Origin of the sequence: Fictibacillus sp. FJAT-27399, from assembly GCF_001510655.1 — a bacterium.
Classification (GTDB): domain Bacteria; phylum Bacillota; class Bacilli; order Bacillales; family Fictibacillaceae; genus Fictibacillus_C; species Fictibacillus_C marinisediminis.
In genome coordinates this window covers 55410-106508 of the sequence record NZ_LMVC01000002.1, presented here as the reverse complement: position 1 = coordinate 106508, position 51099 = coordinate 55410, and the positions used below count along the sequence as shown (strand labels likewise).

The window sequence follows — 51099 nt, the reverse complement described above, 5'->3', positions numbered from 1 at the left end:
CTTGCACCAAAAAGTAGGCGTTCACGCCGGTAAGGCTCACCGCACGCCCCGCGGAAAGCGAGCAGCCTGGAACGGAAATCAACAGCTTACAGACTTCTTGGACAGCCCCATTTTATTCTGCTATTTCTTCACTCCAATAATGAATGGATAGGTGATCACTTTCCCATTGATCTTAAACTCCGCCCACAATTTATAAAGTCCAGGTTCCTCAAATTCCGTCTCAAATTTTGTATCTTCAGGAGTGGAAGGATGAACGTGGACATATTTTTCTCCTGTATGATCTAAGACCACAACATGGCCACGTGCTCCAAGATAAGGTTCAGGTTTTGCATCACCCATGCTAAATTGCAGCGTAACAGGCTGGCCAGCTTTAAATTCTTTTGGCGTCAATGATACCTTGTGTCCAACAATTGTTTTTGAAAAGGTGGTATCTGCCTTCAATTCTGGCTGGTGAGTATGATTTCCATGGCTTCCCGCTTCAATTTTCAACGGGGCAACGGCATAAGCTTTATTTTTGGGCTTGATGTCTACAAATGCTTTGTAGGTTCCAGGCTGCAGTCTGTGCTTTACTTCAAACGAGCCTTTACTGGTCTTTTGAGGATGAAGGTGATTGTATTGTTTTAAATCTTCGCTGACCAGAATGAAGTGCATCAGCTTTTCATGATTGACCTCCAGCTCATCGAAAGGCCTGCCTTTTTGATCTTTTAACTGAATCGAAATGACACCATCCTTGTAGCTGACGGATGGCTTAACCTCACTTTTGGCCAAATCACCTGAACTATGTCCATCATGTTCTCCATGTTTATTCCCATGTTCCATGCCAGGCATTTCTGAATGACCACCTTGATGGCCGGCCTGCTCCCTCTTCCCGTCCTTGCCTTCTAAAACGTCATAAACAGCATAGCCGGCCATGATCAGAATGAGGATACCAACAGCAGACAGCACCCAGTTGCGGATGATTTTGCTTTTCATCAAAACTCACCTCTACAGTTTAATTTTTTGAAGCCTAAGCGCGTTCAATACAACGGATACCGAGCTGAATGCCATAGCAGCCCCTGCGAGCCACGGAGCCAAAAACCCGCTGGCAGCGATTGGGATGCCAAGTGCATTATAAGCAAACGCCCAAAAAAGATTTTGTTTAATGTTCCGTATCGTGCGCTTGCTCATAAAAATAGCGTCAGCAATACTGTTCAGATCACCGCGGATCAAGGTAATATCAGCTGCTTCCATCGCTATATCCGCGCCTGTTCCGATTGCCATCCCGATGTCAGCTGCAGCAAGTGCTGGTGCGTCATTTATACCGTCACCTACCATTGCTGTTTTTCTGCCTTTCTGCTGAAGTTTTTTCACTTCTTCAGCCTTTCCTTCTGGCAGCACTTCTGCAATAACCTGCTCGATGCCAGCCTGATCGGCAATCGCTTTTGCGGTCCTTGTGTTGTCTCCGGTAATCATCCATACATCAATGTTCATCGCATTTAAACGGCTGATGGCTTCCTTGGATGTTTCTTTTATCGTATCGGCCACAGCAACCATCCCGCTGTACTCTCCATCTATAGCTGCGAGCATCACCGTCTTGCCCTGCTCTTCCAGCTCTTCCATTTTTTCAAGAATAGCCTGCAGTGGTATATCATGATCATTCAACAGCTTTCTTGTACCTATAAGTACTCTTTTTCCATCGACCACAGCCTTGATACCGTGTCCGGGTATGGCTTCAAATCTGCTGGAGGAAAGAGGCATGAGGTCCCGTTCCGTCATTCCCTCAACAATTGCCTGGGCGAGAGGATGTTCTGAATTTTTCTCAGCGCTACCAGCAAGAACTAACAGCTCCTGCTCAGAAAGCCCTGAAGCAGGCAATATATCTGTTAAAACCGGTCTTCCGTTCGTGACTGTTCCTGTTTTATCTAAAATAATGGTATCGATCAGGTGTGTATTTTCTAGATGCTCCCCGCCTTTGAAAAGAATGCCGAACTCAGCTGAACGTCCCGATCCGGCCATGATCGATGTCGGGGTTGCCAGACCGAGCGCACATGGGCAGGCGATGACAAGAACGGCAATCAGTTTTTCAAGAGCTCCTGAAAAATCTCCGGGTACAAGCCAGAAAAACCAAATGAGAAAGGTTACAACAGCCAAACCGACGACAATCGGAACAAAAATCCCAGAAATTCTGTCTGCTAAGCGCTGAATCGGTGCTTTTGAGCCCTGTGCTTCTTCCACCACTTTAATGATTTGGGATAACACTGTATCTCTTCCAACCTTCGTTGCCTTGATTTTCAAAAAACCATTACGATTGATCGTTGCTCCAATGACCGTGTCTCCTGATGCTTTATCAACAGGGACACTTTCCCCTGTCAGCATGGATTCATCGACAGCAGAATAGCCTCCAACAACCTCTCCGTCAACCGGGATTTTTTCACCTGGTTTGACTGAAACAACATCTCCTGCTACAACTTCTTCCAATGGCAGTTCCAGCTCTTCTCCGTTACGGATTACAAGCGCTGTTTTTGCCTGAAGTCCCATCAGTTTTTTTATGGCCTCAGAAGATCTTCCTTTTGCCCTCGCTTCAAACAATTTACCGAGTAAAATCAAGGTGATGAGAACAGCCGAAGTCTCAAAGTAGAGTTCAGGCATGTTATTGGCATTGGCTGCTGCCTGTATGGTCAAATAAAGGCTGTAAAAATAAGCGGCGGATGTACCCAATGCAACGAGTACATCCATATTTGCACTTTTATTTTTCAATGCTTTATATGCACCTGTATAAAATTGTTTCCCTACAATCAATTGAACGGGCGTTGCCAAAGCGAGCTGAACCCATGGATTCATGAACATATCAGGCAGATAGATAAAGGAAGTGAACGAAAAATGGCTGGCCATGGCCCATAAAAGTGGCAAAGAAAGAATAAGTGAAAACAGGAACTTGCCGGTTTGGTTCTGAATTTCCTTTTCTCTGAGATCAGCAGCCTTATTTCCGTCTGTCTCTTTCAAACTTGCCCCATATCCAAGGTCTTCTACTTTTTTAATCATTTCAGAAACAGATATCTCAGAAGGCTGGTAACTGACCGTGGCTGTTTCCAGCGCTAAGTTCACATTCGCATCCAGTATGCCATTCTGTTTCTTTAACCCTTTTTCAATTCGAGCAGCACAAGCAGAACAGGTCATTCCGCTTATATTGAATTCCACTTTATCTCCCGCAATATCATAGCCGAGATCTTTGATTTTCTGTTGAAAATCTTTCGGCCCTGCTAATTCAGGATCATAAACCACTGTTGATTTTTCCAGAGCAAAATTCACGTTTGCATCAGAAACACCATCCATTTTTTTAAGGCCTTTTTCAATTCTCAATGCACAGGCAGCGCAAGTCATGCCAGAAATCGGGATACTCATTTCTTTTGATTTATCACTCATAAGAATACCCTCCTATACCCTTATAGGGTATATTCATTTCCAAAAGAGAACGTGCTGTTTAAGCACGGTCCATTTTGGTCCTTTCAATTAGGCAATATCGTATCCTTGTTCATCAATGGTTTCTTTAATTTCTTCAAGATTAACTTTTGTGGAATCAAACTCTACTTCAACGGTACCTTCCTCCAGCTGTACTTTAACATGATGAACACCGTTTAATTTCCCTACGCTTCCTTCTACAGCATTGACGCAATGTCCGCAAGACATTCCTTTTACATTCAACATGATTTTCTCCATCACTATACCTCCCTGATGTATGATTTATTTCATTAATTTTTTCACAGTTACCAAGAGCTCATCGATCACTTCCAGCTCGCCCTCCTGGATTCTTTCCACAACACAGCTTCTCATATGTCCTTCAAGAAGCAGTTTCCCGACACTATTTAGCGCTGACTGAATGGCTGATAATTGGGTAAGAACATCATCACAGTACGTATCACGTTCAATCATACCCTTTACCCCCCGAATCTGTCCTTCAATACGATTTAAACGGGTCACCAGGTTGCTTTTCATTTTATCAGAATGGTGGCTTTTTCTTTCTGTTGAACAGTGTGATTCATGTTCTTGAATTTCCAAATCAACCAGCCTCCTTTTCCCCTTAATATTACCATACCCCCCTACCCTATGTAAAGAGGTAAAGAACAGAGTAAAATAATTTCTCATTTACTCTTCCCCTTTTTTTGTATGTATACTCTTATTTCAGCAAAAAGTCCAAAATAAGAGTGCTCTTACCTTAACTGCACGATTTACCAAAGGTTTTCCAGGTTGCGATTTTTCTTGCATAGCGAAGCAATTCTTTTTTCAATCTTCTGATCTCTAGCTCTGAGGTATTCATTTCCTGCTGAAGAGTTGACCATTCCTCTTCACTGACCACTAAAAGCCCTTTGCTGTGCAGCATTTGTACCGCTGCATCACCAATGAGATTTGCCGCTTGATTTGCAGAACTGCGTTCCATCCTGTCCACCCCTTTTCAAGATGTTCCTGTATACAACATATTCTGCGCTTTATTGTCATTATCCTTTCTTTAAAACCAAACAATATTTTCCAAAACAAAAAAAGGAGATCACAACTTTTGATCTCCCTTTTTCCTGTTAATCAATCATTCAAGGCATTTCTTGCAAACATGGAAATCACAGCATCATCCATCGGCGGATTATGAAGACCTGCGCGCACATCGCGATAGTACCTTTGCATGGGATTATCCTGAAACAGACTGTGTGCTCCAACGATTCTCATCGCCAGATCCACCACCTCGTTTGCACTGTTTGTCGCTGAATATTTTACCGCAGCCAGTGCATTTCCGATAGACTGGCGTTTTTCAGGATACCTTTCCCATTGTTCAATGACTCCGTACATGAGCTGTCTTGCTTTTAACAGCTCCAAATCCATCAATCCTATTTTTCTTTGCACTTCAGGAACTTCACTTATTGGTCCTTTCAAGCTGTTAGGCTTATAATTTTTTGCAAAGGAAACCGCATAATCGCGGGCAGCTCTGGCGATTCCGATATAACATGCCGGGATGTGAAGAAGCCAGGCTTTTGGAAGCTGCTGATTATTCTCCTGATCGGCCGTTTCTACAAGATCATTCCGTTCAACGGCCACATCTTTTAAAACCAGGTCATCGCTCCGAGTTCCCCGCATGCCCAGCGTGTTCCATTTATCTTCAATGGAAACACCCGGAAGTTTATGTGACACGAGAAATGAAGATACTTGGTCTGAATCTTTGACCGAAGCTGACACAATGGAATAGTCAAGAGCAGGAGCCATGGAAGTAAAGGACTTTCTTCCGTTTAAGATCCATTGATCCCCTTTTTGTTCGGCAATCGTCTGAGGTTTCCCGCCTCGAGTCGGGCTTCCTGTTGCCGGTTCAGTGGAAGCACGGTTGATCAAACTTCGAGAATGCACAATGCGTTTGCAGAGTTTCTCAAAGACTGTAGGATCCCATGGTTTTCTCTCAGACAAGTCCATAACCACACCAAGATGCCATCCTATTGATAATGCCGTAGAACCGTCTCCGCGGGCGATTTGTTCCTGAAACAGGATATAGTCATAAAGGCTGATCCCCTGTCCTCCGTATTCTTTAGGGACGGTCAAGGATAAGTAACCGGATTCCCCCAATTCCTTGAAATTCTCAAATGGAAAAGTGCCTTGCTGATCATGTTCGGGAGCGCGCTCTGCAAATCTCTCACTAAGCTCATGTAATTTCTTCATCCAGCGAGCCTGAAATTCAGTATGGATAAATTCCATTTTGTCTCACCAACTGCCTTTTAATAGTATAGTTTTTGTGTAGAAAAACTCTGTTTTATTATATTTACCCTACTTCGTTTATGTACACTTCGCAACTTTCATGCTTTGTTCTTAGGCGCTTTGCTCATTTTTATTTCGGACAGAGACCATTCCGTGCCTGATGACGTCTAATGAAATAGGATGGATCTTTTTATTTATCATCCAATTCTTATATTTCATCCATAGAAAGGACATCAACTGTGTGAAACTCAGATACCGAATTCTTGTATTTCTAACCATTGGGCTGTTTGCTTTTTCTTATTATTTCTATCAGCACTCCTCATTTAGCTCGCCGAAATCCGTTCATCCTTCAGCCAAGTATCCTCCTGTTGAGCAAAAAGAAAATCATGAAAAAATTCAAAAACCACCGGTGAACCCAACACCATCTCCAGATAAGGAAACGAACCAAGAGGTAAAAAGCCCTTCTGCCTATCCGCTATTGATCATTAACCTTCATAGCAATGAGCTCGCCTATTATAAAAACGGGACGCTTGTAAAAACATTTTCAATTGCTTCAGGTAAATCTTCGACCCCCACTCCCCAGGGAATCTATAAAATTGCCAATAAGATTAAAAACAGACCCTATTATAAAGAACATATTGCTGGAGGCGATCCTAAGAATCCGCTCGGCGACCGATGGATGGGCTTATCCGTAAACCCTCAAATCTCCTATGCCATTCACGGAAACAACAATGAAAGCTCCATCGGCCAGCATGTTTCTTCCGGCTGCATCAGAATGCATAACGAAGAGGTAAGGTGGCTTTTTGATCAGATCACTCTTCAAACCACCGTCATTATTACAAATACAGTCAAATCGTTCCCTGTAATTGCTGGACAATATGGTTACGTAACCGCACAATAAAAAAAGAAACTCTCCCTGTATTGGGAGAGTTTCTTCCTTTTACATAAGATACCGAAGATAAACATAAACACTTGATATAAGAATGGATAAAATCATCAAGGGAAATCCAATGATCAAATATTTAACAAACGAAATATGATAGCCTTCTTTACTCGCAAGTCCGGCAACCACAAGGTTGGCACTCGCACCGATCAAGGTTCCGTTGCCGCCAAGGCAGGCTCCGAGTGACAAACTCCACCATAAGGGCTCAAGGTTTGTGATTCCCATATGCCCCATTTCTTTAATCATCGGAATCATCGTCGCAACAAACGGAATGTTATCCACGAAAGCAGAAGCAATCGCGCTCATCCATAAGATTAAGAAAGTCGTCGCCTTTAAATCTCCGCCTGTCCACTCCATCGCATGTTTAGCCACACTTGCAATAATCCCGGTCTCAACCAGCCCTGCTACAATAACAAACAATCCCACAAAGAAAAACAGCGTGGTCCATTCTACTTTTTCGAGAGCATATTCCAGGTGTTTTTCACCTGCCAGTAACAAGAGTAGAAAGGCACCAAACAAGGCAATGGTTGCGGTTTCCACATGAATGAACTGATGCAGGAAGAATCCGCCAATGGTAATCGCAAGTGCGAGCAAGCACTTACGGAGCAGCTTATGGTCTACAATTTCTTTCTTTTCATCAAGCCTCATCAGATTTTCTACTAACTCAGGTTTAGTTTTGAGTCCTTTTTTATAAAAGATAGCCATGATGACTATTGTGATCACTAAAATGATCCCGCAGATTAAAGCAAGATTATCAATAAAGGACAAGAAGGTGAGCTCCTTTACCGCACTGCCGATCATAATGTTGGGCGGGTCACCAATCATCGTTGCTGTTCCGCCGATATTGGACGCGAAGATCTCAGTCATTAAAAAAGGAATCGGATTGAGGTTTAACCTTCTTGTTACGCTGAAGGTAACAGGTACAACGAGCAGAACCGTCGTCACATTATCAAGAAAGGCCGAACCGATAGCTGTAATCAAACCTAACGCAATGAGGGTCTTGACCGGATCTCCTTTTACTTTTTTTGCCGCCCATATCGCAATAAATTTGAATAATCCGGTTTCCGCCGTAATGGTTACAATAACCATCATACCGACGAGAAGACCGATCGTATTAAAATCAATATGATGAATGGCCGTTTCCTGGTCAATGACGCCAAGAGCTACCATAAGGGCTCCCCCAAGAATGGAAATAATAGTACGGTGAACTTTTTCAGAAATAATTAAGCCATATGTAATTAAAAATATGCTGAGCGCTATAATTGCTTGTTGTCCCATATTCTTCTCCTCCATTTATCATTACGGAAAACCAGTGCTAGCGGCACACTTGTCTCAAACCTTAACTAAAATAATACTTCATTACCGTTGAATGGGTAAATGGTTTTTGCAATATTGCTAACATACAATTCCTTTGTATGGTCTTTTTTTCCTCCTCCCTTTTTGTTTTAAATCCTTAAAAGAATGGAATATGTGTATTAAATTTGTTGGGGAAGAAAATGAAAAACTTCGTGATAAAAAGGCAAGCCGGAGAGAAGAACTTCTCCAAAAACCGCAGCATCATGAAATTAATTTGTAGGATATTTGTATAACTTCTGTCATGTCTTTTTATGAATTTCAGGGTTCGTTTTATAAAAAATCGGGTACTACTCTTATATCTCAACTTTTAGGAGGAATACAAAATGGCTAACACGCACGTGAACAATGTGGACGAGAAAGTAGCAAATATGGACTCCGAAAAGAAAGATCAAATTTTACAGGATTTTGAGGAATTTAAAGGATACTTATCAGACAAAGTCAGTAAAGGCCAAAAGTTAGGATTAGGTGAAGAGCAGCTGGCGAAAGCCGCTGAAAAAGTAGCTGGATATCTTGCTGAACATGAAGACCCTAGAAACTCTGAAGAAAAACTCCTTCAGGAACTTTGGAAAGTAGGAGACAAAGATCAGCAGCATGCACTCGCTCATATGCTGGTACGCCTGGTAGATTAACAGTAAGAGTTGTAAGAGTACCGGATTCTTATCCGGTGCTCTTTTTTAGATTCCTCCAGTATAAATACTTTTGATCCTATGTTTAAGAAAAATTTCATAGGGAACAGAAAACCAAGGCCAAATTAAAATTAATTCTACTGAAGGAGTGATTCCAAATGGCCAAGAACAATAACCACAACATCTCTAGAGAAGAAGCTGGAAAGAAAGGCGGAGACGCTACTTCCCGCACTCACAGCAAGGAGTTTTATCAAGAGATCGGGAAAAAAGGCGGCAATGCTACCTCAAAAAATCATGATCGGGAATTTTATGAAGATATCGGAAGCAAGGGCGGAAAAGCCCGCCATAATGATTAAAAAATCAGCCCTTAAAGGGCTGATTTTTTTTGATTCACCTTAACTCTAAACGTTTATAAACTACTTCACCGATTAACGCATACCCCTTTTTATTAGGATGCAGTTCGTCAGCAAAATAAGCTTTTTTGTTTTTCCCTGTGAAGACTCCCTCTACATTAATAAACCGGGTATTCTCCTGTTCAGCCGTTATATCCTGTGCCTTTTTGTTCCATTGCTGAACCAGGCCGCTTTCAGGGAGGCGGTCTTTTCGGTTTGTGAATGGGTTATAAATGCCTACCAGATATATTTTTGCCTTTGGATTTTCTTTTCTCATTTCTTTTACCGCTGTTTTTAAATTGTTTTGATAGTTCTGCTGTGCTTTTATAATGATTTCTTTTTTTCGATCCGGCTGGGTTTTAGAAAGGTGCAGGCTGTTTAAGTAATCATTCATACCAATATTTAAGAAGATCATTCGTGCAGAGCCGATGGATGACTTTAACTGTTCATTCTTTAAACGCTTTAACAATAAGGCGCTTGTATCATCTGGAACTCCGTAATCCTTGACTGTAATCTCAGTTTTCATGTGATTTTCAAGTCGTTCTTCCACTGTTCCTACATAACCGCTGTTGCTTGAATTTCCTACACCATAGGATAATGAATCCCCCAATGCAACCAAATTAAATTCTTTGCCATCGTTTTTCAATTCTGATTTTCCGTAATGGGTCATAGAGGACAGAACAGAAGGAAGATTAAGCTTTGTGATGGAAAAAAGGATGCCTGTGATTAGAACGATCAGACAGGATGCGATAATTAATGTGTTTTTTTTCATGGTGAAAGCCTCCGGATTTAATTTCAATTAGGTCTAATGATCTAGCTTAAAATATTTCCCTTATTTCCTCGGATGTAAACTATAAATCGGTATGGAAGCCTTTAAACCATTGTAATGTTTTCGCAATATTAATACGTTATGATAAAATTATGTCAGATTAATGCGGGGGGCTTTCTATGTCAAAGTACTTAGTTGATCATAAATCCTTGGTTATACATCGGACAGCATACATCTGCCACGCATGCCAGCATAACTTTATTCTTATCAATTATCGTGACTTCACAAACAGCGAAGATAAAGTACATTCTCTTGTTGAAGAACAACGCTATACGTATTGTCCAAACTGCGCTCAAGAATTAATCCTACCACCTTATTAACAATGAAAAAAACAATCGCAGCCAATGGCTGCGATTGTTTTTTTTATATGATCCTTTGGCCTCTTTCAGCAAGGGCATAATGAATGCCATGCTTTAGATTGGCAAAGGACTTTATATCGGAAGTATGATAATTTGAATTTGTCATCTTTATACTAAGTGCCGATGAAATTCCTACCATGATCGTTTTTGTGCCAAGCAATGTCGTAGCCGCAATGAGCTGCTGAAACAGAGAAATTGTATACTCGCTAATGTCCTCATCCAATCCCGTAAGATCAAGGATTAAAAAATCAGCTTCATATTTCGGAAGTTCATTGATGGTTTTTTCAAGCAATTCTTTAGAACGGTCTTCGTTATACTTGCCCAATAGCGGGATGACTACAATATGATCCAAGACAGGTATGATAGGTGAAGAAATAACTTTTAGCAGATCGGACAATTCTTTCGTCCGTTCTTCCACTATTTTTTCAAGCTTAAATATTTCAGCCTGTTCTCTCCTTCTTGAAAGTTCATGAATATTTTCAGAAACGGTGATTAGTGAGGGATAGAATTCAAACTGACAATGTTCATCACCTTCCAGCTGGCTGGAAGTCACTCGATACCAGAGGTTCTCTCCAAACAATCCGGTTAGTACACCCGCCCAGTGTCCAGGAATGAATGTTCCATGGTTCTTCTTTTTCTGCAGCTTATTGATTCGGTATTCCCAGCTGTTTTTCATCCGCAAAACAGCTTTCTTCTCTTTTTCATCCAACTCTTCAATCTCCAAGGTTCCCCATCCGGCAGAAGCATAAATCCCTGGCAGTACATTCAGGACATCTGACGGATTGGCTCCTTCATTATAAAAGAATTCTCCAACGATGATTCCCATCCGATATCCAGTTGTCTCAAGTACGATATTAGCTGACTCATCCCCGGATACTTCTTCAATGGTGTCAAGAAATGTTTTAAAAGCGGAATTAATCCAAAAGAGAATAGCATCCTCCCCTTCGAATAAAAAGCTTCCATCAGCAGGTTTCCAGCTGAATTCAGCACTTCCCACCTTAATCTGTGTATTATTTAAATGATTCATAATGACCAGTCCTTTCAAGGCTTGGCAATCAACCTTTCTTTAATTTTACTGTATTCACAAGAAAAAGCCCAAAAAAAAGGCTGAATTCCCGTTAGATTCAGCCTTTCTAATAAAATCACTAGATCATGATCCCTGCAACTGCTGCTGATAACAAGCTGACGAGTGTGGCTCCATACAGCAGTTTCAGTCCGAATTTTGCTACTTCGTTCCCTTTTTGTTCATGAAGGCCTTTTACCGCACCTGTTATGATTCCGATTGAAGAAAAGTTGGCAAAAGAAACGAGAAATACCGATACAATACCAACGGTACGCTCGGAAAGTCCTTTAATTTTGGCGAGGTCAAGCATTGCTACAAACTCATTGGATACAAGCTTTGTTGCCATAATCGTTCCGGCTTTTACAGTCTCTGAAAAAGGAACACCGACAATAAAGGCGAACGGAGCAAATACATATCCGAGCAGCTTTTGAAACGTTATGCCGAACGCCATATTGAAAACATCATTAACGGCACTGATCAGCGCCACAAATCCAATTAGCATCGCACCTACAATGATTGCTACTTTAAACCCGTCCAGAACATACTCCCCCAGCATTTCAAAAAAGGTTTGCTTTTCTTCCTGAATCTCGATAATATCCTCTTCTGCTGTTACTTCATAAGGGTTAATGATATTTACTATGATGAATCCTCCAAGAAGATTAAGCATTAAGGCCGTCACAACATACTTCGGATCAATCAGTGTCATATATGCACCAAGTATGGATGCAGATACCGTGGACATCGCAGACGTACACAGCGTGTACAGACGATGCCTTGGCATATGGCCCAGCAGCTTTTTAACCGAAATAAAAACTTCTGATTGTCCGAAGACTGCTGAAGCCACGGCGTTATAGGATTCCAAACGCCCTAAACCATTGATCTTGCTTAGGAAAAATCCGATCCATTTTATGATGAAAGGCAGAATTCTTAAGTGCTGTGCAATTCCGATCAGAACGGATATAAATACAATCGGCAGGAGAACATTAAAGAAGAATGGCATAGCCCCTTTGTTTGCAATTCCGCCAAAAACAAAGTTTACACCGTCTGCTGCATACCCGAGCAGCTTCTCAAAAAGATTAGAGATACCATGGATAATTACTAAACCAATCCCTGTATTGAGCAGGATATAAGTCAGCAGGACCTGAAGTACAAGCATGATAATTATAGGTTTAAACTTGATATGCTTTCTATTATTGCTGACGGCATAAGCAAGCAAAAATATAACAGCAAGCCCTAAAATAAAAATAAGATATTTCAATCTACCATCAACCCCCTTTAAATTTTATATTGTTCAATTTTTCATATTTAAATATTTTTCATACAGCAAATAAACATATACATATACTACCCTCCATACTGGATGCTTTATCCTGAAATTTTCACCCTATCAAAAAAACCACCCAAGATAAAAGGTGGCTGAAATAACAATAGGTTATGAAAGTTGACGGCTTTTAATAATCACCGGGAGCGCCTGGCGCAGATGGGCATACGTTGATATGTTGGAAAAATCCAATCCAAGGTTAACCGCAGTCTGTGCAATTTCCGGACGAATTCCAGTTACTGTTGTTTCAACACCGAGTAAAGCAAGCGCCCGAACAACTTGAAACAGCTCATTCGCTACCATCGTATCCATGATTGGAACACCTGAGAGATCAATGATCAAATGTTCAAGTTTTAATTCTGTGCATTTATCAAGACTGCTTTCTTTAATCATTTGCGCGCGGTAAGTATCAATTTCGCCTACCAGCGGCAAAACACCGATCCCTGAAAACACGGGAATAATCGGCGCACTCAGTTCCAGGATCATCTGCTGCTGTGACAAGAGTCTCGCGTCACTGATCTGCTGGAAATAAACCGTAAAAAGCTCAATGACATGATCAACACCCGCATTCACTTTTTTGCTCCATCGTCCCAGCGTTTGAAGGGAGATTTCTGCTTCATTCTCTTGTACAAAATCCATGATTAGATTCCAGAAAACAATCCTGAAATATTTAAAGTTTTCCAAAGTTTCATGCAATGGGGTATCAGCATTTGCCCTTCTTACAGCCACCTGCTCTGACCACGCGGAAAAGTTCACGTCGTCGCTGATAAACGTTTTGGCCATATTTTCAATAAATGTTTGATTATGCTGTATTCGTTCTGCGCTGACTCCTTCTAAAGAGCCGCTGAGACTTAATTTTTCCTCCTGAAGCTTCAGCCATTCCTCACTTAAAGCTGCGGTGTTTCGCATCAAATACTCGTATAAGTCACGTTCCATTGCCAATGGTGTTCCCTCCTTATGTATCCAAGCATCCTCTTCTATAGTAACACTTTTAATGGATGAAAATAAAAAACCAGGCAATGGTCGCATTGCCTGGCGTAAACTAATGATTTCTTCTTGCAAAGTCAACAAATCGGAATTTATCGGGACGATGCCTGGATTCAGTGTATTGAAGAAGGCTTGCATCATCAAGATAGACATGATTTTTAACAACTACAACGTTATGAAAGCCATTGAGTGATAACAAGTTTTGATCTTCCTCTGTCGGTTCTTCAACAATAATTTCTTTTTTGGCAAAGCTGATCGTTAACCCAAGATCTTTTTCTATATATTCGTAGATCGAATCTTCACAGATTTTTTTTGTTAAACCAGGAACCAACCTTTCGTTAAAAAAGTCTTTATCGAGGATAATTTTTTCCTCATTTATCTCCCGTATCCTTATTACTTTCCTAACGGTATCGTTCTTCGTCAAATTCAGCTCATTTTGCAAAAAAACGTCTGGAGCGATTGTTTCCAATTCATGAACCAATGTTTTCCAAGGTTTCCCTAATTTCGAGGCCAATTCCTTAAAGCTGACCAGTCCGGAAACAGGAAAATCAAATTTAGCCAGATCAAGGACGATTGAGCCTTTCCCGCGGATCTTCTGGATAAACCCGTTCTGAGCAAGCAAGTTTAAGGCCTTTCTGATCGTTTCCCTGGATGTCTTGTATCGCTCAGCAAGCTCATGCTCAGAGGGCAGTTGTTTTCTTGCAGCAAATTCCCCTTTTTCAATCTGCTGGGATATCTCTTGATAGATCGCCAAATATTTGTTTGTTTTCATTTTTACCACCACATTTATTGTACCATTACTTTATAATGCGATAAACGATGGATTCATAAGGTCTCAGCTTCATTCCTTGGAATTCATGGGATGAATCCTCGTAGTTAGACAGGATCACCTCTGCCTTTCTCCCTGAAGGTACAAGCTCTTGAGGTGCATGGAACACCGCTTCTTTAGCATAGAAATTATTAATGACCAGCAGTTTTTCATCTGGAGTATTTCTCGTATAGGCAAAAATAGATGGATGGTCTTCGAGGATTAAGTTGTAATCCCCCTCTGTTAGAACATCCAGCGACTTTCGCATGGAGATTAATTTCTGATAGTGGCTGAACACAGAGTACTCGTCGTGAACGGCCTTTTGTGCATTGATTTCTTTATAATTAGGCGCAACGTTGATCCAAGGAGTACCTGAGGTAAAACCAGCATTTGGCGATGCATCCCATTGTACAGGAGTACGTGAGTTATCTCTTGATTTCTGCTTTAGTATCTTGATAATCTCCGGTACATCTTTTCCTGCCTCTTTTAACTCTTGGTAGACATTGAGTGTTTCAACATCCCGGTAGTCTTCGATGGAATCAAAGCCCGGATTTGTCATGCCGAACTCTTCACCCTGATAAATAAAAGGAGTACCCTGCATACAGTGAATCACCGTCGCCAGCATTTTTGCCGATGTTATCCGATGTTCACCATCATCCCCATATCGGGAGACGATTCGAGGCTGATCATGATTGCACCAGAACAGCGCATTCCACCCGCCACCTTCATTCATGCGTGTCTGCCATTCAGAAAGAATCCTTTTTAACGAAAGAAAATCAAAATCAGCGGCCGTCCACTTTTCTCCATTAGGATAGTCAACTTTTAAATGATGGAAGTTAAACGTCATGCTTAATTCTTTGTTTTCCGGCCTGGAATATCGGATACAATGATCGATGGAAGTGGAGGACATCTCTCCCACTGTCAGACTGTCATGCTTAGAAAAGACCTCTGAATTCATCTCCTGTATAAACTCATGCACCCTTGGGCCGTCCGTATAAAATCTGCGGCCGTCACCAGGCGGAAGTGATCCGTCATCTTCAGGAAAATCCTGATTTTTAGAAATAAGATTAATCACATCCAGCCTAAAACCGTCAACGCCTTTATCAAACCAGAAGTTCATCATCTCATACACATTTTCACGGACCTTTTTATTTTCCCAATTCAGATCCGCTTGAGATACATCAAAAAGGTGCAAATAATACTGTTCTGTTGTTTCATCATATTTCCACGCTGATCCGCCAAATTTGGAGATCCAGTTATTCGGTGCAGCTCCGTCCTTCGGATCTTTCCATATATAAAAATCTCTAAATTCATTGTTTTTTGAAGAGCTGGCTTGTTTAAACCATGCATGATCTGTAGATGTATGATTCACAACGATATCCATGATGATTTTAATGCTCCGGTTATGCGCTTCACCCAGCAGCCGTTCAAAATCTTCCATGGAGCCGTATTCTTCATGAATTTTATAATAATCACTGATATCATAACCGTTATCTTTTTGCGGAGACTCATAGATTGGAGTCAGCCAGACCACATCTACACCGAAAAGCTTTAAGTAGTCCAGCTTTTCAATGATTCCGTTTAAATCTCCGGTACCGTTTCCGGTCGTATCCTTGAAGCTTTTTGGATAAATCTGATAAACCACTGATTTTTTCCACCATGGCTGTTCCATAGTGTACACCGCCTATCTGTCTAATAGTTATAAATGTGAAGCCGGCTCATGTAAGTGAGCCAGCTGTACTTGTCCGTTATTTCGCTTTTTTTACTTTGGCAAAGAGGTATGTTAATACAAACGGAACAACAATTGCGATGGCCATTCCAATAAAGAAAGGCGCCCATTTATCCGGGAAAATAGAAAGGAAACCAGGTATTCCACCGACACCGATGGAAGAAGCTTTAACTTTATTTATAGTAATGAATACCCCCGCGATCGCAGAACCGATGATCGCACAGATGAAGGGATATCTGAACCTCAGATTAACCCCAAACAGTGCAGGTTCAGTTATTCCTAAATACGCAGAAACAGCTGATGTAAAGGACAATCCTTTTACCTTTTCGTCTTTTGAGATAAACATCATAGCCAGAGCGGCGGATCCTTGAGCAATATTAGAAAGAGCGAGCATCGGCCATAAAAAGGTTCCTCCCTTGCTTCCGATGAGCTGAAGATCTACCGCCAGGAAGGTATGGTGCATGCCTGTTACAACAAGCAGAGCGTAGAGACCGCCATAGATAAGCCCTCCTAAAGCAGCAAAGTTGTCAAAAATACTGACAAGTCCATCAGTTAAAAAGTTTGCGATTCCAAATGTAATCGGGCCAATAACGATAAAGGAAAGAAAACCTGTAACGAGCAGGGCAATCGGAGCAACGATAAGCAATTTAAACGCATCGGGTACCTTTTTATTTAAAAACACTTCAATTTTCGCCAGCACATAGGATGCCAGCAGAACAGGAAGCACCTGGCCTTGATAGCCGATCTTCTCAATCTGTAAACCGAATAAATTCCAGTGCGGCACTTTTCCAGCTTCAAGCGCTTTTCCGTAATCCCATGCGTTTAGAAGACTTGGATGCACAAGCATCAAACCCAGGACGATCCCCAGCAGTGGATTTCCCCCGAACTTCTTGACGGCTGACCAGCCGATTAATCCAGGAAGAAAAGCAAACGCTGTGTTGGCAATCACATTGATCATATCAGCAAGATCTTTCCAAGCGGTATTTACATCGACAAAAGATTTCCCCTCATAAAAAATCCCTGGCCCAGTAAGGATATTGTTTATCCCCATGAGCAGACCGGCTGTAACGATTGCCGGAAGGATTGGAATAAAAATATCAGCTAATGTTTTTACGGCCCGCTGTATAGGATTCAGTTTCTGTTCAGCCGCATTTTTGATGTCTTCCTTTGTTGCTTTACCTATTCCTGCAGCCTCGACGAGCTCATTATAAACTTTGTCCACGAGTCCTTGTCCGATGACGACTTGAAATTGGCCGTTTGTGGAAAAAGATCCCTTCACCGCATCAATATTTTCGAGCTTTTCTTTGTTGACTTGATTTTCATCATTTAGTGCAAAGCGAAGTCTGGTCACACAATGAGTTGCTGCACCGATGTTTTCTTTGCCGCCTACAGCTTCTACAATTTGTTCAGCGGTTTGCCTGATGTCCATATAACCTTCCTCCTTGATACCGTTTACATATAACTTTTATAAAACAGCCTTGTTCACGCGTTGTAATCAAGGCTAAATTTTGAAAAGTGATGTAAAGCAGTGCGTTTTTAAATCGCTTTCATAAAAAGCGAAAACTTGTATATACATGTCTTGTTTTGTATTGTAGCTTGTATATACATGAAGGTCAACACTTTTGTTATTTCTTTTACCTTCATCCAAACTTTCGATGAAAAAACAATAGTTGTGGGATTTTTTTCAAAAGTCAAATGAAAACACCTATACGCGGTATACTGTTTATAAGAACAGAAGAAATAGAATTGGATTTGAATGGTTGATTAAAGTTAAGCGGGCTGATATGCCTTTATTCTAATAAAAAGGAATGAGGAAGCATGACAAAAAAACTTAAGGAGCTTATTTCCAAACTTCAAAAACAGGGTGTAAATATTGATATTTGTTCAAAAACGGCACTGCTGGCCTTTCAAAATGATTTTGGAAGTGTAAAAAAATGAAGGTTTGGATCGGGGAGACATTCGAAAAAACGATTGATGGCGAAAAAATCATGATCATCGATATTTACCCTGACAGCGAAAAACCATCAGACAAAATCTATCAAAAGCTGATTTACAAGTGGGTGTAATATAACGCACTGCAGGTTGTTCATATAGAGATCCTGATTTTGGCCTATCCGATCAGGACTTTATTTGGTATGGGACAGGTCATGAAATCAGCTCCTAGCAAAAACATTCCCTTTCAACTGGGGTACAAGATCAAACTCATCCATCTTCGTACAATGCCGAACATCTTCTGAAAATCCGCGTTCACGCAGCTCCAGTCCGCTGCCGCAGTTCCAAATGACCTCTTGAATGTTTTCCTTTTGATAAAGATAAGCGCCTATACATACTTGTGCTTCAGGCGATTTACTTCCGTTAAGTTTCGAAAGTATGGCACCTGCACCGAGATAATCCTCGATACCTGGTCTGATGTTATTTTCAGCCTCCTGCGGATTTTCCCATCTCTCACCGCATGCCACCACGGTGATGTCAGCACCTGACTGCTTTTGCAGCTGTTCGGCCTTTCCCGCAGCGGCCGATGCATTCAGCAGACAGCCGATCAGCAGTGCAGGAACTTTTCTGGCAGCCCAAATGCACGCTGCACCATTCAACGAGCACATCACAAACTTCTTTTCTTGATCAAGCAAACTGAATGATGCCGGTGAAAGAGAATGCATCCCCCATTTCAAAGCTTCTGCTCTTCCTGATAAAAGCTCTGCTCCGATTTCCTCTGCATATTTTTTGGCTTCTTCATTGATTGGCGGAGGATAGGGAAAAATCTTAGCACCATAACTTAGTGCCGTAACAACGGTGGATGAAAAGCTTAAAACATCAACCACAACAATAATGTCTCCCCGCTCTGCTGCTTCCCTTGCCCCCCTGACTCCCCACTCTGTTTTGCATTGATAACGCTGCTGCTGAAATACCAACATTTTTCATTCTCCCTTCAGTCTCTCTGCTTTTAATGGTATCAGCAGCACTTTAAAAAAAGTAGACTGTTTTTACATAATTTGTTAAACTGTATCCTGAGGTCTGAAAATTTTTCGAATGTTTCCCCGCTGCTTCTGGCAGCGGGTTTTTTTGTGTGTATTGTATTCTTTATAAATATATGTTTTACTTATAATTGTCTTAACAAATATTTTTTATGAGAGGAACGATGATTTTGCAATCACAACATAAAGATGTTTCTGTCGGCTTTTTAATTAACCAGACAAGCAGGAAAACAATAAATTTGCTTATGCATCGCTTTCGTGAATTTGATATTACACCCGAACAATGGTCGGTTCTTTATCAGTTATTCGAGGACGGGGGCATTACCCAGAAAGAACTTGCCCGCCGGACGGCTAAAGACCAGCCAACCACGGCTAGAATCCTCGATATCCTCATGAAAAAGGAACTGATTCAAAAGCAAATGAGCGAAACGGACCGCAGAGCTTTTATTGTCTCCCTTACGGAAAAAGGCGAGGAAATCGCCTCCAAGACCGTTCCCATTGAAGCTGAAACCATGAAAGAAATCCTTGCCGGAATTGAACCGGCAGAAGTGGAACGGTTTAAAGAAGTCCTTGAGAAATTAAGCAAAAATATTGATGACATCATCAACAGTTAGGAGCCATGCAATTGAATTCACACCAAGAAAAACTTTGGAGCAAGGAATTTATTATCATAACCGTATGCAATTTGCTTTTATTTTTAAATTTGCAGATGATACTTCCTTCGTTTCCTGTCTATACGAAAGATGCCTTTCAAGCCAGTGATTTTACCGTCAGCCTTGTTACGAGCCTGTTTGCTCTTTCTGCCATCGCCACCCGTTTTTTTGCAGCGGGGATTCTTCGAAAAGGAAAAGCATCTGTCATTCTTTATTGTGGGATCGCCATCGCCGCACTATCGACAGCCGGCTATTATTGGTGCGGATCTATTCTTCTCCTTCTTGTCATGCGTGTGCTTTTTGGGATAGGCTTCGGACTATCAAGCACAACCTTGCCTACCATGGCAGCTGACGTTATACCCCAAAAACGGATGGGTGAAGGAATCGGCTATTTCGGGCTTTCAACGAGCTTAGCGATGTCACTCGGCCCGATTATCGGCCTTTCATTGCTTGGCAACTACGGGTTTGGAACACTGGCAGCTGTCGGGACTGTTGTTTTAATTCTTATTTTCCCGCTGGCGTTCGTGAACCGATCCGCCGCCGTTCTTCCAGCCCCGCCTAGTGCGGAACCATTGAAAAAAGCCAATCACAGTACGGGAGAAGCCCTTAAAAAGATTGCTCTTCCTGGGCTATTAAACCTGTTATTATCCATTACGTATGGAGGGCTGCTTAGTTTCCTTGCTCTATTTGGAAAAGAAGCCCACCTCACCCATATCAGCTACTTCTTTTTATTCAACGCCCTTGCCATCTTTATCATCCGTCCCTTTTCCGGAAAGATTTTTGACAGCAAAGGTCATTTTAGCTTACTGACAGCGGGGGCCATCTCCGTGATGTGCGGCCTCCTTACGCTTTCCATAGCCTCTTCCACAGGGTATATCATCCTGTCCGCGATGCTTTATGGCTTTGGGTATGGCATGATTCAGCCTTCCGTACAGGCTTGGATGATAAAAGCAGTACCCGTGGAACAACGCGGCTTAGCCAACAGCATGTTCTTTAATTCGCTCGACCTAGGAGTAGCTGCAGGTTCGATGCTGCTCGGTCTGATCGCCATGCATCAGGGTTATGCCGGCATGTATCGACTATCCGCTCTGTTTATGGCAGTCTTTCTTGTCCTGTATCTCGCTGTGTCTCTCTTGCACAAGGGAAAACAGCAGGCTGAAGATGTGCGGAAATCAGCTTGATATCATGGAATTGAGCGAAGCAAGGCTGGAATTGAGCCTAATCCGATGATAATTGAGCCAAAATCAGAATAATTGAGCCAAACTCAAACATAATTGATCCTTATCGAATATTCAAACAACTTCGCTAGGGGAAAAACTTAAAAAGCCATAAAAAAAAGCTTGAAGAATCATAATGATCTTCAAGCTTTTTTATGCTGATTTAGCTATCTTTTTCCGTTTTCTCACCCACCATTGAGCCAGGGGCAGAACAGCAAACATAATAAAAAAGATACGAAACAGCTGATAACCTGTAACCATGGAAAGATCTGCATGAACTGCGGAAGCGGTAACTCCCATCTCAGCGATGCCTCCTGGTGCAGCACTCAAAAACGCGGTAGTAAAGTCCATTGGCGTCCATTTGCTGAGCAAAAAAGCAATCCCTAAAGAAAACAGGACGAGCAAAAGACTGTTTCCAATCGTGTAGATGCCTAGTTTCTTCACATTCCCCTCCATTTGTGGATTAAACTGCCGGCCAATGTGGATTCCGAGGAAAATTTGGGCAACGAGAATGAAATATGACGGAACATGAGGGGCTTGCAATCCTAACGAAACGGATACTGCGACAGCGATCAGAGATCCTGTCAAAAAGCCGGCTGGAAGCCTGATCCACTTTCCTCCCCAGGCGCCAAACAAGGCGATAGCAGCAAAAACAGCATACTGCACCCATGTCCCCGACTCAGCAGCATTTACCTGTGGAGCCGTAGATGGACGAACTTCACCGCCAATTCCGTGAACCGTTAAAAAGGGGACGAAAAAGATGACAGATACTGAACGGATCGTCTGCATGAGGACCACGGTCGTTGTATCCACCTCCATCGTTTCTTCGCTCATAACCACGACCTGTGACATTCCGCCGGGAACACTTCCAAAGATACTGCTCGCAAGATCAATTTTTATATGTTTTACCGTGTAGAAAGCCAGAACGAGGCAAAATAGAACCGTAATAACAGTTGTAGAAGCCATAAAAGGAAACTGAAGCACCATTTCTTTTACTGTTCCTGCTGTAAAAGAAGTTCCTAGCATCGATCCCAGAAAAATAATAGCCATATGCCTGAATCCGATCGGCCAGTACAGCGGCTGTTTTGATAACTTCCTCCATACCACAACAGCAGTGAGCGAACCTAACAGCCATGGCAATGGCATGTGTATCAACAGGAACAGGAGTGCACCCGTGATCCCTATACATGCTGTCTGCAAAATCGCAGATACGTTTTTGTTTCCTTCCAACATCAGCATTGCACCCCTTCAACTTCAACAGATAGTCAATACCTGCCTGAGAAATCAGCGTTGCCTAGTACATTTATTCAACTATCATATCAAAAAATGTTTAAAAATGACTGTTTTATACATAAAGAGCATTTTGTTCATAAAGTTCATGAATAGATGGTTTGGATAAATTACGAAGTGTAGATTGATAACAGTTTGAGGAAAGATGATTGAAGAGGTGAATGCCAGTGGAAATTATAAGCTGCTTATTCCAATAGACAAAAAAACTATTTCTACTAAACTTTGAAAAATAGTTATAAAACAAGAACAGAGGTCTAGTCCACCTTCTGCATCCTCTCATATGATATCTTAACCGGAATTTATTTCTGGAATCCATTTTCAAGGGGGATGCACAAATGGGCTTCGAAAAAAAGCACAAAAAGTTCAGCACAGGAAAGAAACATAAATGCGAATCTTCTTCTTCCTCTTCTTCTTCAAGTTCTTGCTTCTGCAAAAAGCGAAAGAAAAAACATTGCGGTTGCCACAGACGCCGCCGCTGTTGCTGCGGTTTCGGCTTTAGCTGGATCTAACCCTTTAGAAAATCAGCTCAAAAAGAAGGATCCTTTTAGGATCCTTCTTTTTTGCGCTTGTCCGCCAGCTTCATGATCAGTTCGTTTGCTTCTCTTTTGTTCAGCTTATACTTTGCCGAACCTTTCGAAAGTGATTTAATTTTGTTCATTTGTGTTTGGGTAGGAGGCTGTCTTTCAATCAGTGATTCATAGTTTTGATATGCTACTTTCACTGCTGTTTTATCGCTTAATAGATCAATCATCTCATAAATAGCGGCAATAGCCCCATCATACCCAATTCCATATCCAGAATCACTGCCAAACAAAAAACGATCTGGATACTTTTCCATCAAGGGCACAAAATCTTTCAGTTCATATTCACTGCCATCGCCATATTCAGTATATCCTGCATAAAAGTCAATGAATAAATTGCTGTATTTAGAAAGCAATGCTTCTATATTTTCTGGCGAGGAGGCAACGTTGGCATGAGCGTAAATGAAATTGACCTTCGGAAAACGGGTAAGCACCCTTTGCAATCCCGCTATAGGCGGACCATAAGCAGGATCGATATGCAAAAGCACAGGAACTTTATACCGGCCAGCCAGTTTATAAATCTCATTGAGTTTCCCAGAAGACGGAGTTTCCGCCTTCCATTTAACAGAAGAGACAATTGGCGAATAAGTTGAAGCAGCCGCCAATTCACCGATGTTTAAGTAACCATTTTCAAGGTTTTTCCTTGTATAGGCTATCCCTTTTTCAGAATAAATGTTGATGCCCGCAAAGGATGGATACACCTGCTCAGGGCGTTCCTCATAATCCTTCCAGGCGAGCTCATCTGTTTTCATTGCCTCTGGTTCAGAAATACCACCAAATAAAACCGTACGATCCACCCCGAGTCTATCCCATTCCCTATAAGGAAATTCTGGAGATTGGTGGTTATGCACATCAATTAAGGGGAGATCTTTATATACCTTATAAAGCGGCTCGCCATCCGGCTTTTTCTTTCTCATCTCTTTTAATTTCAAATGCATCGTTTGATCCGCTTTATAGTTTACATCAGGAATTACGGTAACATTTTCTTCTTTTTTATCCACTTGAATCGTACAGGATGCCAGCAGTAAAATGATGGTTCCTCCTGCAGCAAAAAAAGAACGGAATGCAGCGATTTTAATTGACCTCTTCCTCCCTTAGAATGTCATTATAAATAAAAGGAGTGAGCTAGCCTCACTCCTCCAGTTAGTTCATGATTTTCACAGGAATTAAATCGGTATTTTGCTTTGTGAAGGAATTATATTCTTTATTGATCCGGATAAATCCTTCAGTCGGTGTCTTCACTTTATTCGTCTTTAAAGTGTTGATATCCTCTTCATTTAAATCATTGTAGATCGTATCGTACTGTGAACCCGGTCCTGTGTTTCGCCACACGAGAAATTGCATAGGTCTTGCAGCATCCTCTATGACGTTATTTTCAAACTTCGGATGGATGGCACCACTGGCCAATATCCCCCTGTAACTCCCAGTTCCGTCAGCTACATTTTTGATGGTATTGTCTTCTATGACAGCGTTTGACCAGTTCATGACGCGAATGGCATCCTGGCGCGTTTTTTCTATCGTATTGTCCTTGATGACAACCTGATCATGATATTTTCCGCCTGAATACTTATGAGTCCCAACCGCCCGGTCAAGATTTTTAAACTCATTATCTTCAATGGTTACATTCTGGTTCGGTGTACGGTCGAACGTGCTCCATTTCTGGCTCCATCCTAATGTAGAATGATCCGGTGTATCAAGGTTGATGGCTTCTTTATTCCTGTTAGGCGAAGGCTTGGAATCAAGAAAACGATTATGTGCGATGGTTGCGTGTGACGTTGCATCCATTTCAATAAAATGGCCAGATTGCATATTTCGGAACGTAATGTTTTTTACATTTATATTCATGTTATGGCCTGCAATTATGGCAATTCCATCTTGTGTGTACTTCATATCGATTACGGCTGAACCTTCACCGATAAAAGAGATGTTTTTCTCTCCGTTATATTCTCCATATATACTGCTCTTTGCCGATTTGGAAGGACGGATCAGCTGAAAGATAGATTTCGCTGACTGAAAGACACTCGTCCCGGTCTTCGTTCCTTTCACAATGTTCACTCCGTCCTTTAATTTCAGGGTTACATTGGACGGAACATACAGGGTGTTGGAAATTGTGTACGTTCCTCTGTTTAAAACGAGAGTACCTCCACCCGTCTTTTCCAGCTGTTCCAAGTACGACCGCAGCAAATAATAATGCTTCGTATACGAATTATACGTACTGAAGTTCATCATGAGTCCTTTGTAGGTTTTACTGTTTGGAGTCACCGAATAAGTTGGTGTCGCTGCAGCTGCATGGGATGGAAGAATAATGCTGGCCATCAGAGCTGCTGTTACAATCCATTTCATTGCCTTTTTACGCATGATTAATATTTCCCCCTATGAATTATTCTCCTCTTCTACTATCGGCAATTAGAGCCTATTCATTAGTTAATAATGCCATGCTGAGTGATCATAACTTTTACATTTGGTTCAATAGTGATCTTTGAATAATCTTTATCCCAGTTCATCCTCTTCCAATCGGAATTGTGAAACGCTCGAATCTTCTTGCCGATCTCAAGCTCATCACAGTTGGCTTTTTGCATTTTTTTAATCGTTTTTTTAGCAAGATTATTCATTTCTCGTGATAATAAACGATCCAGCTTTATTGCTTTTTTGGGATTGTCCAGATGATCCATCGGAAGTTCATTTACATTTACATCCATTTCCAAATTTAGTTTAACATGTACTTTTTGATTGTGGGAAATGTTAATTTTCATTTTCCGTTCAATATCATTAACAAGAATGGTCATGTAATTCTTTTCATTGATTTCTTGCCTTTTGCTGATTTTAAATGTAAATCGAGGGTAAGGATTTTTAACATTTTTCAAGAGCAGCAGCAGAGTGGACTCTCTACCGTTCAATGATCCTGTCATTTTGTTCCTATGAAACATCGCTGTTCCGATCACTGATGCTCTTTGCTGCTTCTCGCTGATCTTCAAGTAAGGCAGCAGATAATCATTCCCTTCATCAAACATGAGCGTACAGATCGATTGGACGGTTTCTATATCATAGAGGCCGATATTACTGGCACTTCTTATCAGTTCAGGATAATAGATATCCAATAGCGTTGAATCCTGAGGCTGAATTTCCAGCCCTTTTTTAGCCTGACCCTTCACAACGGCAACCATGGCGTTAACGGACCCTCTGGGATCCCTGTAAATGACATCGAGGCTGGAATACATATCTTTTCGGGCCAGCTTTTCACCAAATAAGAAGATGCGGTTTCTTGAAGCGTCGAACATCTGTGAAACTTTTTTATCGAGGTTAAACCGCGCATCACGTGGGGTGTCTCCGGTTGAAGTTACAACCACACTTTTTACCATAGCGACCGCTTGAGAAGGTTTGTTTACAACTGGATATACGACGGTGTCCCTTATTTTTCCGTTAGGAGCAAGATCTAGCCCTACTGCTAAAATAAGCCTGGATTCCTTGATGAGACGCTGATCCCAGCATCCTGTCATCAAGGGGATTATCGAAGCGATCAAGAACAGCACGCAGATTATTCTTGTCCATTTATTTTTCATAACGCCTTCTTCTCCTTTATATAGGTAAAAGCAGTTATGATAAAAAACAGGATTGGAATCCCGATTACGAATATATAGCTTAAATACGTAACGGAATTGGTAAACTTTCCAACCTCATACCCCCCCTCAGGTATGAGCGCAAGAATGACAGTGGGTATTGCAGCAAAAATAACGAAAGGAGTATGATCCTGATGTTTTTTTGAAAAGGACATCATTCCTCTTGAAGCGCCAAACAAGAAGGCCATATAAGATGTGGCAACCGAAACGATCCACATGGACAAAAACAGCAAATCAATTCGTTCAAGAACTTTAAATGAAAAGGATTTTATCATATACAGCAGCGGCTGGGGAACCAGTTTAAATTCATTAATACCAAAGAAGAGAATACAGATCAGTGTTAAGAAAGCATAAAACAATGTAACGATTAGATTGGCGATGGAAATGGACTTTAATTTCTTAATCGGCTTTGTATCTACATAAGGGGCAATGACCAGAAAAAGTTCAAATCCCAGCATGGAGAAAAAAGCTTTCTCCGTCCCTTTTAAAATTGGAAAAAAGCCACTCTCACCTACAGGGAAAATATTCAAGTAATTCACTTCAAAAAAAGCGTAAATGACAAGTAATACAAAAATGATCAGCATGATTGAGACAAATACAAAAAACCTCGCAAGAAATTTAACCGGCCCCCTTATTGCATAGATTCCGATAACCGCCATTAGAATAATAAGCAGCCACCTGGGGGTCAAAGGAAGAATCCATAAGTTGATCATCTCTGCAAATAGAGAAAGAATGCTCGCGCCGATCAAAATAAAAAAAATGATATATAGAAATTTAATCACTCCGCCAATCCAGGGGCCCGCACTATGATCAAAAATTTCAAAAATGGTCATGGCTGGATATCTTTTCATGGTGTACCAGAATAAAACTAATAGAACTTGTACAATACAGCCTCCGATTAATACAGAGATCCAGCTGTCATGTCCAGCTTGTGTGTAAATATTGTATGGCATAGATAAGATTCCTACTCCGACCTGAGCCTGGACGATAAAGAAGATTAACTGAAAGGATGTAATATTGTCCTCATTTCTTAGTTTCATTTTTACTCCATCCTCTGGTTTTGTTTTGCTTCTTTATTTTTTGCGGCAAAGTGTCCATCGGCCGATCATTCAGTTTCCATATCGGAAAGCGAACGATTGCATCTTTTAAGCCGCTGAGATTAAGCGGCCCAAAAGGTGAGAAATAAGGAGTGCCAATTGATTCCAATTTACAAAGATGCAGCAGGATGACCATCAGCCCCATAACAATGCCCAGGAAGCCAAGTAGAGAGGCGGCAATCATCAGAGGAAACGTCAAGATACGAATCGAAGCACCCATTTCATAGGTTGGAACTGTAAACGATGCGACCGCCGTAACCGCAATGACAATGACCATCACGTTGGAGATAAAGCCGGCGTTTACTACGGCATCACCGATGACCAAACCGCCAACGATACCGATTGTTTGACCGATCGGAGTGGGGAGCCTCACCCCCGCCTCGCGGATCAGCTCAATTGTAAACACCATGAGGAAGGCCTCAACAATAGGCGGGAAAGGAATACCTTCCAATGATGACTTAATAGGAAGAACGAGCTCATTCGGTAATATCTCAAAATGAAATCCAATAATGGCTATGTATATCGCGGGCAGTGTCATGGCCACCAGAAAACTTACCATCCTCAGCAAGCGAAAAAAAGAACCAGAGAGGAGCCGGCTGTTAAAATCATCAGGCGATTGAAAAAAGGAAAGGAACGTAACCGGTAAAATTAATGCGGTTGCGCTCCCTTCTGCCAAGAGCGCAATCCTACCATCCATTAAGTGTGCCATCGTCCGGTCCGGACGTTCTGTAGGAAGCATTTGCGGAAAAGGCGAGAATGATTTATTTTCCAGAAACTCTTCCATATACCCCGGACTAAAAATCATGTCTGTTGAAATAGAACAGATTCTCCGGTCCACTTCCGCCAATATTTCTTTATTCACCAAATCATCCATATAAACGATGACCACTTTTGATTTTGTTTTTTTACCCAAAATATACTGCTTAAAGACTAGACTCTCATTTTCGATGCGCCTGCGGATCAATCCGAGGTTTTGGTTTATGTTCTCGACAAAGCCTTCATGTGAACCTCGGACGACTTTTTCATTGTAGGGCTCTTCAGGAGGCCGGGTGATTTCTAACTGGACATTGATGGCGTAAACACTGTCCATCCCGTCCAAAAGCAGAAGGCAGTTTCCCGTCAGCAATTTTTTTATCGCTTCATTCAAATCGTTAAGCTGTATCATTTCTGCATTCGTAATGCCTGCCATGATGTTTATTTTCGGCTGTCTGTTTAACGGTTCTAGTATGCTGTTTTGAATTTTTTCTGTATCAGCGATAGATTCCAGGTAGATGACAATCCCTGCTGATCCATTATGATTGATGTCTCTTGTTTTCAAATCACTGCTTTGATGAAGGACCTGATTTACAAACTCCAGGTTTTTTGCAGCCGCAGAGTCAACTGGTTTGATTTCCACTGATTCTTGCATGATTTTTTCATCTCCCGGCATCTCCTTCACCTTCCCTTTAAAGCTATTCTCCTATCATTAAAGTGAGCAAATAAAGCAAGGTTTATTCTATTTCTTCTATTGCTGAATATATGATTTGCCGTATGATAAGAAAAGTGTAAAATAGTAAAGTCAGAAAGTTAATATTATGAAATTTTAAATCTGTTTTTTAAAATGAATTGGCTTTTATATTGGAAAGGCGGATCTCTTCATTGAATAAAAAAATCATACTTTATTGTGTAGCCTTTGCTGCTTTCTTCGGTCCCTTCACACAAACGATCTATACACCGATCCTCCCTGAAATCCAGCATGAATTTCAGACCTCGGGATTCATTGTGAATTTAACGATTTCCATCTTTACTTTCATACTTGCTATGATGCAGATGGTTTATGGCCCGTTGACAGATAAGATCGGCCGGAGAAAAGTGCTGCTTCCTGCAATACTTCTTTATGTTGCCGCTTCAGCCGGTGCGGCATTATCCCCTAATATATGGACACTCCTCGTATTCCGGGCTGTTCAGGCAGCAGGAATCGCAGCAGGATCTGTCGTCGCAACCACTGTCATCGGAGATTTATTTGAAGGAAAGGCCCTTGGACGTTCTATGGGAACCTTTCAAATGCTTGTAGCGCTCGGCCCGGTAGCTGGGCCTGTTGTTGGAGGCTTTGTTGGAGGGTATACTGGTTATCAAGGTGTATTTTGGGTACTCACAGGAACTGGCCTGCTGATGTTTTTTGCTAATTTGAAGCTGCTTCCTGAAACAAAGCCTGCAGGGGAATCAAGAAAAGGATTCAGCTTTTCGGATTTCACCATTGTACTTAAGAAAAGAACCGGACTTGCTATCGTTCTTCTTGGATTTATTCAATATTATACGTTTTATAATTTTCTCGTTTTCCTGCCTCATCTGCTCGCAGCCTTCTATGGTTTATCGGCTAGCGAAAAAGGCTTGGTTTTCCTTCCTATGTCCTTGTTCTTAGTGGCAGGAAGCTATGTTGGCGGACGGCTCCAGGAAAGGGGCAATCCGAAAAATTTCCTGATTGTAACATCAAGCTTAAATGTTCTTGCCACCGTTTTATTTGTTTTTTTATCTTCAGTATCACTGCCCGTTTTAATCACGAGCATCTCACTTTTCGGTCTTTGTCTTGGGCTGTCACTCCCTGTCCAAACCACCCTGCTGGCACGGGCTTTTCAGCATAATCGTGCAACAGCCATAGGCGTTTATAACTTTTTCCGGTACTTAGGTATGGCGGCCGGACCGATGATCGGCTCGATGTTTTACAAGGTTGGAAATCGTGCCGAATTTTTATTTGCCTCTTTTCTATTTGCAGCCGCTGTATTTTTTGCAGGCAGGCAATTTCTAAAGTCAGCAGAGAAATCTATGAACTAATCTCCTGAAAGGGGGCCTACTATGCCTAAGAATAAAATTGAAGATGTAATGGAAGTATGCCTTTTGGCAGGCAGGCTCATGCTTCAAAATGGTGCAGAAACCTACCGGGTTGAAGATACGATCACCCGACTTGCGCAAAACTATAACATGGAAGCCGCCCAGGTTTTCGTTACACCGACCGCCATTATTCTATCGTTGCTTGAAAAGGGAAAAACAAAGGATTATACGAAGATTGTCAGGATCCTCGACCGGTCGACAGATCTGCATGTCGTCGTTCTCGTCAATGATCTGTCACGGAAAGTGGCCAATGAATCCCTTTCACTGGAGACGGCAAAAAAGGAATTAAAAAAGATTGAAGTCACACCTGAAGCGTATCCAACATGGATTCAGGTTGTGGCTGCCATTCTCGTGAGCGGCTGCTTCGCCCTCATGTTCAAAGGAAACTGGAACGACTTTTTGCCTGCCATGATCGCCGGAGGTGTTGGTTATGCCATTTTCTTATTTTCAAAACGCTACATTTCGGTCCGCTTTTTCTCTGAGCTTCTTGCTGCTTTTTTTATCGGCCTGATCGCCAAGCTTGCCATCACGGCTGGCATTGGAGACCAGCTCGATAAGATTATTATCGGAGCCGTGATGCCGCTTGTGCCGGGTGTGCTGATCACAAATGCGGTACGAGATCTGATGGCCGGTCACCTTGTTTCCGGCATCTCATTAGGAGCTGAAGCGATGCTGACGGCCTTTGCCATCGGAACTGGCATTGCCTTTGTTATCGTTACGCTGTGAGGAGGAAATACGATGCACATGATTGAGGCTATTTGGACGAGCTTTATTGCTTCGGCCGGGTTTGGTATTCTATTTAACGTTCCAAAAAAGGCTGTCATCCCCGGCGGCATCTGCGGGATGATCGGCTGGCTCATCTTTGAAGGGATGTCAGGAAACAGCCAGTTCGATCTGGTTCTGGCCACCGCGATGGCCTCATTTGTGGTAGCGGCCATCAGCCACCTGTATGCCCGGATCCACCGTATGCCTGTCATCATCTTCAGTGTCTCCGGCATCATCCCGCTCGTACCAGGCGGCGGTGCCTATGACACGATGAGGCAGCTGGTCGAGAATGATTACAACGCCGCGATCCAGCTCGGCTCACAAACCTTTCTGATTTCAGGGGCAATCGCATTCGGGCTTGTCCTTGCAGGAACGATTATCCCGATCATTTTGCGCAGCCAAAGAAAGGTGACATAAGAAAAGAACTGACAATGTCAGTTCTTTTCTTATGCCATGAAAACTGCCCCGTAGCCAATGGCCGCCACGATTACAATGACTGGAGATACTTTGAATTTTTGCATTAATAGAAAACTGATAGCGGCTATGGCTGCAGTCTGTATCCAGCCGGAAGAGCTGACAGATTCCGCAAAAAAGTCATAAGCCATCACTCCGAGAAGAACGGCAATCGTTGGTTTTACGTATAACGTCATTTTTTTCACTCTTGGTGAATCCTTGAACTTATAGATGACACTCAGGAAGACGATCATCAAAACCAGGGAAGGCGCTACCGTTGCAAAAACAGCCACAAAAGAGCCGAGAGCTCCTCCTTGCGTGTAACCGATATAGCCGGACATCTTTGTGGCAATCGGACCCGGGAGTGCATTGCCAAGCGCGAGCACTTCAGTAAACTGATTGACGGTCAGCCAATGATAACGGCCCACAACTTCATTTTCAATCAGAGGAATCGAAGCCGGGCCTCCCCCATACCCCAGCATGCCGGGGATAAAAAAAGCAAGGAAAATATGCCAATAAATCATCCCATACCTTCCCCTCTCTCAGAAGATTTCTCTTTATCTTTCCTTGTGGGCTTAAGAAGCGCATAAGCCAGAAGTACGCCGATCAAAATGGCGGGATGTATCCTCAGCAGCTGCAATAATAAGATGCCTGCCGCTACATGAATCAGGCTGAGCTTAACTCCCAGACCTTTCTTTGCGCTGGTGAAAAACTGCCACGTCAGCACCGCAAGCATAACGGCAACAACAGGAAGCACGCCTTTTGTCATTCCTTGAACCCATGGCTGGTCTTTATATTGTGCGAGAGAGGTAAGAAGGACGATCATCAGAATAATAGTAGGAAGAATAGAAGAGAGCAAAGCAACAAGCATACCGGATAAACCGGCCACCCGGTATCCGATATATCCTGCCATTTTTGTGTTAATGGGGCCGGGCAAGGCATTTCCAAGGGCAAGCACATCTCCAAATTCTTCATCGTTCATCCATTTAAACTTTCCGACCACTTCCTTATGTACGAGCGGTATGGAGGACGGACCGCCTCCATATCCAAGAATGCCTGATCGAAAAAAAGCGATAAATAATTGCAAATAGGTCATGAATGCATCAAATCCTTATGAAGGTTATTTCTACCACGCTGCCACGGCCCCGTCAGTCCGGCCTTCTGTTCCGCCGGCCAGTACACCGGTTTCAGGATTGCGCCATATGATCTGGCCTCTCCCAAAGTTTCCGGCATAAAGTGCAACTTTTACGTCATGGCCTTTGCGCGCCAATTCCTCGGCAACATGCTGCGGCAGTGAACGTTCTACCAGTACCTTTTTCCCTTCGATCCATTGCCATCTTGGCGCATCAAGCGCGGATTGTGGATTCAGCAGGAAATCGACCGTGTTCATGATGACCTGGACATGCCCCTGGGGCTGCATGTATCCTCCCATAACGCCGAAAGGACCGACAGGCTGGCCGTCTTTCGTTAAAAATCCCGGGATAATGGTATGATAGGTTCTCTTGCCGGGACGAAGGCAGTTGTGGTGAGAATGATCCAATGAAAAATCATGTCCCCGGTTCTGAAGGCTGATGCCGGTGCCAGGCACCACAATTCCAGAACCAAAGCCCATATAGTTGCTTTGAATAAACGATACCATGTTCCCATCTTCATCAGCTGCTGCAAGATAGACTGTTCCGCCTTTTGGAGGTGTCCCTGGCTTCGGCAGCATCGCTTCCGGGCCAATGAGCTCCCTTCGCTCTTCTGCGTATTTTTCTGATAAAAGAGATTCAGCTGTTACCTTCATATGTGTAGTATCTGTCACATATTTTTTGGCATCCATAAAAGCGAGCTTGATCGCTTCAATCTGCTTATGGTACCTGTCCGCTGAGTCCGCTTGAGGAAAATCATATCCTTTTAAAATATTAAGTGCCATTAAAGCAACAATTCCCTGGCCATTCGGGGGGATCTCCCATACTTCATATCCTTTATACTCCGCCTTAATCGGTTCCACCCATTCTGGATAATAGGCCGCAAGATCCTCCTTTCGCAGGAAACCCCCTTCATTTTCAGAGGCTGTGCTGATCTTGTCGGCCAATTTCCCTCTGTAAAAAGATTCTCCGTTCGTTTCAGCAATCTCTTTTAAAGTAACCGCATGATCAGGTGAGCGCCATACTTCACCGATTTCCGGCGCTCTTCCATCAGGCGCAAAAGTCTCAAACCAGCTTTTAAACTCATCGGATTTCTGTTCTTTTTTGTAAGCTTCAAAAGCTTGTTTCCAATACTTTCCGAGTACTGGAGAAACTGGATAGCCTTCCTCTGCATATGTAATGGCAGGCTGCAGCACCTCAGTCAGCGGCAGCTTTCCAAAACGGCGCGATAATTCTGCCCATGCCGCAGGAGCTCCGGGGACAGTAACCGGATACCAGCCATATTTCGGGATCTTGTCGTACCCTTCATGTTTGAGCGCTTCAACGGTAATATTTCGGGGTGCGGGACCACTTGAATTCAACCCGTGCAGCTTTCCTTTTGTCCAAACAAGCGCAAAAGCATCTCCTCCGATCCCGTTTGACGTCGGCTCGACCACGGTAAGGCAGGCAGCCGTCGCAATTGCCGCATCAATGGCATTTCCGCCTTTTTTTAAGATATCCAGGCCTGCCTGTGCCGCAAGCGGCTGTGATGTTGCGACCATTCCTTTTTTTCCGTACGTTACTGAACGCCGGGAAGCAAAAGGATATCGTTCATGATCATAAAATGTTTGTTCTGTTGTTTGTTCAATGGTTTGCTGTTTCATATTTTCACCTCTCATGGCATGCATAACTTGCACATATATTCAGAATATTTTTATAAATAGTTTAAATGTTGTTAGGAACAAATACAAATGTTTTACAAATAGCACTTTCATAAACATAAAAAAATCCCGTCCTTCTTCGGACGGGATTACTTTACCTCGTCTATCGGTTTCATATCCATGGTTACCATGTAATCCTTCCCCCACTGGTACATGGCATCAAGAATCGGCATCAGGCTCTCACCTTGCTTCGTCAATGAATACTCAACTTTTGGCGGAACAACAGGATAAACTTCGCGATGGACAATCATATCCTCTTCCAGTTCACGAAGCTGGTTAACGAGCATGCGCTGAGTGATGCCGGGTATAAGAGCCTTCAGCTCACCGAAGCGTTTCGTTCCTTCTTTCCCAAGGTGCCATAAAATAATCATTTTCCACTTGCCGCCGATGACAGATAACGTTAATTCTTTCTCACAGTTAAACATTTTATCGTCCATTCGTGACATAGAACATCACCTCCACCCTTATTATACCTTATAGTATACTTTTTAACACTATGTAATATTAAAGTCAGTACTTCACAATAGGTAATCATGAAGAGTATACTTACAACTAATCCTTGACGGACTTTATAAAGTCAGCCGCCAAAGGAAATAATATGAAGTGCAACATAGATAAAACACCACAGGAGGAGAATGTAAAAATGGAATTACAACTTGCGATAGATCTTGTAAATACAGAAGAAGCCATCAAATTGGTGAAAGAAGTTGAAGAACATATCGATATCGTTGAGATCGGTACCCCGGTTGTTATCAACGAAGGCCTTAGAGCAGTTAAAGAAATGAAAGAAGCATTTCCAAATTTGAAAGTCCTTGCCGACTTAAAGATTATGGATGCTGCAGGATACGAAGTCATGAAGGCTTCTGAAGCCGGTGCAGACATCATTACCATCCTTGGGGCAGCTGAAGATGCATCCATTCAAGGTGCGGTTGATGAAGCAAAAAAACAAAACAAAAAAATCCTTGTGGACATGATTGCTGTTAAAGATATCGAAACAAGAGCAAAAGAGCTTGATGAGCTTGGTGTTGATTATATTTGTGTCCATACAGGTTATGACTTACAGGCTGTCGGGAAAAACTCTTTTGAAGACTTAAAAGCGATCAAACGCGTCGTTAAAAACGCAAAAACGGCTGTCGCAGGCGGAATCAAATTAGAAACATTGCCTGAAGTTGTTGCAGCTCAGCCTGACCTGGTTATTGTCGGCGGCGGTATTACTGGACAAGATGATAAAAAAGCAACCGCAGCTGAAATCCAAAAATTAGTAAAACAAAGCTAAGGATTTTCCACATGAATACTTCACATTATTATACGGAAATTGTGAAGGAATTAAGCCGGGCAGCGGACTTAATTTCAGATCAAGAGGCTGAAAAGCTCGTAGATGAAATTTTGAAAGCCAAGAAGATATTTGTTGCAGGAGCCGGCCGAAGCGGACTGATGGGAAAATCCTTTGCCATGCGAATGATGCACATGGGATTGGATTCCTATGTCATCGGTGAAACCGTGACCCCTAACCTGACTGAAGACGATCTCATCATTTTCGGTTCAGGTTCCGGAGAAACAAAAAGCCTTATTTCAATGGCCGAAAAAGCGAAAAGCATTGGTGGTAAAGTCATTGCAGTGACCATCTTTCCCGACTCGACTCTTGGTAAATTGGCCGATGTCTGCGTAAAATTACCAGGCTCTCCAAAGGATCAATCGGAAAATGACTATAAGACCATTCAGCCTATGGGATCTCTATTCGAACAAACTCTTCTGCTGTTTTTCGATGCTGTTATTTTACGTTTCATGGAAAGAAAAGGGCTTGATACGGATACCATGTTCGGGCGCCATGCAAATTTGGAATAGGATGCCATTGCATCCAAATAAAAAAACAGGATAGGACTGCCTTTGGCGTCCTTCCAGTTGTTTTTACATAAAGGAGGAAAGCGCAGATGCAAACATTAAAGGGAAAAACAGCGCTCATCACCGGAGCTGGAAGAGGAATCGGCCGTGCAACAGCGATTGCTTTTGCAAATGAAGGCATTCATGTTGGCCTTATCGGTAAAACCCGTTCAAATCTCGAAAAAACAGCAGCAGAACTGATGGAATATGGCGTGAAGGTGGCGATTGCAGAAGCTGACGTTACGAATAGCAATGCTGTTGTTCAAGCTGTAAAAAGCATTGAAGATGAACTGAGCTCCATCGATATTTTAATAAATAATGCCGGGATCGCAAAGTTTGGCGGATTCCTTGAACTTTCGCCTGAAGAGTGGAAAAATATCGTAGACGTCAATTTAATGGGTGTTTACAACGTTACAAGAGCAGTCTTGCCGGGAATGATTGAAAGAAAAGCAGGCGATATCATTAACATTTCGTCATCAGCAGGGCAAAAAGGTGCACCAATAACAAGTGCGTACAGTGCTTCTAAATTTGCAGTATTAGGTCTAACCGAATCTCTTATGCTTGAAGTAAGGAAACATAATATTCGTGTCAGTGCCCTGACACCAAGCACAGTGGCGACAGATTTGGCCATTGATACAAATCTGACGGACGGCAATCCAGAAAAAGTGATGCAGCCTGAGGATATGGCCGAGTTCATGGTTTCCCAGTTAAAATTAAATCCGCGTATTTTTATTAAAAACGCAGGCATGTGGTCAACAAATCCATAAAAAACAGGTAAAGGGCAGTTCCTCCTTGAGGAACATAGGGGGGCTGTCCAAGAAGTCTGTAAGCTGTTGATTTCCGTTCCAGGGTGCTCGCTTTCCGCGGGGCGTGCGGTGAGCCTTACCGGCGTGAACGCCTACTTTTTGGCGCTAGCGCCTACGGGAGTCTCACCTGTCACGCTAGTCCCGCAGGAGTCTCGCACCTTCCACTTCAATCAACTTTTCATTGAAGATTTTCAAGCCAAAAAGGAGCTGCTGAAGGTCAATTTTCGACTTTCTGGACAGCCCCTCTTTTGTGTTTATGTAAATGAAGGGTAAAAAACCTCTCAAAGGGTATAGTATTTTATACCAATTTTAGGAGGTTGATTATGAAGGCTGTTACTTTTCAGGGAGCAAAAGAAATCGAAGTGAAAAATGTTGAAGATCCCAAACTACAGGAAAAGGAAGACATCCTTGTCCGCATTACTTCAACCGCTATCTGCGGATCAGATCTCCACATTTATCAGGGAGCTCTTCCAGCACATAAGGATTATGTCATTGGACATGAACCCATGGGTATTGTAGAAGAAGTTGGTCCTGATGTCACCAAAGTAAAAAAAGGAGACAGGGTCGTCCTTCCTTTCAATATTTCTTGTGGCCACTGCTATTATTGCCAGCATGAAATGGAAAGCCAATGTGATAATTCCAACCGAAATCCTGAATTTGATACAGGCGGATATTTCGGCTTTACGGACCGTTACGGCGACTATAGCGGTGGACAAGCCGAATATTTGCGTGTGCCTTATGGAAATTTTATGCCGTTTGTCATTCCTGAATCAGCGGAACTTGAGGATGAAGCTGTGCTTTTCATGTCTGATGTTCTTCCTACAGCCTACTGGAGCGTCGAAAATTCCGGGGTAAAAGAAGGTGACACGGTCGTTGTTCTGGGCTGTGGTCCAATTGGCTTAATGACACAGAAATTTGCATGGATGAAAAGCGCCAAGCGTGTCATTGCCGTAGATAACTTAAGATATCGTCTTAATCATGCAGTAAAAATGAACAATGTTGAAGCTTTTAACTTTGATCAATTCGATAACATGGGTGCCCACATTCATGAAGTCACCAACGGCGGCGCAGATGTTGTTATCGATTGTGTAGGAATGGACGGCAAAAAGTCGCCTGTTGAAGCGATTGAACAAAAACTGAAGCTGCAGGGCGGTACGCTGAGTGCCATACAGATCGCCCTCAAGGCCGTTAAAAAGTTTGGAACCATCCAACTCACTGGTGTATATGGATCCATGTACAACATGTTCCCGCTTGGAAACATTTTTGAGCGTAATATCACAATGAAAATGGGCCAGGCCCCTGTTATCCACTATATGCCGATGCTATTTGATAAAATTGCCAATAAGGAATTTGATCCGACTGAGATCATTACACACCGAGTACCTCTTGATCAGGCGAGCGAAGCGTACAAAACATTCAACGATCATGCGGATGAGTGCATTAAAGTCGTCTTAAAACCTTAAAGCGAAATCCCCTTTGGACCATCCAAAGGGGATTTTTATTAGGCTTTGTTAAAGCATTTTGTTGATTTCCAATCATAATGGACATCGCATACTGATGCTTAAAAGAGGCTCTCAAGTCTTTTTCTTAGAGAAAAAGGGGTGATATCTGGCGATGATAAGAGCCGGCTGATTTGTGAAACAAATGAAGCGCTCGAAAAGCATGGGAAAAAGCTTGCTTATACCCTTCTGCTTTTCGAGCGCTTCAATCACCCCTACCAAAAATCAACAACATTTCTAACAGAGCTTTTTATTATATAAAGTTCCTTACATTATTGCCGCGGCTGAACTTATAGATCGCAATCATGAAGAAGGCTAATGCGAAAGCGAAAAGAATGGCGATGTTCAGTGAAAGACTGCTTAGCGAATGGCCTTTTTGCAGCTGGGTAAATGTGTCCAGCAGCCATCGCTGAGGAAGAAAATCTGCTATTTTTTGCAGCGTCTTCGGCATGATCTCTACTGGCCAGAAGCAGCCAGCCAACAGACACGATGGTGTCATGATCAAATTTTGCAGTGCTCCAGCTGAAGTCGTGGTCGATGCAAATGCAGTGATGACAAGCGATAATCCAACACCTGCAAGAGCGAAAATCATTAATATTTCTACCATCGTCAAGAACGGGATCCCCGTAGAAATATGGAACACTTGAGTCATAAACGTTAGTGTAATTAAGATCTGTACCGTCATGATGATCATGTTAACAACCACATTTGAGAAAACGTATTTTCGGCTGTTAATCGGTGTTGACATTAACCGCAGATAGGTTCTGTTTTCTTTTTCCTGAAGGATAATTTCAGATAATCCGCCCGCACATGAAAGCATGATCATGATAAGAAAACCGACCGTCTGATTCGTTATATCATTATTTTTTGAAGTATCTTTGAGTGAATGAGCTGAAACTTGAAAGTCTGATGCACGGTACTGGTCATACATTTTTTGAAACGCAGCTTGATCTCCGCCAGCTGCCTTGCTTAAGGAAGCGATGTTAGACAAATAGTTATTCACATAGGTTTTCACAAAACCAGTGATGGTTGCCCCTTTGATGGATACGATTTCAATGTGATCAGGGTTGCCGTTCAGCACACTGTTTGAGAAGCCCGAATTCAGGACAATAACACAATCAAGCTTTCCTGAAGCAATTTGATCTTTCACTTCTGAAGAGCTAATGTTTTTCACTTTTACATTTGTTAATCCGTCGACAAATTTAACCGTGTCATTGGCAATTTCCCCTTTATCTTGGTTAACGACGCCAGCATGCATGGTAGCGGGACCTGTGTTGCCATACGCCGCAATTCCAATGAGAATACCGATCAGCGGTACAAATAGGTAGGTGAACAGCTTTCTTTTATTTTTAATGATGGAGCGCAGAGAATTTGTTATGAGCCAAAGAATCTCTTTCACTTAAAAACCCTCCCGTCGTTTGAAAGCAACAATGGCAATGGTTAAAAAGATGATAGCTACCCCGAGATTTAATCCAATAACCTGCAGTGAAGCAGCAAGATCATTATTATAGATAATTTTATTGATGGCTGAATTTGCCCAAGTCAGCGGTGAAAGGTTCGTGACCAGCTTCATGAAGCCATCGGGATTATCGATTTTAAAATAAGCCCCGCCGAAGAAGGAAGCGAGCTGAACAACAATGAGGATGATCGTCCTGGAAGCCTCACCGGTTTTTGCCATGTAACTGACCCCAAGGCCGAAACTTACGGCAAGGAAAACTTCAGATAGTAATATGACAATGACCAGGCCGAGATGCTCCCCCCAGTTTGCGTTAAACAGCAAGGAACTCACAGCGACAATGAGAAGAAGAGATAGTAGGTTTAGTACAATGCTTCCGATAATTTTCCCGAGAAAAATTTCAGCCTTGGTGATCGGTGCGGTTGCCAAACGTACCGCTGTATTTCGTGTTCTCTCTCCCCTGAGCAAAAAGGATGCCCCCATCGCCCCGTACAAAGCGATCATCGTTGTTACAGCCACCGCATAATAATCCATTGATCCCGGTGCTTTATTGGCGTTCAATGACTTCTCTTTTACGTAATCGCCCGGTGTACCGCTGGCGAGCACCGTCTGTGTCTGATCCGGCTTCACTTTAGCCACTTGGCTGACGAGATTGTATTTATCTGCAAAAGCTGTCAGCATTCCTTGAACAATGCTGCTCTCAATGCTGTTTCGTTCACTTCCGTAAAAGGTTAAGCCATTATTGGAAACTTCCACATAAGCATCATAGCGGTTTTGTTTTACTTCTTTTTTTCCATCCATTTTGTCAGGAGCTTTATAAAAATAAATATCTTCTTTTTTGGCAGCCTTCGTAAATTCTTTAAAATACGGGGAGAAGCTGGTGTCCCCAGTTTCTTTATAAAGGACTTGCATTTTATCAATCTTGATATTGTTATCAAACGCATTGGATAAAGCAGAGCCAAGAACCAGCATCATCACGATTGGAAATGCCAGCATGAAAATCAACGTTCTGGTATCCCTGATGCTGATTTTTAAATGATGAAGTGCAATGTTGAATATGTTCAAGGGAGAAGTCCTCCTTAGTTATTTTTGTAAAGAAGTTTATAGCTTCTTAGAGTTAATTAAAGGTAGGAATAATTGGCTAACGCCAATTTTCCTTAATGAAACAGAGCAAAAAGAATATGAATGTGGGAACAAATCGTCTAAGCCGATTTTTCCTATTTGCTCTTTCGCCGTAGTAGATTAATTGGCTTCTTCGTGAGCCCCATAAGGTAGGAACAATTGGCTAACACCAATTTTCCTTAATGAAGCAGAGAAAAAAGAATTGCGCTTTTTGCTCCCTCGTTGATGCCGGGAACAAATCGGCTTCTTCGTGAGCCGATTTTTCCTTAATCTCTTAAATTCCTTCCGGTTAGGGTGAGGAAGACGGTTTCCAGGTTAGGTGCCTGTTCTTGCAGTGAGCGGATTTCGATTTCCCGGTTGATAAAATATTGAATGATTTTATTTAAGTTGCTGACTTCGGCTTGAGAATTGATTTTAACGATGTTCTCTTCAACCTGCACCGTGTTTACCCCGTTGATGTCTTTTAATATGTTTCCTTCAATATTTTCATTTGATTTTACATCGACCCAGATGTCTTTCGTGTCTGTAATGATGGCTTTCAGCTGTTCTTTTGTGCCTTCCGCTATCACTTTACCATGGTCGACGATGGCGATTCGCGTACAGATTTCCTCGACTTCCTCCATATAGTGACTCGTGTAGATAACGGTGCATCCCATCTCGTTCAGTTTTCTGACAGAGTTCAAAATATAGTTCCTGGATTGTGGATCAATCCCGACCGTCGGTTCATCCATGATGATCAGTTTCGGACGGTGCGCGATGGCACAGGCGATGTTCAGCCTTCGTTTCATCCCGCCGGAAAAGTTCTTTGGAAAGTTTTTTTGTTTATCAAGCAAGCCGACAAACTCGAGTGCTTCCTCTACCCGGTCTTTGAGTTCTGCACCGCGGAGTCCGTAAAGTCCTGCGAAGAAACGTATATTTTCATAGGCTGTCATATCTTCATAGATGGCCAGATCCTGTGGTACGATGCCGATGTTCATCTTTGCGAACTTGCTGTTGTTTGCAATGTTCTTGCCAAGGATTTTGATTTCTCCTTCATTGCTTCTTAACAAACCTGCAATCATGTTGATCGTTGTACTTTTTCCGGCTCCGTTCGAACCGAGGAACCCGAAAATTTCACCTTCTTTAATGGTTAAGGACATATTGTCTACCGCGATGAAGTCACCGAATTTTTTTGTCAGGTTATTGATTTCTAAAACGTTCATCATCTCACCTCATGTATTCTTTATATTGTCATTATACGGAAAAAGAGTGAACCAACGTCAGTGCATTAGTTCACTCTTTTCACATGAGAATCTTCACTATTTAGGAAAAATGGGCTTACGAAGAATCCGATTTGTTCCCATGTATATGAGACTTAGCCTATAGGAAGCAGCGTGGTAACAGAGAAACCGTTCGTTCCGTCCACAATAATCGTTCCGTTGACAGAGGCTGTTCTCTCTTCCATCCCCATGATTCCAAGCCCTTTTACCACTTTAACAGCTCCTCTTCCATTGTCCCTGACCTCCGCTTTGATCATGCGGTTCAGTACATGAATCTCGATCGATATTTCCGTCGGTTTGCCATATTTCATGGAATTCGTAAGCGCCTCGGTCACGTTCTCCGCGATAATCTTCCACTGGATAGGAGTAATCATGTCCATATTTCCTTTGTATACGAAAGGAGCCTTGATCCGGTGCTTTACCGAAAACTCTTCAATCATCAGTTTCATTCGCTGAACCCCCATCTGTTCAGTGGGGGGCTTCATATTTTTCAAGGTAATTCGTATATCTTCAATTCCCTTTTTCGAGATGACGATGGCATTCTGCAAGAGTTCTTTCGCTTTCCCCGTATCCATCCCCATCAAGCTCTTTGCTGCTTCCATCTGTATCAATGTTCCAGTCATGGAGTGGCCGATACTGTCATGGATCTGCTGTGAGATGCGGTTCCGCTCCTCAAGCCGATGCGTATATTCAGATTGCTTGATATACTCCTGATTTTCATTGAGGCTTGACGTCAGACGCTGCATATCATGCCTCACCTTGTCCAGCTTGCTCTCATACTGAATCAGTTTTTCTGTATAGCGGGTGGTCATCGTATGTACAACAAAGGTGAAGGCAGAAACCAACCCAAATAAGTATTTATTTTGAGGCAGATACAAAACCGGGATTAGACCCAGAGCCAGCAGCAGCCATTTCGTTTTGAAATATGGTGAGGCCAGCTCATATAGATTTAATGGCAAAAGCAAAATAAACAGCGGATCCACATAATAAAAGGCCAGGCAGGTCATCAGAATTGAAACAAGCAGAACCGTTTGCTGGAACTTCTCGCGGCTGAAGATATACATGATGATATTTAAGCTCACGTATAAGAGGAGACAAAATATGATCCACGGCAGATTTTCCACATTCATGCGGGCATAGCTGGCCGCAAGAAAAAGCACGACGATCAGCTTGGTGTAAATGATCCATAGCTCCATTGTTTCTACCCCTTACTCCACAGATCCTGTTAAATAGTAAATAGCAATCTGAGTTCGATGCTCCAGACCTGTTTTTCCTAATATAGAGGTAATATAGTTGGCGACGGTTCCTTCTGAGATAAAAAGCTGCTTTGCGATGGATTTATTGGAGAACCCCTTGGCGATGAGCGCCATGATTCCCATCTCGCGTTTGGTAAAAAGACTAGCATCAATTTTTGTCTCTGCCTTTTTGCTTCCATCGATATTCGATTTCAATTTTTCCAGAACGACATCCTGCATTACCGTGTTGCCGTGATAGACACTCTTAATGGCATCGCGAATCCGTTCAGGCTCTGTGTTTTTTAACAAATAGCCTTTTGCACCGTTTTTTATAGCGTCAAATATATATTCGTCATCATCAAAGGTGGTCAGGATCATGGGTTTGCACGACGTATGTTCTGCGATGAATTTTGTCGCCTCCACACCGTTCATGTTCGGCATCCGCACATCAAGAAGGGCAACATCCACTTCATTATTTTTGCAAAAATCAACGGCTTCCTTACCGTCATTAACGGTAGCAAGCACTTCAAAATCTCCATACGTGCTTAATATGATTTTCATTCCTTCTCGAATAAAGGAATTGTCATCCGCAATAATAATTTTAATTTTCATTTTTATTCAGCAGAATACGTTCCGCTGCTCACATCCTTCTTTTTAACTTTCTTCCTTCTTCTAATTGGCTTTATTTTACCAAAAACCTCTTCACGAATAAAAAAAGAGCCCATCCGAATGGACAAGCCCTTTCTACTCTATTTAAAACAAACTCTGAAATTCTGAAATGCCCAGAACAATAAACATGATTACACAGCCGATCAGTACAGATCGCCACCCATTTAATAGGTTTGAAGGTTTAAGGATCAGGTTGCCGCTTGGGAATATCTCATTTTCTCTAAATACCGTTTATGGGCGGCTTTGACTGCCATGATGACGGAAGGTGTGGAAGGGGTATAATAATAGTCTTCGATTCTCTGGATCAATCCGTCGATCCCCTGTGCTAAATTATAATTGACGATGACCCTTCTCAGAAAATCGCGTGCCAGCTCCGTGGCAAACGTAAACTCAGCATTGACGATCATATTGGTCTCTGTATCAATTTCCATGACGATGCCCGATGTCTTGCAGACTTCAAACATATAATTTCCATGCGGCGCTTTCGCATACCCCGTTACGAGCACAGTCTTCATCCTCGTTAATTCAGTCATTTCGCCAGACCCCTCTTTTATCTGTGATTTGTTTTTACTGCTGCAACAAACCTTATGTGCTATCTTACGGGGTAAACCTGAAAAATATATATGTACCCAAAATAAAAATTTCGGGAGACACTGATTTGGCTAATCAAAGCAATTTACCACAAATTCGCAACCCCAAAACCATTGCCTATTTTTATTTTTTTCCAAATATCCAATTGACTTAGAGCAAGCTCTAAGTTGTAAGCTTTAAGAAAGTGAAAGAAAGGGATGATTGGTTATGTACACGATCAGTGAAGCAGCCCGGGATACCGGCATCAGTGCCTATACACTGCGTTACTATGAAAAGCTGGGCTTGCTGCCGGCACCTGGAAGGAAGAATGGCCATAAGCGTCTGTATTCAGCAAAAGATATTGCGTTCATCAAGTTTTTAAAAAGCCTGAAGGATACTGGCATGCCATTGGAAGAGGTAAAAGAGTTTGTACAGGATGGCTGCATTTGGGACAGTTTGGAAGAAGATCCCAATTACAAGCCCGCTCCTACACTGACGAAAAGAGTGGACATCCTAGAAAAACATCTAAAAAACATGGAGAACAAAAAACGGGAATTGGAAGCCATTATGGAAGTCACCAGGGAGAAGCTTCAAACGTATCACACGTTATTGGAAGAGGAAGCGAAGAAATGAAAAATCTCTCAGTCTATCTCATGCTGCTTGGTTTTGCGGTGTTTACCGGAGCTACGTTTAATCTCGGCAAGTATGCAGTAGGGTATTTTTCACCGGCCTCGGCAGCCGCCTGGCGCTTTGGTATCGCTGCAATCGTGCTTTTTCTGATTTTAATCGTTAGTGAAGGTGTGAAGAAAACAACGCTATCCCGGAATTTAGCGGCTTATGCTGCTCTCGGCATCATCGGAGTGTTCGGCTTTAACACTTTGTTTTTCACGGGATTGAAATATACGTCACCGATTAATGGAGCGCTTATAATGGGCACCAACCCTATTTTGACGTCGGTTTTAGCACTGTTCCTGCTAAAAGAAAAACTGACAAAACAGCGTATGGCCGGAACTGGGTTTGCCTTTATTGGCGTCGTTTTAGTCATCACGCAAGGCTCCTTGGAAACGTTAATGAGCCTATCCTTTTCTAAAGGAGATCTTATCATCCTGGGAGGAAACCTCTGCTGGGCAAACTATGGAGTGCTGGGACGGAAATGGGTGAAAGACAGCTCTTCTCTTGAAACAACGGCATATCCGATGCTGATCGGTGCTGCCGCATTAATTGCTGTCTCTTTGTTTTCAAGACCACCGGCCGAAACACCTCACATTCCGCTTGGAGGCTGGGGAGCTATTCTTTTTATGGCCATATGTACGACCGTACTTGGCTATTTATGGTGGAACCTTGGTATCAGAAAAATTGGAGCCGGCAAGACCTCCCTATTTTTCAACCTTGTTCCTGTGGTTACGATGATCATATCCGCCATGACTGGGACATCTATCACCTACCCTCAGCTGCTTGGAGTCGGATGTGTAATTTTAGGCGTACTTACCGCGTCTGGAGTTCTTTCGCTGTTCAATCCAAAAACAGAGTCCCACGTCTATCCCGAAGCAGCAAAGATAAAATAAACAAGCTGTCCGCTCAAATGGCGGACAGCTTTATTGCTTTCTTCTTTTTTTCATAAATAAAAGGACGAACACCAACAGCCCAGCAGCCAGCAGAGCGTACATGATGTTGGAATAGATGTCCATGAACTGAACGACCTGTTCCCAATTCCGCCCGAACGCTGCTCCGACATAAACGAGAATCGTGTTCCACACGAGTGTGCCGATCGTCGTAAACAGCAGGAAAAGACTGAACCTCATGCCCGACATCCCCGCCGGAATCGAAATAAGGCTTCGGATAAGGGGAACGAGCCGGCACAGAAGAACGGCCCAATACCCATATTTATCAAACCAGGAATCTGCTTTATAAATGTCTTCTCTTTTTAACCGCAGGACTTTTCCCCAGCGGTCTACAATTTTTTCAAGACGTGGAACATCGAGATACGTACCTACTTTAAAAAGAACAGCAGCTCCAAAAACCGAGCCTGCCGTCGCTGCCAGAATGACTCCCCACACCGAGAGTTTAGAGAAAGACGTCATCATACCGCTGAACGTCAGAATGACTTCAGAGGGAATGGGCGGGAAAATATTTTCAAGGGCGATCATCAAAAAAACGCCGAAATAGCCAAATTGTTCAATAATGTCTGTAATCCAATTCTGCATGTAAACCTCCTGAAACAAGCATTCCACTAACTACTACGAAACAAAACCTCTTTGGTTTCATCCAAAGAGGTTTTTGTTAATCGATCAGACGGACAATCTGCTTGTTACTCCATGAAAGCCGGTAGTACGCATATTGCAATGCAAGACCTGCGATAAAGGCAGCAGGATATCCAATCCAAATTCCTCTGATCTGAAGGCTTGTATATTGAGAAAGATAGAAGTCTGCCCGATGAGGATGGAGCTTCCTGAGCCGATTCCAATCACAAAAGAAATCAGCAAAAGAACAATGGAAAAAAAGCAGAGATGGCAGCCACGCTGTCCACTCCCATCCATCTACCGATAAATCATCATCCCGACCAGCTGCCCGATCGATTGCATAATATTGCTGAAAAGCAGCGGTACGAGAAACAGGAGCATCGGCTTCATTACCGTCATCTGTGAAGGATTCTCCTTTATCGCTTCATTCGCATTCATCGCGGTTTCTCCTTATTGTATCCCCGGCCTCCAAACGGCTTAAGCTCCTGCAGCCATTTATCTTCCAGTTTTTCAAGTGCTTTTTTCTCATTAAAATATCCATCGTCCTTCTTCTCTAGAACCTCAAGCACTTTAAATTCAAAGACGTCTTTACCAAACTCATTCCATTCTTCTTGGAGTGTCTTGTTCATGCTGCTGCCTTGCTCCAGCTCAAATCTTTTCCCATTGATCGATTTTAAGTTTCTCGTGCTTCCTACAAAAATTTTTGGGATTGGCGGTGTTCCTGATCAGGTAAACACCCGCTTCAATCTTTGTTTCCATGTATTGCTGCTTTAATTCTTTTTTCCTGTCCAAAACATATTACTTCTTTCGTTTTATTTTTTCAGCCAATATGAGCTTCCGTCAGCTTTCCTGTCCAGAAATCCATAGGCAATCATGTATCTTCTCAACGTCACGTAGTCATGATAAACCGTCTTCAAGATTTCATTGACGTCTTTTTCGGTGTACGTTGTATCTGAAGAAAATAATGAAGTGATTTCCCGCAGAACAACAAGCTTTTGCTTTTCTTTTGACGGAAATGTTTTTAATGACATCGATCCTTCAATAAAGTATTTTTTCACCATCTTCTCCTTCTCTTCTTTTGTCACGTTATACCGATCATCAATCATGGTCGCTGTCTGATGGGGTGCGATCATGGGGGGCGCGTGCTGATCCTTTTCCTTCAGCAGCTCCATAATCGTCAGCAGCATTTTCGCCTGGCGCTCTTTTTCTTTCAGCACAAAACGGTGGTTCCTGATGGTTGACGTGCTGCCAACCTCCATTTCCTGCTTGATTTCCTCATCGCTTTTCCCTTCATAAAAAAGCCGGAGAAGCCGGTTCTGGTGATCGGTTAAGCCTGTCAGTTTTTTATTTAGTCCGATCAGGTACTCGAAAACGGAACCGTGCTCAGAGCCGATATGAAGAGTCATATATTTTTCCGCTTCGTAAAGTACATCATTTTCAGGATAGATGATGCCTTTTTCAATGGTGTTCCCGCATAAGAGGCAAACAAAATGATGATCTTCTTCTACATAACCCTTTTTCAAATCTTCCAATGACGCTTCCCAAAACAAATCCGATATCGACATATTACAAACAACCCCTATAAAAGTTTATTTATTTACAAACATAATATTATTTTGTTTGTTATATGTCAATAAATTTAATGTAAAAAAATTCAAAACAAAAAACCTTCCGGAAAACGCGTTTCCAGAAGGTTTTATAAATATTACCAAACAAACAATCCGACAAGCATCGCACTCAGCAGTGATACGGCCATTCCGCTCACGAGAAGCTTCCAGACGTTTTTGCCTATGATCGTTGATTTTTCTTCTCCTAAAATGGAGTTGTACGTTCCGTAGATCATACCAACTGTACTGAAGTTCGCAAACGATGTTAAGAACGTTGTCGCAACAGCAATCGTATGCGGAGGCAAGTTTTTAAGCTGATTTTTCAAGTCCATCATCGCCACAAACTCATTGGTCGCCAGCTTTATTCCCATCAATTTTGCGACATACATTGCATCATGAACCGGAAGCCCTAGTAAAAAGGCAAACGGGCTGAAGATGAGCGAGAAGATTTTTTGAATCGTAAGTCCATTGATAAAGAATCCAAGGATCCCGTTCAAAGCGGACGTCAGCGCCACGTAACCGATCACCATCGCAAGGATGACAATGACCATGCGAATCCCGACAAGCATACTGTTAGAGATCGTAGAGAAGAAATCCTTCTTCTCTTCTTTTGGCGGAACATAGACGATATCTTCCTCTTTTGCCACGTCTACCGGATGCAGAATGCTTGCTAGCAGCAAGGCATTCAAACAGTTGAGAGGAATAGCCGCAAACACATATGTTGCCGGCACCATCGTCAAATACGCTCCAATAATGGAACCGCTGATACTGCTCATGCTCATCAGTCCGAACGTCAGCAGCCTGTGTTGTTTGAGCACGACCAGCTGCTGGCGGATCACCGCAAGTGCTTCTGTATTTCCAAGGAACATCATCTGGATGGAGAAAAAGCTTTCAAGCTTCGGCAGCCCTGAAATTTTTGAGATGACCCAGCCAACCTTATCGATAATCCACGTTAAGATTCCAAAATAAGAAAGAATATCAAAGAACGTAACGACGAAAATAATAGGAAGAAGAGCACTAAAGAAGAAATCGATGTTCTTATTTGCCATAACGGAAGGAAATACAAAGGCCGTTCCGTCGTTTGCACAGGCAATGAGCCAAGTAAAAAATGACGCAAACTGATCAATCACTTTTGTTCCAATTTTTGTACCAAGCATGAACCACGTAATGAGCAATTCAACCGCAAAAAGAATCCCAATGGATTTCCATTTTACGTTCTTTCGATTCGGAGAACATAAATAAACGACTCCGAGCACTACCAGCACACCTAACAGATTCATCAAAAAATACAAGTCCAACCACTCCCGTTGTATGTTTTTCCGTATATAAAATGCCCTTATTTCCCTGCTTTCAGTCAAATTGGACAGAAAGCATGAAAATAAGAGCAATACACGTTGTCATACAGCAGAGTATAGTCCGGAAAAGTGATCGGTCTTGCTCCGTGTTGAGACTGAGACTCTTTTTAATTTCACGCTTCCCTGTAGTCCGGCATTTGACGGCTGCCAGGTAGAAACTATCAGACCGATTGATTGTACTGATATTATACAAGGATACTATTTTAATTTTTAGGAATAAAGGTCATTTTAATATATCAACATTCTTTTTACAATGGAGGGACAAAAAGTTTTATTTTAAAAATAATTTCGAATTAATGAAAAACAATCGTCTTGTTTTCGTGAACAATCACCCGGTCCTGCAGATGCCAGTTTACCGCCCGGGCAAGTACACTGCGCTCAACGGAACTGCCGATTCTTTTCAGATCCTCCGCATTATGATGATGGCTGACCCGCTCCACTCCCTGCTCAATGATTGGACCTTCGTCCAAATCGTTGGTCACATAGTGAGAGGTCGCACCAATCAGCTTCACTCCCCTTCCGTACGCCCGTTCATACGGCTTGGCACCAATAAACGCCGGCAGGAAGGAGTGATGAATATTGATGATTCGGTTTGGGTGCTTCGATACAAAATCCGGCGTCAAAATCTGCATGTAACGTGCGAGGACGATAAGCTCAATTTGATACTCTTCCAAAAGCTGCAGCTGTTTCTCTTCCACTTCTTTACGGATGTCCTTGTTGGCCGGTATGTAATGGTAGGGTATCCCGAGCGATTCGACAAGCGTTCTTGAATCCTCATGATTGCTGACCACAAGGGCAATTTCCGCGTCGAGTTCTCCGCTCTGATACTCCCACAACAGCTCGAGCAGACAGTGTGGTTCTTTTGAAACAAAGATAGCCGTCTTCTTCAGTTGGGATACCAGCGAGAAGCGCCAGTCCATTTCGAAATTTTCGGCAAT

At 42.5% G+C, this 51099-nt stretch carries 51 protein-coding genes, 2 pseudogenes and 1 riboswitch (1 of these 54 cut by a window edge); of the genes and pseudogenes, 16 read left to right on the top strand and 37 right to left on the bottom strand.

Features of this window, described 5'->3' with window-relative positions; genetic code table 11:
- Positions 1–120 precede the first annotated feature (120 nt).
- The 6 genes from AR335_RS05580 to AR335_RS05555 all read right to left on the bottom strand — a co-directional run bounded on the left by AR335_RS05580 (position 121) and on the right by AR335_RS05555 (position 5706).
- The gene (locus tag AR335_RS05580) at positions 121–972 is read right to left on the bottom strand and encodes a hypothetical protein (protein ID WP_062232916.1); all 852 of its coding nucleotides are present in this window, start codon (positions 970–972) and stop codon (positions 121–123) included.
- Between the two features lie 12 nt (positions 973–984).
- Positions 985–3402, bottom strand: coding sequence for a heavy metal translocating P-type ATPase (locus AR335_RS05575; protein ID WP_062232914.1), 2418 nt, complete (start codon positions 3400–3402; stop codon positions 985–987).
- 87 nt (positions 3403–3489) lie between these two features.
- Complete coding sequence (copZ, locus tag AR335_RS05570; protein ID WP_053357194.1) at positions 3490–3696, bottom strand: copper chaperone CopZ; 207 nt, start codon at positions 3694–3696, stop codon at positions 3490–3492.
- Between the two features lie 24 nt (positions 3697–3720).
- Positions 3721–4035 (bottom strand): metal-sensitive transcriptional regulator, encoded by a 315-nt coding sequence (locus AR335_RS05565; RefSeq protein WP_234293208.1) that lies wholly within the window; start codon positions 4033–4035, stop codon positions 3721–3723.
- Positions 4036–4192: 157 nt separating this feature from the next.
- The gene (locus AR335_RS05560; protein WP_053357192.1) at positions 4193–4414 is read right to left on the bottom strand and encodes a hypothetical protein; all 222 of its coding nucleotides are present in this window, start codon (positions 4412–4414) and stop codon (positions 4193–4195) included.
- A gap of 140 nt (positions 4415–4554) precedes the next feature.
- Positions 4555–5706 carry an acyl-CoA dehydrogenase family protein gene (locus AR335_RS05555; protein ID WP_062232912.1) on the bottom strand — a complete coding sequence of 384 codons (1152 nt, stop codon included), beginning with the start codon at positions 5704–5706 and terminating at the stop codon, positions 4555–4557.
- Between the two features lie 241 nt (positions 5707–5947).
- Here AR335_RS05555 and AR335_RS05550 point away from each other — a divergent pair, with 241 nt between their 5' ends.
- On the top strand, positions 5948–6607 hold the full coding sequence (locus AR335_RS05550) for a L,D-transpeptidase (protein ID WP_062232909.1): 660 nt from the start codon (positions 5948–5950) through the stop codon (positions 6605–6607).
- Positions 6608–6646: 39 nt separating this feature from the next.
- On the opposite strand, the gene AR335_RS05545 is transcribed toward AR335_RS05550, so the two are convergent.
- Positions 6647–7927: an ArsB/NhaD family transporter gene (locus AR335_RS05545; protein WP_053357189.1), complete on the bottom strand. Its 1281-nt coding sequence runs from the start codon at positions 7925–7927 to the stop codon at positions 6647–6649.
- Between the two features lie 401 nt (positions 7928–8328).
- On the opposite strand from AR335_RS05545, the gene AR335_RS05540 reads away from it, so the two are divergent.
- Positions 8329–8634 (top strand): DUF3243 domain-containing protein, encoded by a 306-nt coding sequence (locus AR335_RS05540; protein ID WP_062232906.1) that lies wholly within the window; start codon positions 8329–8331, stop codon positions 8632–8634.
- 155 nt (positions 8635–8789) lie between these two features.
- Positions 8790–8987, top strand: coding sequence for a KGG domain-containing protein (locus tag AR335_RS05535; RefSeq protein WP_062232901.1), 198 nt, complete (start codon positions 8790–8792; stop codon positions 8985–8987).
- 34 nt (positions 8988–9021) lie between these two features.
- On the opposite strand, the gene AR335_RS05530 is transcribed toward AR335_RS05535, so the two are convergent.
- The 7 genes from AR335_RS05530 to treP form a co-directional block, all read right to left on the bottom strand.
- Complete coding sequence (locus AR335_RS05530) at positions 9022–9795, bottom strand: GDSL-type esterase/lipase family protein (protein ID WP_062232898.1); 774 nt, start codon at positions 9793–9795, stop codon at positions 9022–9024.
- Positions 9796–10215: 420 nt separating this feature from the next.
- A complete protein-coding gene (locus AR335_RS05525; RefSeq protein ID WP_062236866.1) occupies positions 10216–11238 on the bottom strand; it encodes an STAS domain-containing protein in 1023 nt (340 codons plus the stop codon).
- Between the two features lie 118 nt (positions 11239–11356).
- Complete coding sequence (locus AR335_RS05520; protein ID WP_062232895.1) at positions 11357–12532, bottom strand: NupC/NupG family nucleoside CNT transporter; 1176 nt, start codon at positions 12530–12532, stop codon at positions 11357–11359.
- A gap of 174 nt (positions 12533–12706) precedes the next feature.
- Complete coding sequence (locus tag AR335_RS05515) at positions 12707–13531, bottom strand: STAS domain-containing protein (protein WP_234293271.1); 825 nt, start codon at positions 13529–13531, stop codon at positions 12707–12709.
- Positions 13532–13637: 106 nt separating this feature from the next.
- The gene (gene treR, locus AR335_RS05510; protein ID WP_062232890.1) at positions 13638–14354 is read right to left on the bottom strand and encodes a trehalose operon repressor; all 717 of its coding nucleotides are present in this window, start codon (positions 14352–14354) and stop codon (positions 13638–13640) included.
- Between the two features lie 25 nt (positions 14355–14379).
- Complete coding sequence (treC, locus tag AR335_RS05505; protein ID WP_062232887.1) at positions 14380–16062, bottom strand: alpha,alpha-phosphotrehalase; 1683 nt, start codon at positions 16060–16062, stop codon at positions 14380–14382.
- Between the two features lie 76 nt (positions 16063–16138).
- Positions 16139–17548 carry a PTS system trehalose-specific EIIBC component gene (treP, locus tag AR335_RS05500; RefSeq protein WP_062232884.1) on the bottom strand — a complete coding sequence of 470 codons (1410 nt, stop codon included), beginning with the start codon at positions 17546–17548 and terminating at the stop codon, positions 16139–16141.
- 505 nt (positions 17549–18053) lie between these two features.
- Here treP and AR335_RS25115 point away from each other — a divergent pair.
- Positions 18054–18185: a hypothetical protein gene (locus AR335_RS25115; RefSeq protein WP_255357543.1), complete on the top strand. Its 132-nt coding sequence runs from the start codon at positions 18054–18056 to the stop codon at positions 18183–18185.
- Positions 18186–18272: 87 nt separating this feature from the next.
- Here AR335_RS25115 and AR335_RS05495 read toward each other — a convergent pair whose 3' ends face one another.
- Positions 18273–19031: a 2-phosphosulfolactate phosphatase gene (locus AR335_RS05495; protein WP_062232882.1), complete on the bottom strand. Its 759-nt coding sequence runs from the start codon at positions 19029–19031 to the stop codon at positions 18273–18275.
- Positions 19032–19255: 224 nt separating this feature from the next.
- Here AR335_RS05495 and AR335_RS05490 point away from each other — a divergent pair, with 224 nt between their 5' ends.
- Positions 19256–19705, top strand: coding sequence for a MarR family winged helix-turn-helix transcriptional regulator (locus AR335_RS05490; protein ID WP_062232880.1), 450 nt, complete (start codon positions 19256–19258; stop codon positions 19703–19705).
- Between the two features lie 5 nt (positions 19706–19710).
- Positions 19711–20925, top strand: a complete 1215-nt coding sequence (locus AR335_RS05485) for an MFS transporter (RefSeq protein ID WP_062232878.1) — start codon at positions 19711–19713, stop codon at positions 20923–20925.
- 189 nt (positions 20926–21114) lie between these two features.
- Here the strand turns inward: AR335_RS05485 and AR335_RS05480 are convergent, their stop codons facing one another.
- From AR335_RS05480 to AR335_RS05450, 6 genes are all read right to left on the bottom strand, one after another.
- Positions 21115–22194: an AbrB family transcriptional regulator gene (locus tag AR335_RS05480; protein ID WP_062232869.1), complete on the bottom strand. Its 1080-nt coding sequence runs from the start codon at positions 22192–22194 to the stop codon at positions 21115–21117.
- A 601-nt stretch (positions 22195–22795) separates the two neighbouring features.
- Entirely contained in the window at positions 22796–23770 is a 975-nt protein-coding gene (locus tag AR335_RS05470; protein WP_156418864.1) for an amidohydrolase family protein, read from the bottom strand.
- A 205-nt stretch (positions 23771–23975) separates the two neighbouring features.
- Positions 23976–25190, bottom strand: coding sequence for a right-handed parallel beta-helix repeat-containing protein (locus tag AR335_RS05465; protein WP_062232863.1), 1215 nt, complete (start codon positions 25188–25190; stop codon positions 23976–23978).
- 62 nt (positions 25191–25252) lie between these two features.
- A complete protein-coding gene (locus tag AR335_RS05460) occupies positions 25253–26392 on the bottom strand; it encodes a Ger(x)C family spore germination protein (protein ID WP_062232860.1) in 1140 nt (379 codons plus the stop codon).
- Positions 26389–27489, bottom strand: coding sequence for a GerAB/ArcD/ProY family transporter (locus tag AR335_RS05455; RefSeq protein WP_062232856.1), 1101 nt, complete (start codon positions 27487–27489; stop codon positions 26389–26391). Before AR335_RS05455 ends, AR335_RS05460 begins: the two co-directional genes overlap by 4 nt.
- Positions 27473–28954: a spore germination protein gene (locus AR335_RS05450; protein WP_156418863.1), complete on the bottom strand. Its 1482-nt coding sequence runs from the start codon at positions 28952–28954 to the stop codon at positions 27473–27475. The genes AR335_RS05455 and AR335_RS05450 overlap by 17 nt, the downstream gene beginning before the upstream one ends.
- A gap of 230 nt (positions 28955–29184) precedes the next feature.
- Here AR335_RS05450 and AR335_RS05445 point away from each other — a divergent pair, with 230 nt between their 5' ends.
- From AR335_RS05445 to AR335_RS05435, 3 genes are read left to right on the top strand one after another with little or no spacing between them, the layout of a single operon-like run.
- On the top strand, positions 29185–30357 hold the full coding sequence (locus AR335_RS05445; RefSeq protein ID WP_062232854.1) for an MFS transporter: 1173 nt from the start codon (positions 29185–29187) through the stop codon (positions 30355–30357).
- 21 nt (positions 30358–30378) lie between these two features.
- A complete protein-coding gene (locus tag AR335_RS05440) occupies positions 30379–31140 on the top strand; it encodes a threonine/serine exporter family protein (protein WP_053357171.1) in 762 nt (253 codons plus the stop codon).
- 12 nt (positions 31141–31152) lie between these two features.
- The gene (locus AR335_RS05435; protein WP_062232850.1) at positions 31153–31596 is read left to right on the top strand and encodes a threonine/serine exporter family protein; all 444 of its coding nucleotides are present in this window, start codon (positions 31153–31155) and stop codon (positions 31594–31596) included.
- Between the two features lie 29 nt (positions 31597–31625).
- Here AR335_RS05435 and AR335_RS05430 read toward each other — a convergent pair whose 3' ends face one another.
- The 4 genes from AR335_RS05430 to AR335_RS05415 form a co-directional block, all read right to left on the bottom strand.
- Entirely contained in the window at positions 31626–32156 is a 531-nt protein-coding gene (locus tag AR335_RS05430; protein ID WP_062232847.1) for a chromate transporter, read from the bottom strand.
- Positions 32153–32728 carry a chromate transporter gene (locus AR335_RS05425; protein WP_053357168.1) on the bottom strand — a complete coding sequence of 192 codons (576 nt, stop codon included), beginning with the start codon at positions 32726–32728 and terminating at the stop codon, positions 32153–32155. Before AR335_RS05425 ends, AR335_RS05430 begins: the two co-directional genes overlap by 4 nt.
- 30 nt (positions 32729–32758) lie before the next feature.
- Positions 32759–34405 carry a gamma-glutamyltransferase family protein gene (locus AR335_RS05420; protein WP_062232842.1) on the bottom strand — a complete coding sequence of 549 codons (1647 nt, stop codon included), beginning with the start codon at positions 34403–34405 and terminating at the stop codon, positions 32759–32761.
- Between the two features lie 146 nt (positions 34406–34551).
- Positions 34552–34908, bottom strand: coding sequence for a winged helix-turn-helix transcriptional regulator (locus AR335_RS05415; RefSeq protein WP_062232840.1), 357 nt, complete (start codon positions 34906–34908; stop codon positions 34552–34554).
- A gap of 197 nt (positions 34909–35105) precedes the next feature.
- Here AR335_RS05415 and hxlA point away from each other — a divergent pair, with 197 nt between their 5' ends.
- The 5 genes from hxlA (at position 35106) to AR335_RS05390 (ending at position 38612) form a co-directional block, all read left to right on the top strand.
- Positions 35106–35738 carry a 3-hexulose-6-phosphate synthase gene (hxlA, locus tag AR335_RS05410; RefSeq protein ID WP_053357166.1) on the top strand — a complete coding sequence of 211 codons (633 nt, stop codon included), beginning with the start codon at positions 35106–35108 and terminating at the stop codon, positions 35736–35738.
- Between the two features lie 11 nt (positions 35739–35749).
- Positions 35750–36307, top strand: a complete 558-nt coding sequence (hxlB, locus tag AR335_RS05405; protein ID WP_062232837.1) for a 6-phospho-3-hexuloisomerase — start codon at positions 35750–35752, stop codon at positions 36305–36307.
- An 86-nt stretch (positions 36308–36393) separates the two neighbouring features.
- A complete protein-coding gene (locus tag AR335_RS05400; RefSeq protein WP_053357164.1) occupies positions 36394–37110 on the top strand; it encodes a 3-ketoacyl-ACP reductase in 717 nt (238 codons plus the stop codon).
- A gap of 66 nt (positions 37111–37176) precedes the next feature.
- Positions 37177–37422 carry a hypothetical protein gene (locus tag AR335_RS05395; protein ID WP_062232836.1) on the top strand — a complete coding sequence of 82 codons (246 nt, stop codon included), beginning with the start codon at positions 37177–37179 and terminating at the stop codon, positions 37420–37422.
- Positions 37423–37472: 50 nt separating this feature from the next.
- Positions 37473–38612 carry a zinc-dependent alcohol dehydrogenase gene (locus AR335_RS05390; RefSeq protein WP_062232833.1) on the top strand — a complete coding sequence of 380 codons (1140 nt, stop codon included), beginning with the start codon at positions 37473–37475 and terminating at the stop codon, positions 38610–38612.
- A gap of 289 nt (positions 38613–38901) precedes the next feature.
- On the opposite strand, the gene AR335_RS05385 is transcribed toward AR335_RS05390, so the two are convergent.
- From AR335_RS05385 to AR335_RS05360, 6 genes are all read right to left on the bottom strand, one after another.
- Positions 38902–40047: an ABC transporter permease gene (locus AR335_RS05385; RefSeq protein WP_062232829.1), complete on the bottom strand. Its 1146-nt coding sequence runs from the start codon at positions 40045–40047 to the stop codon at positions 38902–38904.
- Complete coding sequence (locus AR335_RS05380) at positions 40048–41169, bottom strand: ABC transporter permease (protein ID WP_062232825.1); 1122 nt, start codon at positions 41167–41169, stop codon at positions 40048–40050.
- A 323-nt stretch (positions 41170–41492) separates the two neighbouring features.
- Positions 41493–42428, bottom strand: a complete 936-nt coding sequence (locus tag AR335_RS05375; protein WP_062232822.1) for an ABC transporter ATP-binding protein — start codon at positions 42426–42428, stop codon at positions 41493–41495.
- A gap of 152 nt (positions 42429–42580) precedes the next feature.
- Complete coding sequence (locus AR335_RS05370) at positions 42581–43681, bottom strand: sensor histidine kinase (RefSeq protein ID WP_062232819.1); 1101 nt, start codon at positions 43679–43681, stop codon at positions 42581–42583.
- 12 nt (positions 43682–43693) lie between these two features.
- Positions 43694–44332, bottom strand: a complete 639-nt coding sequence (locus tag AR335_RS05365; protein WP_062232816.1) for a response regulator transcription factor — start codon at positions 44330–44332, stop codon at positions 43694–43696.
- Positions 44333–44577: 245 nt separating this feature from the next.
- A complete protein-coding gene (locus AR335_RS05360; protein WP_053357157.1) occupies positions 44578–44922 on the bottom strand; it encodes a DUF3870 domain-containing protein in 345 nt (114 codons plus the stop codon).
- Between the two features lie 259 nt (positions 44923–45181).
- On the opposite strand from AR335_RS05360, the gene AR335_RS05355 reads away from it, so the two are divergent.
- Positions 45182–45592, top strand: a complete 411-nt coding sequence (locus tag AR335_RS05355) for a MerR family transcriptional regulator (RefSeq protein ID WP_082683368.1) — start codon at positions 45182–45184, stop codon at positions 45590–45592.
- On the top strand, positions 45589–46524 hold the full coding sequence (locus AR335_RS05350) for a DMT family transporter (protein ID WP_062232810.1): 936 nt from the start codon (positions 45589–45591) through the stop codon (positions 46522–46524). Before AR335_RS05355 ends, AR335_RS05350 begins: the two co-directional genes overlap by 4 nt.
- Before the next feature lie 30 nt (positions 46525–46554).
- Here AR335_RS05350 and AR335_RS05345 read toward each other — a convergent pair whose 3' ends face one another.
- The 6 genes and pseudogenes from AR335_RS05345 to purU all read right to left on the bottom strand — a co-directional run.
- A complete protein-coding gene (locus AR335_RS05345) occupies positions 46555–47163 on the bottom strand; it encodes a DedA family protein (RefSeq protein WP_062232808.1) in 609 nt (202 codons plus the stop codon).
- Positions 47164–47385: 222 nt separating this feature from the next.
- Positions 47386–47637: pseudogene (locus AR335_RS22950) on the bottom strand (MATE family efflux transporter); the annotation flags it as partial.
- Positions 47634–47991 (bottom strand): annotated as a pseudogene (locus tag AR335_RS05335) (GIY-YIG nuclease family protein). The pseudogenes AR335_RS22950 and AR335_RS05335, both read right to left, overlap by 4 nt.
- Before the next feature lie 20 nt (positions 47992–48011).
- Positions 48012–48764: a DUF2087 domain-containing protein gene (locus AR335_RS05330; protein WP_062232804.1), complete on the bottom strand. Its 753-nt coding sequence runs from the start codon at positions 48762–48764 to the stop codon at positions 48012–48014.
- Between the two features lie 140 nt (positions 48765–48904).
- Positions 48905–50098 (bottom strand): nucleoside transporter C-terminal domain-containing protein, encoded by a 1194-nt coding sequence (locus AR335_RS05325; protein WP_062232802.1) that lies wholly within the window; start codon positions 50096–50098, stop codon positions 48905–48907.
- Positions 50099–50267: 169 nt separating this feature from the next.
- Positions 50268–50374, bottom strand: a riboswitch (purine riboswitch).
- An 80-nt stretch (positions 50375–50454) separates the two neighbouring features.
- Positions 50455–51099 carry the 3' portion of a formyltetrahydrofolate deformylase gene (gene purU, locus AR335_RS05320; protein WP_062232800.1) on the bottom strand. Its footprint extends 246 nt past the window's final position, so only the last 645 of its 891 coding nucleotides appear in the window; its start codon lies off the right edge, out of view — the gene reads right to left on this strand; it ends in the stop codon at positions 50455–50457.

Bases quoted from the DNA above. Each gene is read 5' to 3' on its own strand.
- AR335_RS05580 (WP_062232916.1), bottom strand. From the start codon at position 972: ATGAAAAGCAAAATCATCCGCAACTGGGTGCTGTCTGCTGTTGGTATC.
- AR335_RS05575 (WP_062232914.1), bottom strand. From the start codon at position 3,402: ATGAGTGATAAATCAAAAGAAATGAGTATCCCGATTTCTGGCATGACT.
- copZ (WP_053357194.1), bottom strand. From the start codon at position 3,696: ATGGAGAAAATCATGTTGAATGTAAAAGGAATGTCTTGCGGACATTGC.
- AR335_RS05560 (WP_053357192.1), bottom strand. From the start codon at position 4,414: ATGGAACGCAGTTCTGCAAATCAAGCGGCAAATCTCATTGGTGATGCA.
- AR335_RS05555 (WP_062232912.1), bottom strand. From the start codon at position 5,706: ATGGAATTTATCCATACTGAATTTCAGGCTCGCTGGATGAAGAAATTA.
- AR335_RS05545 (WP_053357189.1), bottom strand. From the start codon at position 7,927: ATGGGACAACAAGCAATTATAGCGCTCAGCATATTTTTAATTACATAT.
- AR335_RS05540 (WP_062232906.1), top strand. From the start codon at position 8,329: ATGGCTAACACGCACGTGAACAATGTGGACGAGAAAGTAGCAAATATG.
- AR335_RS05535 (WP_062232901.1), top strand. From the start codon at position 8,790: ATGGCCAAGAACAATAACCACAACATCTCTAGAGAAGAAGCTGGAAAG.
- AR335_RS05530 (WP_062232898.1), bottom strand. From the start codon at position 9,795: ATGAAAAAAAACACATTAATTATCGCATCCTGTCTGATCGTTCTAATC.
- AR335_RS05525 (WP_062236866.1), bottom strand. From the start codon at position 11,238: ATGAATCATTTAAATAATACACAGATTAAGGTGGGAAGTGCTGAATTC.
- AR335_RS05515 (WP_234293271.1), bottom strand. From the start codon at position 13,531: ATGGAACGTGACTTATACGAGTATTTGATGCGAAACACCGCAGCTTTA.
- treR (WP_062232890.1), bottom strand. From the start codon at position 14,354: ATGAAAACAAACAAATATTTGGCGATCTATCAAGAGATATCCCAGCAG.
- treC (WP_062232887.1), bottom strand. From the start codon at position 16,062: ATGGAACAGCCATGGTGGAAAAAATCAGTGGTTTATCAGATTTATCCA.
- treP (WP_062232884.1), bottom strand. From the start codon at position 17,548: ATGGACATCAGGCAAACCGCTGAACAAATTGTAGAAGCTGTAGGCGGC.
- AR335_RS25115 (WP_255357543.1), top strand. From the start codon at position 18,054: ATGAAGGTTTGGATCGGGGAGACATTCGAAAAAACGATTGATGGCGAA.
- AR335_RS05495 (WP_062232882.1), bottom strand. From the start codon at position 19,031: ATGTTGGTATTTCAGCAGCAGCGTTATCAATGCAAAACAGAGTGGGGA.
- AR335_RS05490 (WP_062232880.1), top strand. From the start codon at position 19,256: ATGATTTTGCAATCACAACATAAAGATGTTTCTGTCGGCTTTTTAATT.
- AR335_RS05485 (WP_062232878.1), top strand. From the start codon at position 19,711: ATGCAATTGAATTCACACCAAGAAAAACTTTGGAGCAAGGAATTTATT.
- AR335_RS05480 (WP_062232869.1), bottom strand. From the start codon at position 22,194: ATGTTGGAAGGAAACAAAAACGTATCTGCGATTTTGCAGACAGCATGT.
- AR335_RS05470 (WP_156418864.1), bottom strand. From the start codon at position 23,770: ATGCATTTGAAATTAAAAGAGATGAGAAAGAAAAAGCCGGATGGCGAG.
- AR335_RS05465 (WP_062232863.1), bottom strand. From the start codon at position 25,190: ATGCGTAAAAAGGCAATGAAATGGATTGTAACAGCAGCTCTGATGGCC.
- AR335_RS05460 (WP_062232860.1), bottom strand. From the start codon at position 26,392: ATGAAAAATAAATGGACAAGAATAATCTGCGTGCTGTTCTTGATCGCT.
- AR335_RS05455 (WP_062232856.1), bottom strand. From the start codon at position 27,489: ATGAAACTAAGAAATGAGGACAATATTACATCCTTTCAGTTAATCTTC.
- AR335_RS05450 (WP_156418863.1), bottom strand. From the start codon at position 28,954: ATGCAAGAATCAGTGGAAATCAAACCAGTTGACTCTGCGGCTGCAAAA.
- AR335_RS05440 (WP_053357171.1), top strand. From the start codon at position 30,379: ATGCCTAAGAATAAAATTGAAGATGTAATGGAAGTATGCCTTTTGGCA.
- AR335_RS05435 (WP_062232850.1), top strand. From the start codon at position 31,153: ATGCACATGATTGAGGCTATTTGGACGAGCTTTATTGCTTCGGCCGGG.
- AR335_RS05430 (WP_062232847.1), bottom strand. From the start codon at position 32,156: ATGATTTATTGGCATATTTTCCTTGCTTTTTTTATCCCCGGCATGCTG.
- AR335_RS05425 (WP_053357168.1), bottom strand. From the start codon at position 32,728: ATGACCTATTTGCAATTATTTATCGCTTTTTTTCGATCAGGCATTCTT.
- AR335_RS05420 (WP_062232842.1), bottom strand. From the start codon at position 34,405: ATGAAACAGCAAACCATTGAACAAACAACAGAACAAACATTTTATGAT.
- AR335_RS05415 (WP_062232840.1), bottom strand. From the start codon at position 34,908: ATGTCACGAATGGACGATAAAATGTTTAACTGTGAGAAAGAATTAACG.
- hxlA (WP_053357166.1), top strand. From the start codon at position 35,106: ATGGAATTACAACTTGCGATAGATCTTGTAAATACAGAAGAAGCCATC.
- hxlB (WP_062232837.1), top strand. From the start codon at position 35,750: ATGAATACTTCACATTATTATACGGAAATTGTGAAGGAATTAAGCCGG.
- AR335_RS05400 (WP_053357164.1), top strand. From the start codon at position 36,394: ATGCAAACATTAAAGGGAAAAACAGCGCTCATCACCGGAGCTGGAAGA.
- AR335_RS05390 (WP_062232833.1), top strand. From the start codon at position 37,473: ATGAAGGCTGTTACTTTTCAGGGAGCAAAAGAAATCGAAGTGAAAAAT.
- AR335_RS05375 (WP_062232822.1), bottom strand. From the start codon at position 42,428: ATGAACGTTTTAGAAATCAATAACCTGACAAAAAAATTCGGTGACTTC.
- AR335_RS05370 (WP_062232819.1), bottom strand. From the start codon at position 43,681: ATGGAGCTATGGATCATTTACACCAAGCTGATCGTCGTGCTTTTTCTT.
- AR335_RS05365 (WP_062232816.1), bottom strand. From the start codon at position 44,332: ATGAAAATTAAAATTATTATTGCGGATGACAATTCCTTTATTCGAGAA.
- AR335_RS05360 (WP_053357157.1), bottom strand. From the start codon at position 44,922: ATGACTGAATTAACGAGGATGAAGACTGTGCTCGTAACGGGGTATGCG.
- AR335_RS05350 (WP_062232810.1), top strand. From the start codon at position 45,589: ATGAAAAATCTCTCAGTCTATCTCATGCTGCTTGGTTTTGCGGTGTTT.
- AR335_RS05345 (WP_062232808.1), bottom strand. From the start codon at position 47,163: ATGCAGAATTGGATTACAGACATTATTGAACAATTTGGCTATTTCGGC.
- AR335_RS05330 (WP_062232804.1), bottom strand. From the start codon at position 48,764: ATGTCGATATCGGATTTGTTTTGGGAAGCGTCATTGGAAGATTTGAAA.